Genomic DNA, 57,671 nt, shown 5'->3' with positions numbered 1-57,671 from the left:
GCTACTGATACCACAGGATAATAGTTACTCAATATATCCACTGAAGGTGAGACAAAGTTGCATACTGGGCACCATGTCCCCCAAAAATAAACTAAAACTGGCGCCTCTTGGCTCATGGCCATCACATCAACCAAGTTGCCATCCAAGTCCAAGGCGCTTATATGTGGCAAATCTTGCGTGGGAATATCCTTGCCGCGCCACAAATCAACTGCGGTAGAAACAACTAAAAACAACAGCAACATTATGCCTAATTGTTTAATACCGCTTAATCCTTTTTGAATCCATGTTTTTTTATCTAAATCAGCCATGTTCTATTCATTCCAATGTGTTAACTGATGATGGTTCACTTCACTGATAAGACCGAGCATCATCTACATTGTATTCAGTTCAACACATTAAAAATGACTAATTACCTGATGCTCGTTCAATCGCCGCCAAGACCTGCTCTGTTGTTAAAATCACTGGCAACTTGATCCCATCGGGTGCGTTAGGGCCATAAACCACATTAAATGGCACCCCAAAACGACCATGGCTTTGCAAGTAATCTGTTATCGGTTGCGATGCAGTGGTCCAGTCGCCTTCAACTAACATGATATTGTCTTGCTTAAGTGTTGAATATACGGGGTCTTGTAATATCACCCCAACCTTATTGGCTTTACAGGTAATACACCAATCCGCGGTCACATCAACAAACACTGTCTTGCCTTGCGCTACAGTCGCAGCGATTTCTGTTTGCTCAAGAGGAGTCCAGACTAAGTCAGTCGGTAGCGGGTTTGACCAATCATCTGACGTTGCAAACGCACTAATGGCAGCAATAATGATGACCATACTAAAACTGGCAATCACGGCAGGAAATCCATATTGCTTCGCCATCAAACCAAAGAAAGTAAGTACTAACACTGCAGCAATGACCCATAAAGCAGCTACAGTAATAAAACTTGATAATAAGCTAATCAACCACAAACTGGTGATCAGTAATAATACCGAGAAGAACACTTTAACAATGTTCATCCAACGACCCGGTTTAGGGAAGTAACGCGCCACTTGCGGAAATGCAGCAACCAATATCCAAGGCAGCGCCATACCAATAGCTAGTGCGGTAAATATCACAATGAGACTGAGCACATCAGCGCCTAATGCAAATGCAACAGCTGTACCTAAAAACGGGGCACTACAAGGTGTGGCAAGTAAGGTGGCAAACATCCCTTGCAAGAAATGACCACGGTGATCATTACCCCCTGTTGTAGCCAGTTTTGTTTGTAAACTCGAAGGTAAATTAATTTCAAAGGCACCCAGCATATTAAGGGCGAACACCGAAGTCACTATGGTCATGAAACCAATAAACCACGGGTTTTGAAATTGTACGCCCCAGCCAACAGCTTGGCCGGTAAATTTAAGCATAATGACAAAAGCCGCTAGTAGCCAAAATGAAACCAGAATGCCTAGCGCTGATGCGATGAATTGTTGGCGAATTTGTGTTTTTTGAAGATCGGGCGCAGCAATCACTGAGCTTAACTTCATTCCTAATACCGGTAATACACACGGCATAACATTGAGAATCAAACCACCAATTAGCGCAAATAACATCATCGTTAACAAAGAGCTACCAGCTGCTTCAATTGAGGTTAATTGCACACCAGTAGTGTATTCATAAGCCCGTTGGTTATCACTTACTGTCACATTGAGTTGTTTCTCGAGCAATTTTGGATCGCCAGACCAATTCGATACTTCAAATTGTGCCACCCAAGCATCACTGCCATCGGGCTGAGATTGACGAGTCACGCCTATAGGATTGAAGTTAGTCTCTTTGTCGCCATCAACAATCACTTGCGGTTTGCGCCACTGACTGTCTAATACAGTCACTTGTAATAAGCTCTGAGCAGTATCCCAACCAATTTGAACATTTTGAGCTGAGGCCTCAGTATCAACAAGTTGAGGTACTGTTGAAATCGCTTTATTAAAAGCAAACATCGCTTCAGTATCAGCTTGTAATTCATTGGCGGTAAAATCGAGTTCTAGTTGATAATCAGTTAACACACAAACCGTGGTGCATGAGGATAATGTAAATTTTCCTCTTAACGCTGTATTGGCATTAATATCGTCGACAGTGATGTGAATAGGGAATACAGCTTCGCCCTGATAACCTTGAGTTTTATACCCCATAATGGTGTATTGCTGCGGCGTCGGCCATTGCCAATTGACTGCACCAAAGTTAGTCGATTCGCCCCAGTCAATTTTAGGGGCAATACCGCCCTCACCTGGCGTACGCCAATACATTTTCCAATCATCATCTAATTGCACATCAAGAATTGCAGGTACCGTTTTAGTCGCGGCGTCCAACTCACCAGTCAGCATAAAGCGGACCTTCACAGGCGGATGGTTGTCATTAACCAACCAACCGGTTGTCGCGGCAATTGTGCTCGAGCTGACAACGGCTGACATTAGCAGCAACATTGATATCACAACAGATTTGAATATTTTCAAAGATCTTTCCTTTTAGCGCACTCAATTAACGGTAAACGTTATTTTACTTTCATCAGACCGGACTTTACCGAATATAGTTCATCATGATCCACACTATTTAGCTGAGTTAAATAAATTTTGTGATGCTGGTTGTTTAAACGCCACACATCAATATATATCTGGTGCTTTTATATCCAAACATAGACGCTGTAAATGACATCATCTGAAACAGCTTAAATATAAGTATACGTTTGAATGATTACTTTAATCGTAAGCAGTGTCTTTGTTGTACTTGGGGGGAATTACTTTAGAGAAAGTAATTTGATGTTAGCGAATTTGTGAGAACAAAACGCAGAGTTGAGGCATAAGGAAAAGCAAGACTCACTCATTTTTAGCGAAATGAGACAACAATAATAAGGATAATTATCTTGAACAAAGTAATGCACCTGAATAAGCTCATGCTGGTTATTGGCGTTGCGTCAACAGTCTTTCTCGCTGGTTGTGGTAACGACACCGACTACTCAAAAACGCCAAAAGTCACTCCTAAAGTCACTCTTTAAATTACTCCACCATTACAAGCTTTTTCCCTTGGCAGAACGCTAAAATATTAATCATGATTAAAGCTCAATTAACCTAAAGCCATTCGAACGTTTTTCATTATTGTTGATTTGTTCGTATCCCTCTTCTAGAAGCATCAGAAGTAACATTTCAAGATTAGCATTATTTAATTGAATCTATTTTTACTTCAAGATGAATAAAAACTTTTCAAACAACAACTTACAAACGTGTTTTCTGTAAAAAAAAAGAGTCGATACTCATAAAGTATCGACTCGTATTTAATTAAAATTTAACGACGGTTTATCGATTAAGCAAGTACCATTCGCCACCATATACCCGGCAAACTGGTAAAACCGGTTGTATAATATTGCAGCTCACCTTCTTTAAACACCATGATGGTTGGCGTCACTCGGATAGACCAATCTTGAGCAAGAAGACCTTCATTATCGTTAATCGTGTCAAACGAATAGTCTTTGTGCTGCAAGTATTGCTTCATTTTCTCATCAGTACCTGAATTCATCACCACTGACACTGTGGGATAATAGGCAGACAAAGTATCAACAGCAGGGCTAACAAAATTACACACCGGACACCATGAGGCCCAAAAGTACACTAATACCGTTTGATCTTGGCTCATTGCAAGCACATCAACCATTTCGTCATTTAAGCTTATCGCCTTCATGTCTGGTAGATTATCTCTTTCAATATCCTTGCCGCGCCAAATGTCGAACAGGCCTGTTACCACAATAGAAAATGCCAAAAACAGCATGATCTGTTTTAACCAGCCCATCATTTTTTTAAACCATGACACTGTTGCTGTGTCCATATTGGTACTCTCGTTATTAGCCGCTTCCTTACTAGGAGTTCCTGTAGAGGGTAATTTACTCATCATTCACCGCTTGTTTTTTATTTTCTTGGCTGCTAATAGCCTGCTGTAAAGTCGACTCTAAAACTTCATAAGACACTAAGCCTGGAATAACGGTATCGCCAATAATCATACTTGGGGTGCCACCTAAGCCGATATTGCGCATCAGCGTTAGATTGTCATGTACTTGTTTTGCCACTGCTGGGTCGGTATTGGTTAGCCAGTGCTCAGTATTTGTCATTTTGGCAACTTTAGCGATGGTATTGCCGTTCAGCCCACGTGGACTTTCCATTAATTTATTCTTAAGTGTTAGGTATTTTTCTGGTTCATTTAACCATACCGTTTGCGCAAGTTCAGTGGCGACACGTGAACCCTCGCCCTGCAGGGGCACCATTTTGATGACCACTTTTAACTGTGGATATTGTTCAACCAGCTTATTAATAGCCGGCTCAATTTTCTTACAATATGGACAGTTAAAATCAGTAAAATAAACCATGGTTATTTCAGGATTTTCAGCCCCTTTAAAAGGATCACTTGCGGTATTGTAAAGCTGTTGATGATGCTCTTGCAGAACCGACTGCGCAGCGGACTCAGCGCCTTGTTGCTCACGGATTTGTAATGCAATAATGGCTTCTTTGAGTAGCTCAGGATCATTGGTTAAGGCATCTTTTATAATGGCTTTTACTTGTTGTTGTTGCTCGACACTTAATGCTGTGTCATTGGCATTGGCCGCTGCAATGATAGGTGATGGTGACATCAGCATAAATGCCCCCGCGGTTAAACCCGCTATGACGAATAACTGTAACGGGGTTGAGCGCAAAAATTTAGCGACTTTCTTATTAGGTACTTTATTGTTAGAGGCTTTATTGTTAGAAGCTTTCTTATTAAATACTGTCATTTTTATTTTCCAATTTAGTCATGTCGATTGCTATTAATGCAGTTTCATTTGCCACGGTTAATTGGCAGTGCAAACCATGAATAGCTGTCATTAACATCTGTCATTAATAGATCGACTTTGATCGTTATATTTTCGATAGCCAGGTACTGATAAAAAGAATTGAATAGCCCATTGTCGCGCTATTCATTTCACTGGCTTATTGAGTGAGCTTAACTGCCTGATGCGCTATCAATCGCCGCCAGCACTTGTTCACTGCTTAGAATTACAGGCAACTTTATGCCTTGAGGCGCATTAGGACCGTAAACCACATTAAATGGCACTCCGAATCGATTATGACTTTGTAAGTAGTCTGTAATCGGCTTTGAAGGCGTGGTCCAGTCTCCTTCTATCAAGAACATATGATCTTGTTTTAAGGCACTGTAAACCGGGTCTTGTAGCACCACGCCAACTTTATTGGCTTTACAGGTTATGCACCAATCAGCGGTCACATCCACAAACACCGTTTTCCCCTCTGCGACTTTTGCAGCGATGAGCTGTTGGTCAAGTGGTGTCCACGCTAAATCCGTCGGTAATGGTTGTGACCAGTCATCAGATGTGGCAAATGCACCAATGGCCGCCAATATCAGACCGATACTAAAGCTGGCGATAACCGCTGAAGTACCATAATGCTTAGCCATTAACACAAAGAAAGTGATGACTAACACCATTGCGGCTATCCATAATGGCAAAACTGCAACAAAGCTTGATAACAAACTGATTAACCACAAACTTGTCAGTAATAACAGCAATGAGAACACCACTTTAACGGTATTCATCCAACGGCCTGGTTTAGGGAAGTAACGGGCAATTTGAGGAAATGCTGCCACCAGCAACCAAGGTAATGCCATCCCTAATGCAAGGAAGGTAAATATCACCAATAAACTCACCACATCAGCGCCCAGTGCAAATGCCACCGCCGTGCCTAAGAAAGGGGCACTGCATGGCGTTGCCAGCAAAGTGGCAAACATGCCTTGTAAAAAGTGACCTCGATGATCATTGCCACCCGTGGTAGCCAGTTTGGTTTGAAAGCTCGATGGCAGATTTATCTCAAATGCGCCCAACATATTCAGCGCAAACACCGAAGTGACTATGGTCATGAAACCAATAAACCACGGGTTTTGAAATTGCACGCCCCAACCAATGGCTTGGCCAGTAAACTTAAGCGTGATAATAAAGGCAGCTAATAACCAAAACGACACCATGATGCCCATTGCAGAGGCAATAAACTGTTGTCTAATTTGCTTTTTCTGTAAATCGGGTGCGGCAATAACACTGCTGAGCTTCATACCTAATACTGGGAGCACGCACGGCATGACATTTAAAATAAGCCCGCCGAGTAAAGCAAACAGCATCATAGTAATGAGTGAACTGGCATTTTTTTCAACAAAAGTTGGGCTGACATCCGCTGAATACTCAAGTGCACGATTAGCATCACCAATGGTGACATTTAAGGGCTTATTGAGAATATCAGGCTCGCCCAACCAACTGCTGACATCAAAAATAGCCACTAACGCTTTTTGGCCATCACCTTTATCTAGGTAATTAATGCTGGATAATTTAAAGGTACTGTCTGGTTCACCGTCAATAATGATCTCTGGTTGCTGCCAGTTGGTATCAGCTAAAGTGACTTGCAGTAGTTGTTGCTCTGTATCAAAACCGATGCTAACCGTGTTTGCTTCAAGCGTATCGCCCTTATCTACAATCACCTTTTGCGGCACTGAAGATATCGCTTTATTAAAAGTAAACATCGCCTCGGTATCAGCGCTTAGTTCACTTGGCACAAATTCAAGGTCAAACTGATAATCAGTCAATACGCATATTGTGGTGCACGACGAGAGCGTAAATTTGCCACTTAGGTGTGTGTTTGAATCAATATCATCGACTTTCAATGATAACGGGAAAATCGCCTCACCTTGATAGCCTAAGGTTTGCAGCCCCATTAACGAAAATGATTCTGGCATTGGCCATTGCCAATCTACATCAGCAAGATTCGTTGAACCTTCCCAATTGATTTTTGGCGCGATGCCACCTTCACCAGGTGTTCTCCAATAGGTTTTCCAATCATCTTCTAATTGCACTTCAAGCGTGGCGGGGAGGATATTGGTCTGCGGGTTAACTTCACCCGTTAGCATAAAGCGTACTTTTACCGGTGGGTGGTTTTCATTGGTTAACCACCCAGTTGTCGCTGCGGCGGCAGATAAACTGATACTCAGTGAAATCAATACCATCAATGATTGTAAGAATGATTTAAAAATCTTCAACAGATTCTCCTAACACATAACAATGGGCTCAAGTAGCATCGATTTAACCGATGAAATCAGTTAAATAACGGCAATGAGCTTAGAAATAGCAAACAATGTGAGGTTTATCTGCGGCTTCACTCTTGAAAGCGGCACAAAGAGATATGTATACGCCGAGGTTTGGCGTGACAGTGATATGACAGGCGACCTAATAGACCAGGTCGTATAAAGGGAAGTATCGCAAAACTACTCAGAATAACCAGCAGCAATAATACTGAAGGGCTATCCACACAGCTTCGCATTGATTTCTCAGAGAGTTCGCACATTTTGAACTCACCAGAATCTGAAAAATCTGCCGTATTGGCTGTTGATGCAGTTGCTGATTTAGTTGTTGATTCAGTTGTTAATTTAGCCACTGACACTGGCGTTATTTTAGCCACTTGAGCCGCCATCAAGCTGACATTGGCAGCAGGCAGACTCGACAAGTTCAGGCTGTTAATCAACAACGACGTCATCCCACCATTTTGCAATAAGCAAAATAATGTCAGTAGCATGAACAGTTTGGCTGTCCACTGCTTAACCTTAGGATGAGAAATCGTGTTAAAAATATTAGCCTCTATTTTTTTGAACCTATCGTATTTAATCAATAAATATTGAATAAATAGCGAATGAATTAATTGCTAGTGACTCACTCTCTATTGCATCAATACCGAGTGGAGCGCAATCTAACGGATCAGCATGGAATAAGCTAGTACCAGAATAAAAATTACAGAATAGCCGTTAGCGTCAGTTGCAGCATAAGACCGGAGTTCTTCTAAAATAGTTCACTGTTTTTGCTAATTATTTCACTAATGAACCCATAAGTACTTTCCGAGCGTTAATCGGTTAACCCCCTCATCATTTACGCCTCAAACCGTTAACGAAGTCGTTTATTTTCGTAACGATTTTAATCTCTAAATTAACATCAACTAATGCAGGTATATGTAGACATACGTTTGAATGATTGATTTAATCAAATAAGTGTTTTTGTTGTATTTAAGGTTTTCACACAATCAACAAGTGATGATGGGAATCACGATTGAGGCTGTTAACGCTTAAAATTGAGACACAAGGAAAAGTGAGACTCACTCAACAATGCAAATTGCTGAGACAACAATAATAAGGATAATTATCTTGAACAAAATAATGCACCTGAATAAGCTCATGCTGGCTATTGGCGTTGTGTCAACAGTCTTTCTAGCTGGTTGTGGTAACGACACTGACTACTCAAAAACGCCAGAAGTCACACCTGAACCTGAAGTCACTCCACCATTACAAGCTTTTGCCCCAGACGGAATGCTTAAAGCGCAAATTCGCCGCACTGCATATGGGGTTCCCCACATTCAAGCTGACAACCTTGAAAGTTTGGGTTTTGGTAGCGGTTATGCTCAAGCACAAGATAACTTATGTGTCTTAGCTGATGGATTTATTAAAGCAAACTCTGAACGTTCAATGTACTTTGGTCCCCACGCCTCAATTGACTTTGCCACTGGTTTACCTACTGCAGAAGATAACGGTAACCTGGTTTCTGATTTCGCCTATAAAGCATTAAAAATAAGAGAAATGGCGGAAGCCCAGTATCCACAATTTAGCTATAATTCCCGTGCGTTAATGGAAGGCTTTAGCGCAGGCTACAATCAATTCCTAGCCGATGTTGAAGCAGGTGAACAAGAAGCTGAGCCATTTTGTGCCGGCCAACCTTGGGTAAAACCGATTGAAGGCGTCGACATTGCCAACTATCTCTTCTCAATCGCCCTGCTACCCGGTGCAGCAAACTTCTTAGACCTCATTTTCTACGCCAATCCTGGTGACGGAGAAGAGTATCTTCCTCGTATCGTCGGCCCTGCACCTTCTGCATCTCAAACCACCTTCATTCAAGATGTGAATAATAAGCTACTAGCTCGAGCAAACACCATTACCACGCCAGAAACCAATCCACGTAACCTAGGCTCAAATGGCTGGGGTTTAGGCAAAGATAAAACTGAAAATGGTAAAGGCATGGTGTTAGGTAATCCGCATTTCCCGCATACGGGTAACTTACGTTTTTGGCAATCTCATGTGACGATTCCTGGTCAACTTGATGTCATGGGCGGCTCATTAGTAGGCATGCCAGGGTTAATTAATATTGGCTTTAACAAGGATTTAGCTTGGACGCATACCTTCTCAACTGCTGAACATTTTGTGATGTATAACCTTGAGCTCGTCAGTGGCGACCGCATGCAATATATGTATGAAGGCAGTCCAATGCCAATTACTAAAGAAACCGTACAGGTTTTGGTTAATGGCGGCGCAGCAGGAATGCTTATTGCTGAAAAAGATATTTACACCACAGCTAAAGGCCCCATTGTTGAAGCCCCAGCAGCCCTTGCTCCCTTTGGTTGGGATGATGGCCAAGCCTTTATGCTTCAAGATGCCAATATGGCAAATAAAGATCCTATCGATCATTGGTTTGCTATGAACCGTGCAACAAATAAAGAGGAGTTTCAGCAAGCGTTTAAAAGCTTTGACGGGGTTATATTTAATAACACTATGTATGCAGATAAAGAAGGCAATGCTTTTTATATTGATGACTCCACAGTACCAGGTTTAACCGACTTCGCCGTATCACTGCTTAAAACCAACCCTGATATCATTGCCGCAAGAGAGCAGGCAGGCTTTACCATCTTACCCGGTAATACTTCTATCTTTCATTTCGATAGCCCAATGCCTTATGAGCGAGCACCAAAACTTGAGCGAACTGATTTCGTACAAAACTCAAATAACTCATTTTGGTCAACTAACTTAGCTCAGCCACTGGAAAACTACTCACCCATGTACGGCCCTGAACGCGGTCAATTATCATTGCGAACCCGAATGGGCTTAACCTTGATGGAAGATGCGGCCGGTGATGACGGTAAGTTCAATGTTGATGAGTTAGAAGCCGCAGTCTTATCCAACCGAATCTTTTTAAACGATCTGGTTTTCAGTGATTTAATCAGCCAGTGCCAAGCACAAGCGGATACTCCTGTAGAAGTAAGTGCAACCCAGTCAAAAGACATCAGTGCTGCATGTGGTGCATTAACGGCTTGGAACGGCAAGCAAGATAACGACAGTGTCGGCGGCGCGTTAATTCGTGAATTTGCCCATCTGTTCGATCAAAGCACCATGTTATCAGTGCCATTTGATGCCACCAATGCAGCCATGACACCCAACACATTAGCCACTGATGGTAGTGCGCTCGTGGCGCTTGCACGCGCAGCTATGAATGTTGAAGCTGCTGGGTTTACCGTTGATTCAACAATGGGAACGGTTCAGTTCGTTGAAAAATCACTGCCTGATGGCACGGCTTCGGGGACTAAACTACCTTGGCCAGGTACACATAACGCAGAAGGTGGTTTTAATGTATTCTCCACCAGCTTATCTGGCGATGATACGTTAATACCACAGCACAAATATGCTGCAGTGATGGATGCAGTATCAGGTGCACCGCTTTCTTCAGGGTTAACTGCAGAAGGATATCAAATCCGCTATGGTTCTAGCTGGATGATGGCGGTGAGCTTCACTGATGAAGGGCCTGTTGCAAAAGGCATATTAACTTACTCTGAGTCGAGTAATATTCTTAAACCAGCCTTTGCTGATCAAAGCATATTATATTCAACTGAAAAACAGTTTAGACCGCTTTTGTTTGCTGAATCTGATATTGCGGCTTCGGTAGAAAGCACCACAGAGCTGAGCTTTCAAAAAGGTGAATAAATACCCTCAATAATCAAAATGGGTACTGACGCTATTAATGTCTTGCCCATTTTTGAACCTTTCAACAAAATTAAAGTGCTCAAGCTTTATAACAAGCTCCCTCTAAGTGTGTACAGATTTACTTGACCAGATCACATCAGCCCACCAACTTAAGCAATCAGCAATAAACATCAAAACAAATAACCAAAACACAACCAAATTAACACTCACCTCAAGCACAAAAACAACAAGGAGATAAAATCGCAACCTACTGTTTACATTGATATGTTTTATTTGGAACATATAAAAACACTTGTATAAAATCCCACTCAGCTTCCACTAAAGGCAGCATATATAAATAACAATGGGGTTTTAAAATGAAAGTATTCAAAACAGCTGCAGCACTTGCTGTCAGTGTTGCATTACTAGCGGGTTGCAACGACGAAACCAACAATTATTACCCAGGTGAACCTACACCTGAAACCACAGATGTTCGTATCGGTACCTATAACCTTTCTTTTGACAGAAGTACCTACGCAGATCTTGTTGAAGAAATGAAGCTAACACCGGCTGTTCAGCAGGATTTAATGGACAAGTGGTTTGACGGCACATTAACTGACGACGAACTCGCAGTTGCAGAAAAAGTCATTCAAATCCGTAACGTAGCAGCGATTATTCAAACTGAGCGTCCAGCAGTTCTATTAATGGGTGAGTTCAATAACGACGGGACAGGTGAAGACCAACAATCCATTCAAGGTTTCCGCTTAAACTACCTTTCAGTGCCGCAAAACGCATTAGGTTCGACATCTGATGATGTTGAATTACTTGAGCCTATTCAATTCGGGTATGCTGAGAGCTTTGCCACTAACACTGGCCTATTAAGTGATCACGACTTAGATCGCAATGGCACTGTCGCATTGCCTGGGGATGCATGGGGCTTTGGTTTCTACCACGGTCAATATGCCTTCGGACTATTATCACAATATCCAATCGATACAGACAACGTGCGTACTTTCCAAAACTTTAAGTGGAAAGATATGCCAGGTGAAGCAAACCCAACTATCACTAACTGTGAAGACGAAAACAATCCAATACCTGAAGGTTTGGCTTGTGGTGATGAATGGTACACAGCAGAAGCTTGGGCTGAAAAGCCAATGTCATCTAAAAACCACGTTGATGCGCCTATCATCATCCCTACTGCTGATGGCGACAAAGTGATTCACTTATTAATGTCTCACCCAACTCCCCCTATTTTCGACACGGTTACCGAAAATAACAAACTGCTTAACCGTGCAGAAATCAAATTCTGGGACGATTACATTTCAGGTGAAGGTAGTTACATTTACGATGATGCTGGCACTAAAGGCGGTATTTCTGCTGACTCATCTTTCGTTATTCTAGGCGATTTAAATGCCGATCCTGAATCAGGCGACGGCTACTTAGATACCATCAAAGGGTTAATGTACAGTGACCACGTTAATCAACTTGCTACGCATGGTGTATATGCACCAAGCAGTTTAGGTGGCCCTGAATGTTTATCAAATGGTGAATGTAGAGCTGAAAACTGGGGCACTAAATACCCAGATGTTATCACCAGCACTTCAGGCCTTCGTTTAGACCACGTTATTCCTTCAAGCGATTTAAATATCACTGATTCTGGTGTGTTCTGGCCTGCATCATTTGAAGATGGTCGTTTAATGATGAACGACGAACGTGTAGGTAACTGGGGCGGTGGCGGAAAGTCTGTCTCATCAGATCACCGTTTAGTGTGGATTAACGTTGAGCTGTAATTACGTTGATTAATCTTGCACCATTTTAAGATAACTAAGCCCGCTTTTTAGCGGGCTTTTATATGTCTTTCATTATTTAATCGCGCATGCTTGATTGGTGTTAACTATCATTAGCATCCAACTCCTGCTGTAGCTTCTCTAACTCATCTAAAATCCGCAAAAACTTTTGTCCAAAACTTGTCACTTGATATTCAACTCTTGGCGGAATTTCACTAAAAGTCACCCTATCTAAAATACCAAATTCAACGTTACGCTTTAAACATTGGTTCAACACTTTAGTGGTTAACCCTTCAACATGATTCACCATCGCTCCAGGTCGATTAATACCGTTAGCCAGTAATTGATAGACCGTCAGTGACCACTTACACCCGTATATCGTTTCAACCATACGAGCACTTCTCTCGGGTGCTGACTTTTTTGAAAATAAAGCGTCGTGTTTTTGCATATTTATCTACCTTAACCACCAAACATCACATCTTGCTTGCCATCTAACCAAAGCGGGTATTTCGTCATCACTTTACTGAACATCTTGCTTTGTAAGTAACGATTTAACCATGCTCTGACATTGGGATAGGGTGACTGTAAATACCATTGACGTTCAACGCGGGCAAACTGACGGATAAAGGGTAACAGTGCTATATCGGCTAAACTTTCTCGATTGGCCATTAAATAATCTTGCCCGTCTAACAATTGCTCTAACTGATGGATATATTTTTCACACGCTTGACGACATTCATCGATATTTGACTCGCTATAACGCTTGGCACATTTATAGTTCTCTAAGCAGCGTTTAAACTCACTATCAAATTGATAAATTAATATCAGCATTTTATCCAGTAACTCAGGAGTATCTGTAAACAACAAATCATCAGGGTCACCCTGAGTTAATGCCCATAGCATCACTTCAAAGCTTTCTTCAATCACAATGCCCTTTTCAGTCACAATCACTGGCACAGTTCCTTTAGGTGAGGCCACTAACATTTCTGTAGGTTTATCACTCAAAACCAGGTCTCGCAGCAAAACAGGCTGCTGCGACTTATAAATGGCAATTCTTGCCCGCATTGCAAAGGGGCAGTTTCTTAGCGAGTAGAGTACGGGTAAATCCATGATTTTATTCATTCTTGTGTTGTTTTCCCTACAACTTATATACGGGCTTACTAATTAATAATGTACTTTAACGATATTCATTAGCAAAATATACGGGTAACATCCCCCCATTAAAATTAACTGAGAACCTTTTAGATCATGAAACCGAAGATTGAATTATTAGCCCCAGGTGGTGATGTCGATGCGATTAAAGCGGCCATTATTGCGGGTGCAGATGCTGTTTATTGCGGCTTAGATACTTTTAACGCCCGTAATCGCGCTGCTAATATTTCCTTCGATCAATTGGTCGGGATCATCAGACTTGCCCATCAATACGACTGTCGTATTTTCTTAACCCTAAATATCGTTATTTTAGAACAAGAATTTAAGACCTTATTGAAGCTGCTCAACAGGTTGGTTAACACCACTTTAGATGGCGTAATTGTGCAAGATATGGGGCTGCTTTATGTATTACGTAAGCATTTCCCAACCTTAGATATTCATGCATCAACCCAGTTGACCACCCACAATGCCGGGCAAATTCCATTTTTAAGAAAACTAGGCGCAACCCGAGTCAATTTATCTCGTGAGCTTAACTTAAGAGAAATTACCTCCCTTGCGCAAGTCAGTAAAGAACACGACACCTTATTAGAAGTGTTTGTGCATGGTTCGTTATGTGTCGCTTTCTCTGGTTTATGTTATTCAACCTCTGCCAGTGCTGGTAATTCTGGTAACCGTGGCCGTTGTAGCCAAGCATGCCGTGAAGAATACGAAACCACAGAGTCGGGAAATAACTTTCCACTTAACATTAAAGATAACTCGGCCTTTTTTGACCTACCTGCATTAATCGACGCTGGGGTTTATTCATTTAAAGTTGAAGGCCGTATTAAAGGCGCAAGTTACGTTCACACTGTGATTGATAGTTTCCGTAAACAAATTGATGGTTATGTTGAAACAGGCGAACTCACCCAAGACGGCGAGCGTTTATACAAAGTCTTTAACCGTGACTTCACTAATGCCTTCTTACGTGGTGACTTAAATCAGTCAATGTTTATTGATAACCCACGTGACAATTCAAAAAATCACTTAGTTGATCAACTCAAAGCTGACAAAGGCGAGTCAATTTCAGTGGTGCAAATCCATGATGCTCAGCAACAATTACAAGTCGACAAGCAACAAATTAATGCTTCAGTTGACGATAAAATTGCACATCTAAGTATTGAGAAATTAAAGCTTAACTTAAGCTTTGCAAGCGAGCCAAATAAGCCGTTAACCTTAACGGTAACCACTGAACATAACAGCAGTGATTTGGCCGATGCTGAAACTAAAACAGTGGTGTTTAGCTCGAGTAGCTTAATGATGCCAAGTGAGAAGCTCAGTGTTGATAAAGAAGCCATTGAAAAACGCTTTAAAAATATCAACAATGCCAACTATGAATTAGTCCAACTGCAAACTGACAAGCTTACCGATGGATTAAGTATTCCATACCGTGAAATCACCACCTTAAAAAATGAATTGTTAGCTTACTTGAATGATGGCATTGCAGTTATTGCTGAAGTTGAACTACCTAAACTTGCACGTCATCCAAAAGATGCAGAGCAAAAGCCCGCACTTTCAATGCTAATTTGTGATGAGGAAGATGCCAAACTTGCTGAAGTGACCGATGGGGACATCTACTTTAAATTACCTGATGCGTACAAGCGTGGCTGTACAAAGTATGTTGACTTTTTACAACAAAACCCAAGATTGATCCCTTGGTTCCCACCAGTGCTAATTGGTAAGGATTACGACGTAGCATTAAATATTTTACAGCAAGTTAAGCCTGAGTTAATTGTCACCAATAACACAGGTATTGCTTATCACGCGCAGCAACTTGGGATTAAGTGGATTGCAGGTCCGTTTTTAAATACCACCAACTCTTATGCTTTACTGGCTATGCAAGAAGGCTTTGATTGTGCAGGTGCGTTTATTTCTAATGAAATTAACAAACAGCAAATTAAGCAAATTGCCCGACCTAACAACTTTAAAATGCTCTACAGTATTTATCATCCCATTCTATTGATGGCGAGCCGTCAGTGCTTTTTCCAGCAAAGTGTTGGCTGTGAAAAACCCCGTATTGATAATGGCTGTATGTTGTCTTGTGATAAATCCACCAGCATTAAAAACCTCAAGGGTGACTCGTTCGCTATTGATAAGCAAAAAGCCGGATACCCAAGTATTTATAACCAAGATCAGTTCTTAAATACCGAGATCATTGATGATCTTAGCCATATGTTCGACGGCTTTATGATTGATTTAACTAACATAGGTGCAGGTGACAAAGAGTCGCCAGATAAGGTTGAGCTAATTAAACAATTTGAGGCTTTGCTTGATGGACAAAATGAGGTCAGCACGACTCTTGCGACCATGGTGCCAGAATCAACCCACTTACAATATAAAAACGGTTTATAAGCCAAACTCTTTATCACTTTAAGACGCCCTAGCTAACATCATTTAGCTAGGGCTTTTTGATATATGAAATCATCTATATTAAAAATAAAGTTGATTTTCATCACCTTAGATAAAAGGTGTTTCAATCTGTATCCAAGCTAGGTATCACAAAATAAATTAAACACCTGTTTAAATTAAGGTTTTTACCCCTTGCAGTATCTTCATCTATTTTTTCTATTTAAACAGTTGTTTTCACTACTTTTAATAACATCTCTTTTAGTTTACATTTGGCCAATATTTTGAGATTAGCATCACAATTTTAATAATAATTAGATCTCTGCAGTCAAATATAAGAAGCATTATGACCCAATATACGGCCAGCAATAAAGAGTACTTTTTCTCTCCCGACACCCCTCTCGTTTCCAGCACCGATCCCAAAGGCAACATTACCCACTGTAATCAAGCTTTCATTGAAACCAGTGGTTATAGCCGAGAAGAGTTACTGGGAAAACCACACAATATTGTTCGCCACCCCGATATGCCCTCCGCGGTTTTTGCCACAATGTGGAAAACCCTAAAGGCAGGTAATGTGTGGATGGGCTTAGTTAAAAACCGCCGTAAGAACGGTGACTTCTATTGGGTCAGTGCTTTCGTAACGCCAGTATATGATGGTAAAAAGCTAGTGGGATATGAATCCGTTAGAGTATGCGCTGAGCCTGCAGAAAAGCAGCGAGCCAATACAGCCTACCAACGTATCAAAGCGGGTAAGTCTGCCAATACACTGTTAACCAGTGCTCGTTTAAATTTCAATAAGCTATTACCTACCCTTTTGCCTAGCACATTACTCATTTTGTTTTTCAGTTGGCAAAGCAACACCACTGCAGTGATTGCAACCCTAATTGCCGCAAGTATCAGTAGCTTTTGGAGTCTGCAGCAACAAGCATCACATTGGCGGTCATTACTCGCTATTAGCCCCAAGTCATTCGCAGATAAAACCGTCGCGCAAACCTACTTTGATGATGCTGGTGTAAGCGCACAAGCAAAGCTTGCTTTTATCAGTGAAATAGCGAGGTGCCGTACAGCACTCACCCGAATTAATGAGTCGGTATCAGGTCTTGATGATATCTCTTCAACCAGTAAAGCACAGGTCAAAGTCACCCAAACCTCTGTTGAACAGCAGGGCTTAGCCACTCAACAAATTGCGTCAGCCATCACTGAAATGTCTCAGGCAATACAAGAAGTCGCTCAAAAGATTGAGGAGAACTCACATAGCGCCGAAAACGTGATGCAGTTTGTCGATACTGGCACCCACTTAGCTGATGAATCACTTAACTCAATTCATCAATTAAGCCACACAGTTGACAGTATTGCTGTGACAGTTAAAGAGCTGGCAGATTCTACTCAGCAAATAGGTCAAGCAGCTAATCTGATTTCATCTATTGCAGACCAAACGAACCTGCTGGCTCTTAACGCCGCCATTGAAGCGGCACGTGCAGGCGAGCAAGGTCGAGGTTTTAGTGTTGTAGCAGATGAAGTACGCGCCCTTGCCCTTAAAACTCGTGAATCAACAGATCAGATTCATGCTGTGATTAAGCAATTATCAGCCCGCACAAGCAGTGCAGTAGATATGTCGGCTCAAGGTGAACTTGCAGCGAAACAAGGGGTAGAAATTGTTGAAAACACCCGAAATGCCCTTGGTGAGATTAAAGATGCTGTAGGTAATATTACTGATATGACTTTTCAAATGTCATCAGCCGTTGAAGAACAAAGTGCAGTCGCTGAACATATTAATCAGCAAATCATCGACATTGCAGATGGCGCTTCTGATACTGCAGATGCCGCTAAAGAATCTCTACGAGCCAGTGAGTCACTAGAAAGCACTATCAGTACCTTCCATTCGTTAATTAGACGCTTTCGCCTGTAATCTCAGTTGTTACTCACCCCATGAACGGCATGTTAACCTTCAACATGCCGTTCATATCAATCTCTCCTCGTACATTGCTAGCACTATCAATGGTGAAAAGTTATAATCCTTCGCTTACATCGAAGACCCTTTCTTAAACCTAGGAGCTATTTTTGGCACACACTTACATTCCATTAGATGCATACAAACGCAAGTGGATCTTTAACCATAAAGATTTACCCGTGTTAGATACAGATAAAGCATTAATCAAACCGCTCACTGAAAAAAGTGCTATGACGGTTTGGAATCAATGGATCAGTAATAAATGTAATCGTGCTGAATTGTTTTCTAAAGGAGATTGGGCTGCAAAGCAAGATGCCTGGAAACAAACCGAACATTGGCAGTCGGCATGGGATTCTGACGATAATACATTGCCAGAGCCTATCGCTGAGTTCATTGATTGGGACGACGACACTCAAGTGTTTTTCTGCTACGAAAAATACCAAATAATCGAAACCACTTGGGTTGTATTTGCCCGTAATTGGAAAGCATTTTTGTTTTTTGATGACGGTCCTATCTTGATTGCTCCCAAGAAAAAACAAGCAATCATGTTTGAACAAAATGGACAATATAAGCTAGGGATGCGCAGCTAAAAAACCAATAAGCCAGGTTTACTCAATGATCTCGACAGAGCGTTTTAAATGTTCGTCGAGTTCAACATCGACCTGACTGATACGAAAATAATAAATGAGTACCCTATGAAAGCACTTTCAACCATCGCACTTACCGCAGCTTTAATGACCCCAATGCTTGCTGAAGCTAAAACCGTTTCTGGTGTTGAGTTAGCAGATAACCTAACTATTGCCGAGCAATCACTAGCGTTAAATGGCGCAGGCGTTCGCAGTAAATTCTTTATGGATTTATATGTTGGTAGCCTCTACATTGCCACGCCAGCCAATGATTTAACCGCCGTATTAGATCAATCAACTGCTGTTATTCGCCTTAACATTACCTCGGGTATGATCACCTCAGACAAAATGACCGATGCAATTGAAGAAGGCTTTGACAGCGCAACCAATGGCAACACCGCTTCAATAGACAAAGACATAGCCCAATTTATGGGTCTGTTTACTGAAGAAGTCAGTAAAGGCGATCAATTTACCTTTGTCACCCATAAAGGCGCTGGCGTCACCAGTTTTAAAAATGGTGTCGAACAAGCCACAATCGCAGGTGAAGCATTCAGACAAGCACTGCTAAAAATTTGGTTAGGCGACGAACCTGCGCAAAAAAGCTTACGTAAAAACATGTTGGCCCAATAACCTTGGCAGCAAAAAGCTTATAGCAATAAAAAAGCGACCTGATGGTCGCTTTTTTTTGGTCTGTCGTTAGCAATGAGATTAGAAAAAACTCAATCCGCTATGTGCTATATGCTCAGCCCCTAAACAATGAAATTTATCGACTAAAACTTGTAGATTAAAACTTAATATCGAAAGCTAAGCCTATCGCAGACTGATTTTCTATTTCGTCAGTCACATTAGGCTCACTGAGCTCCATTTCACTGTTAAAGAAGTAACCGCCATAAGCATTAATGGTCGCTTTTTTACTGATGTTCCAACCCGCCCGGACAAAGCCTACCCATTCTTCCATCTCAATGGTTTGTTCTTGATCTGTAATCAAAAAGCGCTCTGAACGACGTGAACTACCAACACCGAAGTTCCATTTGTCATTCATTTCATAGGACAGCTCTAAACCTGCAGGACCACTAAAGCCGGCTTGGAACGGGTTACCCAAGGTAAGTTTGTCGGTAATTTTCCAGCGAATAGCTAAGTAAGGAACAGTCTTTACTTCAGAAATATCGTTAAGGTAAGCCACGCCGAATCCAAGCATATTACCCGATTCAAAACGGTACATAGCCGAGCCCACCACACCATAACTTTGTGCATCAGACGATGACGCAGTATTGGCATAAGCATATTGCAGTTTTGGCGCTAACAAAAACATCCAGTTCGTGTCAGTTGGTCGATAAGTTAATGACAAACCTGCACTGTATTTATTAATTGAACTCCAAGGTGTAACCTGACCATTTAGTAGGTCACTATCAATATTCTTAAAGCCGTAATCTAAATTGTCATAACCAATATTAGCGCCGAGCATCCACTCTTTGCTCAGTGGCATAGCGCCTGAAAGTTTTAATCGCCAAACATCACGTTGTAATTCAGTATTAGTGTCACCCACTTGAGCAGCATCTGTAGAAGTGCGCGATACATGAAACTTAAAGGGTGAGTAATCATATGCAGCCGCATAAGGAGTGAGAAACAGTCCCGCAATCACACTCAATTGCGCCACTTTTTTTAATCGACCAGCATTAAGCTGATTAGCTTGGAACAAGCTTGGGGTAACGTTCATTAACTGCTTCCTTTCTCATTATTATTATGATCAAAATATTGAATGCCAAATCTACACGTCAATACTCTGACCTATTCAATTTGGATCACAAATTCAATGTATTATGAGATATTACACAGTTTTAGGTTATCACAACAGTAGCAAGTGAATACACGTTGTTATATTAATATTTGATGATATAACACGGCTGGTTTATTTTCGGTGGGCATTTAAAAATAAGCTCACAGTATCCTCAATATAGCTCTGCCTATTTTGTACAAGATCGCTCACATCCAGCCCAAGCTCTAAGCGCATTTTGAGTTCACCAAACAGCATCAAACACAGTCGCACAGCACTATCGTGTGGCTTGGCAAAATAAAGCTCATCATGTTTATTCACTCGGCTAAAGTAATCACTTAATAACCCTAATACATGCTTTGGCCCTGCATCAAAATACAATTTAGATAAATCTGGGTGAGTATCAGCGTGGGCTAAACAGGTTTTAAATACCGCCAAAACTTCTTCACTGACAATCAACTCGCCAAATTGGGTAGCAAACGTTCTTATGGTTTGCTCAGCATTCGTTGAGTCTTCAAGTAAGTCACCGGTTAATTGGTGCACGACACATTTAGACTCAATCGCAGCAATAAATAACTCATCTTTAGAGCCAAAATGGGAATAGACGGTTTGCTTTGATACCCCGGCTTTTTTCGCCACTAAATCCATGCTGGTATTAGGAAACCCTTGCACACAAAACAGCTCGATCGCCGATTGAAGTATTTGGGCACATTTCTGCTCACTACGCGTTTTCGGCGCATTATGCTGGCAAAGTGTAGAGTGTTTCGCAGTTATCATTATAAATTCATCTTTTATTTTTTTGGGGCTTCGCTTATTGATTTAAAGCCTTTTTTACATTTTCTTGCAGCAAACTTGTTACAAGAGATAACATTTAATCACAAATTAGACTGGACAGTCTAGTTTTATGGAAATACACTTACATCAAAATGGACTAGACAGTCTAGTTCTGAAATTTAGAATCGCACGATGTTAAGTGCAGGTCAATATGAGTCATATTGAATTGCCTATAAAGTAGTATTAGCAATAGGAATGCTCCCCATGAAAACAGTGTCTCGGTCTTTTTCTGCAGGTTCTTTGTCTGTACGCTCTTTGTTTACAGGAACATTTTTTTCAAGACCATTATTTTTACGATCACTATTATCAAGTTCAAAGTCGACACGAGCAGTCTCTTTACTGAGTATGACTTTTTCGATAATGCTACTTAGCGCCTGCAACAACGATGAAGCAAGTACAACAACCGTTATTGCAGTACCCAAAGTCATAACCCAACCACTCAACTTTAGCTCAAGTTACCAACATCAGCAGCGCTATACAGGCAGCGTTCGCTCAACAGATACCACAGGGGTCGGTTTTGAGCTGGCTGGTAAGCTAAGTGATATTATTGTCGACAGTGGCGACGCTGTGGTTAAAGGGCAAAAGCTGGCTTCACTGAACACCCAATTACTCGAGGCTGAATATCAACAGTTAAGTGCCTCATTGCAACAGACCCAAGCCGATTTAGACTTAGCCCAAAGTAACTTCGAACGTTCAGTAGAGCTTAAAAAGAAGCAATATGTCTCAGAGCAACAATTTGACGAAACCCAGCAACAGGTTTCCAGCCTGTTAGCCAACCAAAAGCGTCTACAAGCCTCTTTATATGCAACAGAACTTAAACTTGAAAAATCCACATTAGTCGCGCCCTTTAATGGCACTATCAGCAAACGCCATCACAACTTGGGCGAAGTTATTGCTCTGGGTAGCCCTGTTTTTACCTTAATTGGCACCAGTCAACAGCAGGCTTATATAGGTGTACCTATTGCTGTCGCGCAGACTTTAACAACTAACCAAATGGTGAACATACTCATTGGCAGTAAAAGCTATAAAGGCCGTGTTGCCGGTATCAGCGCTGAAATTGATAGCGTGACCCGCACGGTGCAATTACGCATAGATTTACCTAGTAATGATTTATCCAAAAGTAACCAGCCAATTATTAACGGTGAGATAGCCTATTTAGCATACCAACAGCAAATTGAAGATGCTGGCTATTGGGTGCCTATTGCATCACTCACTGACGGTGTAAGAGGTTTATGGAATGTGTTTGTAGTGACCAAAAATGAGAAAGGTATCTCAAAAATTGAGCGTCGTGATGTTGATATTATCTATACCACCGAACATCAAGCTTACATCAATGGTGCATTAAACAAACACGATGTCATCGTGACTAAAGGGCTACACAAACTTGTGGTAGGCCAACATGTTAACCCGACGTCTGAGACTGTGGCGAGGTCACTATGATTAAGGCATTTGTTGAAAATGGCAGACTAGCCAGTTTGATGATTGCACTGCTGTTAGTCGCGGGATTAGGTGCGATAAATAGCTTGCCACGCACAGAAGATCCAACAATTACCAACCGATTTGCCTCGGTTGTCACTCAATACCCTGGTGCTTCGGCTGAGCGTGTTGAAGCTTTAGTCACTGAAGTCTTAGAAAATGAACTACGCCGATTAGAAGAGTTAAAGCTGGTTCAATCAACCTCTCGACCTGGTATTTCCGTTATCCAGCTTGAGTTGAAAGACAACGTCATCAATACAGCCCCAGTGTGGTCTAGGGCCAGAGATCTTATTGCAGACAGCAAATACCAACTACCGACTACCGCACAAAATGGCATCCTTGACGACCAGACAGGCTATGCCAATACCGCCATTTTAGGGCTGGTGTGGAGCAGTGATACACCTATTCGTACCGATGTACTTAATCGATATGCAAAAGAGTTACAAAGCAAGCTTCGAGTTTTAAATGGCACTGATTTTGTAAAACTATCTGGTACACCAGATGAAGAAATTTTAGTTGAACTCGATGGCAATAAAATTAGCCAACTTAAATTAACTCCAGCTAGCATCGCTTCTATCCTTTCCAATGCAGACAGTAAAATCTCAGCGGGTGAAATCAATAACGCCACATTTAAAGCCTTAATTGAAGTCTCTGGTGAACTCGACTCAATCACCCGCGTCAGTGAAGTGCCACTCAAAATTGACACTAATGGGCAGATTATTCGCCTCGCTGATGTGGCAAACATCAGTCGTCAACCTAAAACACCTGCAACAACCATTGCGTTAATTAATGGCCAACCTGGTGTACTCGTTTCTGCGCGTATGATTGATAACAACCGTGTTGATAAATGGCAAGCTCAAGTCAGTCAGGTTGTTGAGAGTTACAAAGCTAATTTACCAGCCAATATTGAAGTTCAATGGTTATTTGACCAACAAGGTTACACTAGCGTTCGTTTAGGCGATTTAATGATAAACCTTATCCAAGGTTTCTTTATTATCTTGTTTGTTTTAATGCTCACCTTGGGCTTAAGAAACGCGCTTATCGTGGCATTATCATTACCATTAACCGCACTGTTTACCTTAGCATGCATGAAATATACTGGTTTACCCATTCACCAAATGTCAGTGACAGGTTTAGTCGTGGCACTTGGGATCATGGTTGATAACGCCATTGTCATCGTCGATGCCATTGCCCAGCGTCGTAAACAAGGGTTAAGCAAACTCGAAGCTGTCAGCAAAACACTGCACCACTTATGGTTGCCGTTAGCGGGATCAACCATAACGACTATGCTTGCCTTCGCCCCGATTGTGTTAATGCCTGGCGCTGCAGGTGAGTTTGTTGGCGGCATTGCGATTTCAGTGATGTTTGCCCTATTAGGCTCATACCTTATTTCACATACTATTATCGCAGGGCTCGCTGGTCGCTTTAGTCAAGACAGTGAATCGATGGCTTGGTATCAAAAAGGCATGGCTTTTCCTCGTTTAGGTCATGCTTTTAAAACCAGTTTAGCCTTTGCGCTAAAACGCCCATTATTCAGCGCATTATTAATTGGTATATTGCCGCTTGTGGGCTTTTTTGCCTCAACTAAGATGACTGAGCAATTCTTTCCACCATCTGACAGAGACATGTTTCAAATTGAAGTGTATTTAGCGCCTCATGTGAGCTTAGATAACACCTTAAAACAAGTTAAATCCATTGATGCACGTCTTGAGTCTATTGACGATGTAGAGATGATTACTTGGGTTGTTGGCGGCAATACACCATCATTTTATTACAACCTTACCCAACGTCAGCAAGGTGCGACAAACTATGCACAAGCCATGGTTAAGGTCACTGATTTTGACGCTGCAAACCGACTGATTTTATCCTTACAAAAAGAGTTTGATACTGACTTCCCGCAAGCGCAAATCCTAGTCAGAAAACTAGAACAAGGCCCGCCATTTAATGCGCCAGTAGAGTTACGTATATACGGTCCATCATTAGACACATTAAACCAACTTGGTGAACAAGCTCGCGGTCTATTAATGCAAACCGAAGATGTTATTCATACTCGAGCGACGTTAAGTGCAGGCTCTCCGAAAGTCTGGTTACAAGTCAATGAAGACGCTAGCTTAATGAGTGGTTTAAGCCTTACCGATATCGCTAAACAAGTCGAGATGGCGACGACAGGGATCATAGGCGGCAGTATTTTAGAGCAAACTGAATCCTTGCCAGTGAGAGTCAGGTTAGCAGATCAATCTCGTGAGCAAGCAACTCGCTTATCTGAGATCAATATCGTATCAGCCAATGGCGATACCATACCGCTCTCTGCTATTGCTAATAACCAAATCAATGTTAGTCGCGGCGGTATACCGCGCCGAAATGGCGAACGAGTCAATACCATCGAAGCTTATATCGTTAGCGGAGTATTGCCGGGTAAAGTACTCGGTGAAGTCAAAGCTAAACTCGAGCAAATCGAGCTTCCTTCAGGTTATCACTTAGAAATAGGCGGTGAGAGTGCTAAGCGAGATGAAGCAGTTGGCAACTTACTGTCTAACATTGTCGTGGTCGTCACCTTATTACTGGCAACGGTTGTATTGTCGTTTAACTCATTTAGGTTAACCGCCATTATCTTACTCAGTGCGTTTCAATCTGCGGGACTTGGCTTATTAGCCGTTTACCTGTTTGGCTACCCATTTGGTTTTACCGTTATCATAGGTCTACTGGGACTCATGGGCTTAGCCATTAACGCCGCTATCGTGATATTGGCTGAGTTAGAAGATGTGCCCGAAGCAAGGCTTGGTAATAAAGAGACCATTATCGAACTGGTCAGCAGTTGCGGTAGGCATATCGGCTCGACCACAATTACCACCATCGGCGGCTTTTTACCTTTGATTATTGCAGGCGGCGGTTTCTGGCCTCCATTTGCAATTGCCATTGCTGGCGGAACCTTATTAACGACTATGTTATCGCTGATTTGGGTACCGACAATGTATCTTATTTTAATGAAGAAAAAATCACAGAAATCTGAAATATTGACACCCGTACAAGTTTAATATTTTCAAATAGGGCGTGCTGTTCTTTGCTGATTGATTTTTGTTCGAGATAAAAACGGATTAAGCGCGGCGAGTGAATTGCCGCCTAGTAATCTAAGCAAAATTCGCTCAACAATGCAGAATCCGTTTTTAGCCGAACCCTAAGGGCAGCGTTTGTTGTTCATTTTTACTTCGTTATCGGCTTTTTATGTAGAATAACTACACTACAAAGTCTCTGCCTTGTCTAAATGAACAACAACTCGCTGCAAAAACAACCCTAAAAGATCAACACGCCCTAATAACCATCAAAAAACGACGCATTTATGCGTCGTTTTTTTGTTTAAGATGTTGAATTACTAATTCTAGATAATTCTCAATCTTCCCATGATCTTAATCAAATAAATTCGGGGTCATATCCACTAGATTATACTTATCCTTTTTTCGGAACTTATCACATGAACTATCGAAGTTGGTCAATAACAAAACAAATAACGTACTTTTCGCTAGCGCTTACCATACTGGTATTCGGTATTATTTCTTCTGTCTCCTATTTCAGTTCGTCTAACGTTTTAAAAGAAAAAGCCATCGACTCGATGAATGAGCAAATGCAAAGTAATGCTGCACTTATCGAGTTGCAATATGTCAGCTTATTAAACCTTGCTCGCCGTAATGCCGACATTCTGCGCGCTATGTACCCAGGTAACTTTCACAAACCTGATCGCAGCGTCAAAATCTATAGCACCCAAACCCCGTCACTTGTCCATGAGAGTGCCCAAATCAATGCGACTAAAAGTAAAGTAGATCGCTTTTCAAACCTTACTGGCGGTACAGCGACTATTTTTGTCAAAGATGGCGATGACTTCTTACGAATTTCAACTTCACTCAAAAAAGCAGATGGCTCAAGAGCATTAGTCACCTACCTCGGTCAATCTCATCCGGGTTATCAAACTTTGATTAAGGGTGAGACCTATGAAGGTTATGCCAAGCTTTTCGGTAAAGACTACATGACAGTTTATCGCCCGATTTAAAATGAAACTGGCGACGTCATTGGCATTTTATATATCGGTTTTGACATTACCGAGTCGATTACTGAACTACAAAAAACCATCAACAACCTGGTGGTTGAAGAGTCTGGTTTTTACATGCTGGTCAGAAACAGTGACAAACGCCTGATATCACACCCAAGATTTAAGGTTGGTGAAGCACTTACTCCTGACATTTTAAATGGCCTAGATGCTAATAAAGTGCTCGGTCAGCATTTCAGTTATGAGTACCTCAACAATCAGCAAAAAACCATGTTTGCTAATAGTATTAATATTCCAGGATGGAACTGGACATTAATCGGCTTAACTGAAGCCGCTGAGCTAAATAATGAAAGCTTGCAACTGCTATACATTACTGCGGGCGTTGCAGCCTTGGGGATTATCTTAATCAGTGGTTTATTGGCGATGCTGCAAGTTAAAGCCCTCGCGCCGTTACAAAAATTACAGCAACAACTTCAATTATTAGGCCGAGGCGACTTATCCCAGCAATTTGAAGTAACAGACCCCAACAGTAATAATGAAATTGACCTTATTACTGCCAGTGCAGCTGATATGTCCACCAACCTAAAAGACTTAATTGACTCGCTGCAGCACTCAGTGGAAAGCTTAGAATCACAAGCCCAAAAAGCCCAAGATATGGCAAGATTAAATGGTGATGAATCAGAGTCATTGATGATGCAAACCAACCAGATTGCCACTGCTATTGAAGAAATGTCAGCCTCTATTCGTGATGTGGCAAATCATTCAAATGAAGGCGCGACCAAAAGCCAGCAAGTGGATGAGTCATCACGCTCTGGTCATCAACAGCTAACAGAAGTGGTTGAGTCGTTAGATTTACTTAAAACCCAACTGAATGAAAGCCAAGCTAACATTGAAAATGTCAGTAAAGAAAGTGAAGCTATTAACCAAGTCACTGAGGTGATTAACAGTATTGCCGAGCAAACCAATTTGCTTGCCCTTAACGCAGCAATTGAAGCTGCACGTGCAGGCGAACAAGGCCGAGGATTCGCTGTTGTTGCCGACGAGGTTCGCTCTCTTGCTCAGCGCACCCAAAGCTCAATATCAGAAATCAGTAAAACCATTGCTCAGTTGCAATCTCAGGTTAAAAATACTGCCCAGCAAATGGAAGACAGCCATAAATTAGGCACCTTCTCAGCCGAGCAAGGAACTCAATCAAGTCAGCAATTGAGTCAAATAACTGTAAGCATCGGTGAGCTAGCCACCTTTACCAGTAGCATAGCAAGTGCCACAGAGCAGCAAAGCGCCGTAGCAGATGAAATAACCCGTAACCTACACCAAATATCCACCTTAGCAAATGAAGGACAAGAACGTGCAGGAGAAACCGTTGAGGTTGCAGATGGTTTAACTGAACTTGCTAGTGAGCTAAAAACTAAAATTAACTTCTTTAAAGTCTAAGCGTGTATTTAGATTTAGAGGGACGTTTAAAATTTGAATGTAGGGTTAGATTAGCTGTTGAAATGCATTAATCGGGTAATTGAAATTTATCGCTATTAATGCAGGTCTTATAGAAGGCATGAGCTGAAAAGTTCATGCCTTTTTATTAGAAAACTTAACAATGACAGGAAATATAGGCCGCCCATGAAAAAACGCACCATAGCAACATTGTTCTCGACCCATGCCTTAGTGCTCGCCATTGGTTTTGGCGCTGGGATTTATGCCCTGCCAATTCTGACAGCACCTGAAGCGCCTAGTAGTGAACAAGTGTTATCCATTAGCGCCCAACAGCGATTTACCGCTCAATTTACTCGCGAGCTAAAAGACAGCGATGCATTACATTGGGGCGAAGGCACGGTCACTATCGGTGATGAATTTATCGCACTCGATGGCAAACTCTCACCTGGTCCCGACTTTAAAGTTTATTTGGCCAAAGAATTTGTAGAAACAGAAGCTGACTTCAATCGCTTAAAATCAGAAATGGTTCAGGTCGCTGACATCAAAACCTTCGATAACTTTTTAGTGCCGATAACGGCTAACGTGAATGTCGCTGAGTACAACACCTTAATCGTTTGGTGCGAGAGTTTTGGTCAATTTATTACTGCTGCACAGTATCAGCAGATAACGCAGTCATAAGGCTAACCACAACGCTATATACTCAACGCTCTTTATATCAATAGCTTCACCTGCGACCATATTTTTCTTAGCCAATAAAAAACCCTGCACAATGGCAGGGTTTTAAATATTAGCGTAAACGACTAATTACTTTTCAGAATCAGCTTCTTTGATTCTATCTAAGTTTTCAGTGTTTTCTAACCAAAGCGCATTAATGATGCCAAAAGCACAGGCTAGTAATACACCTAGTATCCAAGAGAAATACCACATAATGGCTCCTTAATTAATATAATGATGTCTTGTTCTTTTCGATGAACTCACGGTTCAAGCGACCAAACATCTTGTAATAAGTCCAAGCGGTATAACTCAGTACAATCGGTACGAAAATGATTGCAGCCCAAGTCATCACATTAAGCGCAATTTTACTCGCAGTAGAATCCCACATCGTTAAGCTTACATTCGGGTCTAAAGAAGATGGCATGATGAATGGGAACATTGCTGCGCCACACGTCAAAATGATACCTGCAATAGCTAATGAGCTAAACAAGAATGCAAAACCACTACGGTTTAAACGGCTAGCAAGTACAACCAGTACTGGCATAAGCAGACCCAATACAGGGAATAACATCGTCAGTGGGTACTTATCGTAGTTAGCTAACCAAGCGCCAGCTTCAACCGCAACGGTTTTAGTCGTTGGGTTTGAAGGCCCAGCAGTGTCGATAACAGAGGTAATCACATAACCGTCGATACCATTTACTAACCAAACACCTGCAATAGCAAATAACACAGCAACTAAAAGGCCTGTAATTTGTGCCGCTTTAGCCGCACGAACACGAAGCTCACCTTCAGTCTTCATTTGTAGCCAAGATGCACCTTGCATCACAAACATAAACGCTGCAATTAAACCTGCTAATAAACCAAATGGGTTTAATAGGCCTAATAAACCACCGTGGTAAGTTGCACGTAAGAACTGATCAAAATCAAACGGTACGCCTTGAAGCAAGTTACCAAACGCAACACCGATAATCAGCGGTGGTACGAAGCCACCAATACATAATGCATAATCCCACGACTTACGCCATCTTGGATCTTCAATTTTAGAGCGGTAATCAAAGCCTACTGGACGTAGGAATAAGGCAAACAGTACCAACATCATAGCCACATAGAAGCCAGAGAAAGATACGCCATAAACCATAGGCCATGCAGCAAACAAAGCGCCACCAGCAGTAATTAACCAAACTTGGTTACCATCCCAGTGCGGGGCAATGGTATTAATCATAATACGGCGGTCAGTATCGTCTTTACCAATTACAGGTAATAACGCACCTACACCCATATCAAAACCGTCGGTCACAGAGAACCCTATTAGCAATACGCCAATCAGAGCCCACCAGATAAATCTTAGCATTTCATAATCAAACATAATCAGGTCCTCAGATTAAGCATCTTGGTTTTCAAAATGATATCTACCTGTCTTAAGGCTTGATGGGCCTAGACGAGCAAACTTAAACATTAAGAATAATTCAATCACTAATAGAATCGAGTAGAACACAGTGATAGAAATGATACTGAACCACAGATCCGAAGTCGTTAGACTTGAAGCTGACATGAAGGTCGGAAGCACTTCTGAAATAGTCCAAGGTTGACGACCGTATTCAGCCACAAACCAACCACATTCAATCGCAATCCAAGGCAGTGGTAAGCTGTAAAGCGCCGCACGTAATACCCAAGGCTTCTCTTCAATTTTATGACGTGTGCTTTGCCAGAATGCTGCGGCAAATACAAACAACATAATCATACCTGCACCAACCATGATACGGAATGACCAGAACATTGGCGCTACGTTAGGAATAGAATCCTTGGCAGCAGCTTTAATTTGTTCTTCAGTCGCGTCAACCACGTTTTCAGTGTAACGCTTAAGCAATAAGCCGTAACCTAAGTCACCTTTTGTTGCTTCAAAGTTTGCACGCAGTTCAGGGCTTTCATCGCCAGCTTTAAGCTGCTCGAGGAATGAATAAGCAACCATACCGTTACGAATGCGGATCTCATGCTCGTCGATTAAATCGATAATCCCTGTTACTTGCTCATCGATAGAACGCGTAGCAATGATACCCATTGCAAAAGGAATTTTAATCGCGAAGTCAGTTTCCATCTTCTCTTGATTTGGGAAACCTACCGCAGTAAATGCTGCTGGAGCTGGCTCAGTGTGCCACTCAGCTTCAATCGCTGCTAACTTAACGCGTTGTACTTCACCCACTTTATAGCCTGATTCATCACCTAACACGATAACTGACAGGATAGATGCCATACCGAAACTTGCTGCAATCGCAAACGAGCGACGAGCAAACGGTAAGTCACGACCTTTAAGGATGTAGTAAGAACTAATAGCTAGAACGAACATCGCACCGGCTACATAACCAGATGCCACTGTATGAACAAACTTAACTTGCGCTACAGGGTTAAATACCACTTCAGCGAAGCTAGTCATTTCCATACGCATGGTTTCGTAGTTAAACACAGAACCGACAGGGTTTTGCATCCAACCGTTGGCAACCAGAATCCATAACGCTGACATATTAGAAGCAATGGCGACTAACCAAGTTACTGCTAAATGCTGACGTTTACTGAATCGATCCCAACCGAAGAAGAACATACCCACTAGAGTCGACTCTAGGAAGAATGCCATTAAGCCTTCAATTGCGAGTGGTGCGCCGAAAATATCACCCACATAATGTGAGAAATATGCCCAGTTAGTACCGAACTGGAATTCCATTGCTAAACCGGTGGTAACACCTAGTGCAAAGTTAATTCCGAATAACTTACCCCAAAACTTGGTCATATCTTTATAGATTTGATTATCAGTCATCACATAAAGCGATTCCATAATAGCCAAAATAAAAGCTAGACCTAAAGTTAAAGGTACAAACAGAAAGTGGTACATGGCTGTTAGCGCGAACTGCAATCGTGACAGCTCTACAACCTCTTCAATAATCATTGGCGACTCCTTACTCGGTACATCCAAATGCCATGATGATTCCCATCAATCACAACAAGTGCCATTGCAGGAAAAATTTTATTTAAAAGTAATGCTCTTTTTAACATGTTAATTCAATGTTAACTAAGCGCTTTTATAACATTCTACGAAAACTCAATTTAGCCAGATAAAACACAAATAATGTGAGACTCACATCACACTTAATCATATAACGTGACTGCGATCGCGACTGCCATTATTTACCTTTTAGCTTACCTTTTAAATTCAATAACTTACAGCAAACAACAAATGCTGCAGACCTTTAATTTATACCACCGAAATTTGACCTCAATCAACAAAATGACTTATAAAAAATGGGTTTTTTGCGGGTTTTGAGTAGGTGCGCAAAGTACCACCTTTTAGGTGTTGACCCTACCACTGATAGCTGGTAGGGATTTATTTACATTTTTGTAAAATCACTAAGTCTAAACTATCTAAAACTAATGGAAACATTATCAAACCCAAAAATTAACTTTTTACATATCTGCAATAGATTTACTAACTACAAAATAAATAAGCCAAACACATAACTAGTTAATTTAAATAACAAAATATCAAAATAACGATTAATAAGCATTAAAATAATCAAATATTGGATTAGTTTTAATAATGGTAAAGATTAATTTTATTCGTTTGAGCTATTTTTTGAACAGATATAGAATTCGTCCTGTGTTGAGAGAAGGTCGATTGGACTTGAACAAAATGGATTTCAAGTTACATCCCCAACTCTACTAATTTGAATTTATTACTGAGTGGAGATTTTAAAATGACTAAATTATTTGAGCGTTTCATCAATAGCTACAAACGTGTTTTTGTTGAAATGTACCAAGCGTACTAATTAGTTTTATATTGCTGCTGAATTTTGGAAACACCTTTGGGACCATGTTGAGCAGCAATACAACGGAAAATGTCTTGAGCATGCAATTAGCTTGTTATGGACATTGGACGTTACCCTTGATGTTTTGTTAGCGCAAAACAGCTCTTGCAGCTCACTTGCTACATAGAGCTTGACTAGCCCTTTAGAGTTTCGATTCTAAGGGGCTTTTTAATGCCATTCTCACTGTATTTTTTATATCTAAAGTAAAAGATATTCAAACATACGTTTGATATAGAGTTATTGATCAACTTTGGTTGTGAAATGATTCGAGTTAAGCTGAGTTGAGTTAAGCAGCCGATGTGATGTTTCATGTTGTCATACTTGCCCAATTCTCCCGTTTATTGCCATTCAATTTGAACATTAAAAAAGCCAAAACTTTTTAAGACATTAAGTATTCTTGGCAACATATCGATAATCCAATTATAAAATCTGCCATTTATTCAGATGCAAAATCAGAAAACGGTATGACTTCAACACCTATCATTTTTGAAAGGTATTCTTCGAAAAATACCCGATGAGATGCACCTACAATAATGACAATTCGTCCGCCAATCTCACTCGCTACCACTCTCATTATGTTAGACACCATATTTAGGTTTCTAACTTCCCATAAAGCAACTCTAGCTAATGCTGGCTCAACCTCTAAATCTTTATCAACAAAAATACTCCACTCTTGCCCAATAACTTGAGAACTTTGTTCAGGGCTATTTAACCAAAGGTATAAAGGCAGCCAATCCCCTGTTTGTATAGCGTGTTTTTGCAATGATTGAGATTTAGTTATAAGCGTACTTTTTTGAAGTTCATTTCCTGCTTGGGATTTGCTATAGGATGGCATTAACTTTTTAACCATGTCTTGGTACATATCCTTATCAAGATGGTCATCAATAGGGTAGATCGTATTTATCCCCTCACTTAACGCTAAGTTAATTGCGATATTGAGTGTTTCATTATTTTTTGTAGCACGCGCACGGAGGTAGGTTTTTAAATCTGTGGACAATTGAGAAGTGTCATTTTCTGTTAATTTTAACCATTGGAGTGTTGCTGTATCAGGGTAGTAGCCTGCAATAGATAGTCTTATAAGTTCGATTCGCTTTTCATCGGACAAATTATCTACTATTTCAAACTGATTCATTTTATATATTGCTTCAGAGGCAGAAAGTCCTAATGATGATTGTTCTTTTTTTGCGATACCAAGTAGTTCATCACCCACAAAGTTTGTTAAAGTTTCATGATATTCAACAGAGCCATTAAGCATTGTAAAAATATCTTCACCTCGAAGTGATTCGACTGCAATAGCTGTTGGTTTAAATTTACCTAAATAACCTCTAATTTCAGACAGGTCGATCTCTTCTTTAATGCTTTTTAAATGCATCGTTCCTAAGACCATTACCTCAGTCTTCTGTTTAACACGTGCATTTAGACTTTGTATATCTTGCTTTGCATTTACCAAGCTAGGTAATAAAACCAGAGCTGCAAAAATGACTCTTATCATTCTGTTATCCTTAACCTTCAACTCACTCTAATAATGAAAAAAGAACATACCACAGTAGAAAAATATTACAATTTTTAATAACTTATCTTTTATGGGGATATATTTTCCTTATTTATTAGCGACAACGTGTTTAGGAAACTCTGATTTTTCTGTTTTAAATTTCCACAAACAAGATAAATGAAGAGACAATAATCTCAGTGCAGATGCGTTCAAGACCTTCGAAAACATGGCGAAGTTTCACAGTGTGAAACGCTATGAGCGAGAGGCATGGATGTCGAACTGGCCGTTTAACATGGATGATATTTGTTTTCGAAGTGCCGACAGGTAATGGATAGATTAAAGGTATGGTTGTCAGTAATAAAGCCAATACTGAAGAAGAACAAAGCTGATGCTGGTAACTCAATTTTTCCCCAAAGCTTGTTAGCAGCTTTAGTCAGCTAATGATTTCTAGATTTGAATAGAATCTAAATCTAAATCAAGCTCTTAATCAAGGTCGTGGCGCTTCGCCCACACCAGACTAAAAGGGAGTGAACTGCGACTCCCTCTTAGAACACCCCGCAGCTCCGGCGAAATTTAAACAGCAAAATTTCCAACGGAGAATGTTCCAGCTTTAAACTTCATTTTGAGTCCGCTTCGGCAAGCTACAAAAATCACTAACGCTTACGATGGGGCATCCCTTCCCCTCGAAAGCTAGCCAGACATCCATGTCTGGACTCACGTAATTTTCTTGCTTACCTCAATTAAAATTGAGTCTTTTAGATTTTTATAGTTAGTTCTTTTTATGCTTATCATTGACACAAATACAGTCAAATCGAAGAGACAATAAACCCAGTGTAGATGCAGCAGCGAGCTTCTGACTGCCAAGGATGGCGCGAATAGCATTGTTATCAGGAACAAATGACCAAAACATAGCGAAGCTTCATGATGTGAGACGCTCTGAGCGAAATGTATGGTGCCGAACTAACCGTTTATCATGGATATTATTTGTTATTTAATATGACATTAGGATTTAAACTTATTCGAAACGGTATTGAGTGATGCAGATAATTCCATTAATAAATTCGATGCTTGGTGCATATCTTCCCCTCCCCTTTCAATCGTAGAATTAGAGCTGACCACATTTGCTATGTTCTCACGCATGTTCATAAGTACGTCTTGGTTACTTTGAGTTAGTTGTGCAAGCCCTTGATTGTCGTCACTGAGTTTTAATATTGTTTGGCGAAGTTCTTCCAATGATGTGACTGTATTGTCTACAGCCTTAACCGTTGTGTTAGCTTTAGATTGGTTTGATTCCATCGAGGTGACAACACCGGTGATTGATTGGACAATAGTGGCTAAAATGGTATTTATTTGATGAGTCGAATCGTGCGTGCGCGTCGCTAGTAATCGGACTTCATCCGCTACCACAGCAAAGCCTCGCCCAGACTCACCAGCACGAGCAGCCTCGATAGCAGCGTTCAATGCTAATAAGTTAGTTTGCTCTGCAATTTCCGCAATCGTTTTCACAACGGCACTCACTTGATCGCCTGAAGCTTTAAGTTCAAGCAACATGACACTTGATAACTCAAGATCGTGGCTTAATTCATTAATTCCTTGTGCGGCTTGATTAACAATTTCAGCGCCTGACTCTGCTTGATTCGCGCCAGACAATGCCACTACAGATGCTTCCTGAGATTTATCTACCGCTTCTACAATGTTGACTTCTACGGTGCTAACCAGCTGGTTTAACTCGCTAATATCTTGAGAAAAATGTTCTATTTCGGTTTTAACAGTACCCGATAATCGCTCAAGGCTCTGCGCTGCGTTCGACACACCCTGTGCAGAGTCTTTACTGGTATCAACGTTATTCCTAAAAGTAGACAATAATAAATTAAGGGCTTCTGCAATTTCTGCAAGCTCATCTTTCGTTGACACTCGAATCTGTTGAGTCAAATCCAATTTTGATGTGACTCCACGCAATTGTTCGGAAAGATCTTTCGCAGGTATGACAATTCCTTTGCGAGAAATATAGAAGGCTATCGTAATGATAAGAAGAATAACTAAACTAACAAAGAGGATTGATTGATGCATCTTAGTTACTTGCAACTGAATATAGCTTGACTGCTCAGTGGCTCTTGAATTGACTTGTTGCCTCGCTGCATCAAAGATTAAATCAAGATCTTCTCTGGCAGCTTGCATATATTCAAGCTGCAGCCTCGCGAGATCCCAATCAACAGATGATTGGCTCATTGCTAAGCTTAAAGTGTCGATAGTCTGGTAGAAAGTTTCAAAAACACTAGGAGACAATGTATTGGTTGTTTTATCAGAGTTAAATCGAGCGACCTGCTCTATGAGGTGATCTTGTGCATTAGCATACTTATCGTTAAATTCATCACTATTAATCGTTGTTCCATAAAAAGCGAAAGCAGCCAATTGCAAAGAGTTTAACTGATTAGTAATCGCCTCAAATGATTGTAATTCTGGCAAAATGACGCCAATAAATTTATCACTAGTTTTGCTTATTTGATTACTTTGTTGATAAAGAAAAGAACCAGCAAATATCACTGTTATTAGTATTGCAACGTAGCCAAACATTACCTTCTTATTGATCGAATTCCAAAACACATTCATTCCCTTATTCTTTCCCTTTTTCACTACCATTCTATATTAGAATAGTCCTTTAACTTTAGCTTGAACAGTCGTTTTCAGTTTAGAGTTTACCTCAGGTTATATGACCAGCTTAGAAGCCTTTTTATTACTAAGAAAAACCCATATCAGTACACAGTGACTAAATAACACGACAATATCCAAGTGAGATAAAGTTGGTATTGAAATGTTTGATGCCTCATTCGATGACATAAGCACTTGCGCTTTAACTCTTAAGTTACCAACAATTAAGCAAAACCAAAGAGACAATAAACTCAATAAAGCCAATACTGATGAAGTACAAAGCTGATGCAGGTAACTCAATCTTTCCCCAAAGCTTGTTAGCAGCTTTAGTCAGCTAATGATTTCTAGATTTGAATAGAATCTAACTCTAAATCAAGATCTTAATCAAGGTCGTGGCGCTTCGCCCACACCAGACGAAAGGGAAACAACAGCATTTCCCTTTTCGATATCCCTTGCCGCTCCGACGAAATTTAAACAGAAAAATTTCCAACGGAGAATGATCCAGCTTTAAACTTCATTTTGAATCCGCTTCGGCAAGCGACAAAAATCACTAACGCTCACGATGGGGCGTCTGAAGTAAATGGAATTATGAATGTCACGATGGCATGGATGCCAAGGAGTGACCCTTCCCCTCGAAAGCTAGCCAGACATCCTTGTCTGGACTCACGCGACTTTCTTGCTTACCTCAATTCAAATTGTGCATTCTTAGAAGATCGAAACACCTATACAACTTGAGCTTTTTAGCTCTTTAAATTGTCACGAATACAGTTAAATCGAAGAGACAATAAACCCAGTGTAGATGCAGCAGCGAGCTTCTGACTGCCAAGGATGGCGGAAATGTCATTATTTGTAGGGAACAAATATGGCCAAAACATGGATGTTTTGGCAGAGCTTACATGGACGTTTTGATTTTAATAAACAATGCAGCGTGTCACAGTCGTGCTTGCACATAAGGTCACTCTTTCACATCTGACCCATAGGGATATGGGAAATGTCATTATGATGTCGGGAACATCATTGACCATGTGATTGCGACATTCGTATATCCTATACAGCACCTGCAGCAGGCAATAGATTAGATTGAAGTGATGGTCTGCTGTAACTGAGCCAATATAAATGAAGTATAGAATTGCTGGTAACTCGTTTATTCCCCATTATGTTTAACGTAAATGTTCTAAAATTCAGCTTTGAGCGAACCAGATATTGACCGTTAAGATTTAACGGCAGCAATTAGCCAATAGCGGACATTAAGCCTTTGCACATTCAGGAGCATATATAGGGTAATACGAGCCCAAAAAATATACTCACTTGTGCGGCTGGTTAAAGCTCATTGCTGCTGTTGACCTTGCATCACTTGATGCTAACTTTGAGCCTAAAGCTACCTCGAATTCACATCCTTATTCTGTAAACTACTCAAGCGAATTCTTAAACAGTTGCTAAAACTACTGTACTTTCTAGGGTGGTGATTCAATACAAATTAATATTGCTCGCTTGATTTAAAAGCCTTGCGAACCATTGATAAGTATTTTCTTCCGATTGGAACTCTGTGTTCGCCTATGACAAGATCGTAATCTGCTGATGTGCGTCTAGTGAGTTGATAAGGCTGTGATAAATTTACTAGGTACGATTTGTGGCACCTCAGTAATTTTTCATCTCCTATACTGTCGAGTAATAACTGAAGATTACAATCAATAAACTGTTCGTCTGTGCTGTTTTCATTCTTATAGCTTGCAACACAGTAGTTTCCATCAGCTTTTACCCAAAGTAAATGCGGCAGAATAGGCAAAACTTTAGCTAATACGGGAATCAACTGAGAATCAACGAGATTATCGCTTATATTAGATTTAAGAGAGTTTGTGTCGATTTTGTATGTTTTAAGTTCACTCTCAAGATCCTTTATTTTATGCTCTATTTCTTCAAGTTCTCTATGCTTCTGATAATGCTCTACCACAAATCCTATCGACAAAATTATAACTTCTAAAACCGAAGCTAGCTGAAAGGTACGCCAACTAAACGAAATGTTTACTAGTCCAGATGCTGATAAGGACATTGAAATAGCTACCGAGATCAAAACAATCATTGCCAACAAATATAGTTTGGCATTATTTCGTCCTCTGTAAATTCCGGCTATAGCGCCTAAAATACTACCAAGCAGAATGACTAATGTATTTATAGAGCAAAGCACATAGCCAAGTTGAAAAATAAAATGAGGCAACGACTGATAAGTGACTATATACAAAAACCAAAAGGCTATAGCCAATAGTTGATTGTAATAAAGTACTTTATTGATTTTGGGGTTTATCACTTTCATCTGCAAAAATTGTCTAGAAAACAATGCTATGGCGAATGAAAATAAAATACCAAGTGAATTAGGCGTGAACACCGGCACAGTCGTTAACTGTTCATTGAAGAAAGATATCCAGCCTTGACCTGAAGCTATCCAGATAAAAGTCACGGTCAATAGTAACGAGTATGATAAATGACTGACTCTATTGAATACTTTGTAAATAATTAGGTTGAAGAAAATAAATAAAGCCAGAATGCCAAAGTAAACACCATCAATTATCGAGTCTGTCTTACTTTGCCTGATAAGCTCTGAATCATTCAATAACTGCACATTGCCTCGTAAATATCGACCTGACAATTGAACGTAAACTACAGGACTTTCAATGGATGACGGCATTACAGCAACAAGATCTTTATAACTGTTATCAATAGAAACAAATGAACGCTGTTGCCATAAGGTGCCATCAAAGTGATACAGTTTTATAGGGGTGAATATATTGTTTCTTTTAATGTTGATCAGTACTCTGCTTGATGGTGACAAAGCTCCGTCAACGTTGCTTATTTTCAGCCAAGCAAAAGGCTTAGACTTCAAGTTAAAATTGCTGTTTTGTATTAACTCAAACTGTTTATTATCTTTCAACCACGGTGCGTCTTCATGGTTAGAAAAACGCTTCATAGCTACAGTATATTCAACAGAAACAGTATGTTCTCCATCTAATGAGCTTGAATCATTCTTTGACCAAATACTAAAAAGAGAAAGGATGAGCATGACGAGCACAAGGAAAGAAATGCGATGTGAGATTTGAGCGGGGTATAATCGATGTAAAAAGGCCACTTTTTAAAACTTCCTTGTAAATAGCTCTACCGTTCAAGAATAAAGCAATATATCACTAGAGTAGAACTAAATGAATATATTATTTTATAACAATAAGTTACAGATATACTTCGGTCAGTAACTCTACTCTTTAGATGATCTATACCTGCCCAATATTGTGTCTGCACTCAATCGGCTAAATAATTTACCTAAACCGTTACTACATAAATAAAGGATCTAGGATGATTATTGTACGTTTAACGAAGATTATTGTATTTATCACTATTTTTTTAGCCATTTGTGGATGTCAATCTGACGATAACTCTACAATCAAAACTGGCCTTAAAGGGACTTTACAAGAAACCCTTGATATTGCATTAGACACTAACTTGTCAGACAGTGAGGCTGGCTTGACGATGATGGTAGTTCAAAATGGCGTAATAAAATATCAACGCTCAAAAGGTTTGGCTAACAAAAAAAACGCCCTACCAATAAACTATGAAACGGGCTTTCGCCTTGCTTCCATTAGCAAAACGTTTACGGCAGTGGCAACTATGCTGTTATTTGAGCAAGGTCTTTTGCTTCTTGATGACTCTATACTTCAATATTTACCTGAGCTTTCGCCAGACTGGCAAGACATTACTATTCATCATTTATTAAGCCATCAATCAGGTATTCCAGATTTTGCCAATGATTTAAACGCCCAAAAAATTTTACCTAACGGTATTAATAATCAAAATATATTGAGTTACTTTATCACTCACAGTCGTTTGGAATTTGAGCCAGGTACAAATGGAGATTACAGTAATACAGGTTATGTGCTTTTGGCAGAAATTATCAACAGAGTGAGTGGGTTAACTTTTGCTGACTATCTAAATCAACACATATTCGTGCCAATGGATATGCAAAACAGCTATGTGCTTGATGAAAGTGCTTTTATCAGACAAACCGATGCGCTAAACCATGCTAACACCACAGATATTTTCGGGGAAGAATTTCATGCAACTGGTACTGCCGGCCAAGTAAGTTCATTGGAGGATATGCATAAATTTCTTAGCGGACTAATATCTAACGACATAGTAGCAGCAGATACACTAGACCTAATGCTTGCACGGCACACACCTTCACTTGCCGGTTCTGAAAACTCTTATGGCTATGGTGCATTTATTAGCCCCACATCTGACGTTTATCATCACTCTGGCGGAAATGATGGTTTTCGCACCTTTTTTGTCGTCAATCCTGATAAAAATGCCTATATTATTTTTTTAGGTAACGGAGGAGACTCGCTACCAGATTATAAATACTTAACTGAATTAGCTGGCCAGTTTCTGGAATGATTTTTTTAGTATGCTTTATCTTTTGGTAGAACTATTGAACATATGAGCGATAACGTCTTAAACCTATTGGTTATTCAACCTTAATACCATACCAAAAACCTTGATAATTGTGACCACTTTATTGGAGGAACTACCCTTTGGTCAAACAATCAAAAGGAACAAACCACAGTAGAGAAAAATTACAATTTTTAATAACTTATCTTTTATGGCGGTATATTTTCCTTATTTATTAGCGACAACGTGTTTAGGGAACTCTGATTTTTCTGTTTTAAATTTCCACAAAAAAGATAAATGAAGAAACAATAATCTCAGTGCAGATGCGTTCAAGACCTTCGAAAACATGGCGAAGTTTCACAGTGTTAAACGCTATGAGCGAGAGGCATGGATGTCGAACTGGCCGTTTAACATGGATGATATTTGTTTTCGCAGTGCCGACAGGTAATGGATTAGATTGAAGGTATGATTATCAGTAACAAAGCCAATACTGAAGAAGAAGAAGAAAGCTGATGCTGGTAACTCAATTTTTCCCCAAAGCTTGTTAGCAGCTTTAGTTAGCTAATGATTTCTAGGTTTGAATAGAATCTAAATCAAGATCTTAATCAAGGTCGTGGCGCTTCGCCCACACCAGACCCAAAGGGTATCAACAGCAATACCCTCTTGGATCACCCTGCCGCCCCTAACGAAAAATGCTGAAAAGCGCATGTTTTCAATGGGGATAGATCCAACTTTCAACGTCGCTTGTAGACTGCTTCGGCCTTATTCGAAAATGCTAACGCTTCCGATGGTGCATCCCTGCACCGCGAAAGCTAGCCTGACGTCCTGTCAGGCTCACGCTATTTTCTTCAACGACCTCAATTCAAATGGTGCCTTTTAGATTTGTATTTTTTATCTTTTAATTGCCACGAATAAAGTCAAATCGAAGAGATATTAATCCCAGTGTAGATGCGGCAGCGAGCTTCCAAAACATGGATGTTTTGGCAGAGCTTACATGGACGTACTTGCAGCGTCTCGCAGTTGTATCTGCACATAAGCCTGCGGCAGGCAATGGATTAGATTGAAGTAGTGCCCCTCTTTAACCTAGTCGAGAAAAGGTTTGCTTAACCATTAAAAATGATTTTAATTTGATAATAGGCTTAACCAGTTTGCTCTTTTAATGCTCTAATAAGATAGACTAAGTTGTCCAAAAATAAATTATGTCAGAAGAATACTGAGAAAAATATGGATATGGAATACTATAAAAGTGAATTTACGAATCTATTAATAAAATATCGAGAAGTTCATATATTTCCAATTGAATCAATATTTAATAAAGAAAAAAACACAGCAAAAGCAATATCTAAAGTTACTACTTTAGAAGTTTCAGAGATTAATAAAAATGGATATATCTACTTAACTGAAATTGAACAACTTATAAGAAAAATAGTTTTTGAGATTCTTATTGAAGAAAAAGTAGCAAATGCTGAATATGAGTCACAAAAGATAATTCCTATGTCTTGGCTTGCGAGTGAATTGAGGGTTGAAACTGAGGCTATTATGTATCTAATAGAAAGTTATACCCTCATATGCATCGAAATTAACACATTAATTAAAAACAATACGAGCTTAAAACTTTTTTTACAAATTTTGTATAACCCTGCTAAATCAGCATTGGCTATTTTTGACGAAAACTCTACTAAGACCAACCTAAAAATATTATCAAAGAAGTTAGATTCTATTGGTACTCAATTATATATTCAATTAAAGATAGTGATAGATAAATTATGTTCACTTGTTGATGAAAAATTGGAGATCACATTCAGTAATACATAGCACAAATGGATCTGTTGAAGCTTAATAAAAGACAACATTTATCAAAGCCAATAAAAAAGGCGACCATTTGGTCGCCTTTTTGCTGTTAACTCATATTAGGATAATTTCAAATTATCCTAACTTAACCCGTGCATTACGGAACATGCGCATCCACGGGCTGTCTTCGGCCCACTCATCTGGGTGCCAAGAGTTAGCAACGGTTCTGAATACACGCTCTGGATGCGGCATCATGATTGTTACTCGACCATCTGTTGTCGTTAGTGCAGTGATTGCATTTGGCGAACCATTTGGGTTTTGTGGGTATTGCGTTGCGATTTGACCATTACCGTCAACATAACGCAGTGCCACTGTACCTGATGCTTCAGCTGCTGCTAAGGCTTCGACAGACTTAAACTCAGCGCGACCTTCACCGTGTGATACGGCGATTGGCATGCGTGAACCTTCCATTCCTTCGAAGAAGATTGAAGGACTCTTTTGCACTTCAACTAAGCTTGCACGTGCTTCGAAACGCTCTGAACGGTTACGAACAAAGTGTGGCCAATGCTCGCTACCTGGAATGATTTCTTTCAGGTTAGATAACATCTGACAACCATTACATACGCCCAATGCTAATGTGGCATCACGCTCAAAGAAACGTGAGAACTCACTGCGAGCACGGTCGTTAAATAAGATTGATTTAGCCCAACCTTCACCTGCACCTAAAACATCACCATAAGAGAAACCACCACAAGCCACTAGGCCTTGGAATTCTTCAAGACTAATGCGACCAGATAGAATGTCTGACATATGAACATCGCGGCTTTCAAAACCTGCGCGATCAAATGCAGCTGCCATTTCAACGTGAGAGTTAACACCTTGCTCACGGATAATCGCCATCTTAGGCGCTGCGCCTTTTAAGATGAACGGCGCGGCAACGTCTTCACTTGGATTAAAACCTAATTCAACCGTAAGACCTGGGTCTTTAGCCTGCTGCTTAAGTTCAAACTCTTCTTTAGCACACTCAGGGTTATCACGCATCGCTTGCATACGGTAAGTGGTTTCTGACCACATAGTGCGAAGTGCAACACGAGAGTCACTGAATACTGCACGCTCACCATCAACAACGGTAATCTGGTCGTCAGATGTTAAAGTGGCAACGCTATGACAATCAACACCAGCGGCGTTGAATTGTGCTTTGATATCTGCGCTTTCTGCTTTAGATACCTGAATAACCGCACCTAGCTCTTCATTAAATAAACGCTCTAAGTCGTTACCTTTTAATCCGCTAAGATCAATGTTCAGACCTGTGTTACCCGCAAATGCCATTTCAACAAGTGTGGTGAATAAACCACCGTCACTGCGGTCATGGTATGCAATCACTTTTTGATCAGCGACTAATGGCTGAATCACTTCAAAGAAGCCACGTAAGCTTGCTGCATCATCAAGATCTGGCGCTACATCACCAAGTTGGCTGAATACTTGCGCTAAACAAGAACCACCTAAACGGTTTTGACCTTTCGCTAAATCAACTAATAACAGCTCAGTCTCACCTTTGTTGGTGCGAAGTTCTGGTGTCACAGTATGGCGAATGTCTTTTACCACGCCGAATGCAGTGATAACCAATGACATTGGTGAAGTTACAGTTTTGTCTTGACCTTCGTCATTCCAAGCTGTCTTCATAGACATTGAGTCTTTACCCACTGGGATAGTTAACTCAAGCTCAGGACATAACTCTTCACCGACTGCTTTTACTGCTTCATAAAGACCAGCATCTTCACCTGGGTGACCTGCTGCAGACATCCAGTTAGCTGATAACTTAATGTCTTTGAATGAACCAATGTCAGTACCAGCAATGTTCAAAATTGATTCTGCTACAGCCATACGTGCTGATGCGCCAAAATCAAGTAGTGCCAGCGGCGTACGCTCACCGATAGACATTGCTTCACCGGCGTAGCTATCAAAGCTTGATGCCGTCACTGCGCAATCGGCAACAGGTACCTGCCAAGGGCCAACCATTTGATCACGGTTAACTAAACCCGTTACAGAGCGGTCACCAATGGTGATAAGGAATGACTTATCAGCAACGGTTGGTAAATGTAAAATGCGTGATACTGCATCTTTAACATCAATACCTGCTTGATTAAGCGCAGGTGATTCAGCTTTTGCTGAAACCACATCACGGCTCATTTTAGGCGCTTTACCTAAAAGTACTTCAAGCGGTAAATCAATTGGCTTGTTGTCAAAATGGCTATCTTCAAGCGTTAGGTGCTGCTCTTCAGTGGCATCACCCACTACAGAGAACGGCGCGCGTTCACGCTCACAAATTTTTCTGAAGGTTTCTAAATTCTCTGGCGCTACAGACATAACATAGCGCTCTTGTGATTCATTACACCAAATCTCAAGTGGGCTCATGCCAGGCTCATCTGAAGGCACGTTACGTAAGTTAAATAGTGCGCCTCGGTCTGCATCATTCACAAGTTCAGGGAAGGCATTTGATAATCCGCCAGCGCCCACATCGTGAATAAATTGAATTGGGTTGTCGTCACCCATCTGCCAGCAGCGATCGATCACTTCTTGACAACGACGTTCCATTTCTGGGTTTTCACGTTGTACTGAAGCAAAATCTAAATCTTCGCTAGATTGACCTGATGCCATTGATGAAGCAGCGCCGCCGCCTAAACCAATGTTCATTGCAGGGCCACCTAATACGATAAGCTTAGCGCCTACAGTGATTTCGCCTTTTTGAACATGGTCTTCACGGATGTTACCTAAACCACCAGCAAGCATAATTGGCTTGTGGTAACCACGGACTTCAACGCCGTTATGGCTTGAGACTTCTTGCTCGTAAGTACGGAAATAACCCACTAACGCAGGACGACCAAACTCATTGTTAAATGCTGCACCGCCTAATGGGCCTTCAGTCATGATTTCTAGTGGCGTAACAATACGGCTAGGTTTGCCGTAATCGCCTTCCCATGGTTGGACAAACCCTGGAATTTTAAGGTTAGAAACACTGAAACCTGTTAAACCCGCTTTTGGTTTAGAGCCACGGCCTGTAGCACCTTCATCACGGATTTCACCGCCTGAACCCGTTGCTGCACCTGGGTATGGGCTAATCGCTGTTGGGTGGTTATGGGTTTCTACCTTCATCAAGATATGCATTGGCTCGGTGTGGTAGTTATACACACCGTCTTGATCTGGGAAGAAACGACCTGCAACACTACCATTCATAACTGCAGCATTATCTTTATAAGCTGACAATACGTTATCTGGCGTGACTTCAAAGGTGTTCTTAATCATTTTAAATAATGACTTAGGCTGTACTTGACCATCAATAGTCCAGTCAGCATTGAAGATTTTATGACGACAATGCTCTGAGTTTGCTTGGGCAAACATCATTAGCTCAATATCGTTTGGATTACGGTTTAAGCGAACAAAATTATCCACTAAGTAATCAATTTCATCTTCTGCAAGTGCAAGACCAAGTTGAGTGTTTGCAACTTCTAACGCGCGGCGACCTTCTGCAAGAATGTTGATGCTCTTGAAGGGTAATGGCTCAGTGCGCTCAAACAGTACTGATGCAGCGGCAAACTCAGGTAAAATCACTTCAACCATACGGTCGTGGATTAAGCCTTTTACTTGCTCTAATTGCTCAGCGGTCAATGACGCGCCTGCAACGTAATAAGCAACGCCACGTTCTAGACGTTTTACTTTGCTTAAACCACAGTTTTTGGCAATGTCCGTTGCTTTTGATGACCAAGGAGAAATGGTGCCTGGACGAGGAGTGATAAAAAATAATGAACCTTCTGGAGCATGAGATTCAATGGCAGGTCCGTAGGTTAAAATCGTTTCAAGCTGTTGATATTCTTTATCGTCAAGCTTTTCACTGATATCAGCTAAATGGACATACTCAGCGTAGATTTGCTCAACAGGAAGGGCTGCAGTTTCACAGGCCTCCATAAGCTTTTGGATTCTAAAAGCTGAAAGTGCTGGGGCTCCGCGAATGATCTCAATCACGTCAATTCACCTTATGATTATATTGGCAGGGTAAGAATTGGCGCTATTATAGGGAATCACACTTTATAAATCACCTAAGAAGGCTTGCTAGAACAGTGTTTCCCGTTAACGAAAACAATCAAAACAAAACCACAATCTACCCACGATATATTTCAATAACATTTCATTCGTATTTAATTTTTTTAAATTCGATTTTACTAATAAATTCAACCGTATAATTTAACACTGATTCTCATCGGGCTAGGTGAAATACAAAACTACTGCTAAAGTATATTTATTAGATATTGTTTTTAAATCGTACTTTGAAGCTCGCATTAGAGGCGTTATGGCTTTCAATTAGTGGATAAACGGCCAACAAGCCCACACTCACTGAGATTTCTCGCCATCACTAACATGCTTCATCCATAGAGGGACATGACCAAACTGTTAAAGATCGTCGCAATCATTTCAATTACTTTGCTGCTCAGCGCTTGTCATCAAGCGAATATGAAAGCAACAGAGTTCATTGAAGAAACACCTCAACGTACCGTTCTTAAGGTAGGAACACTCTACGGCTCGCAAACCTATCTCAACTCAGATCAAGGTGAAAGTGGTTTTGATTATGAAATGGCGGCAAAGTTTGCCGACTATCTCGATGTGCCGTTAGAAATGATCCCCTACCATAATCGTCAGCAATTATTTGAAGCTTTACGTCTGAACCAAATCGATATCGTTGCTGCTGCTATTACGACGACCAAAAATCGACGTGAACAGTTTTTGCTTGGTCCTACCCTTTATGAAGTTAACCAAGTTCTTATTTACAAATCTGGCAACCTAAAACCGCGTGACTTTAATAAGCTTCAAGGTGATGTCATTGTCATTTCTGAATCAGCTGCCGTTGATACCGTGATAAAGCTGCAGCAAACCAACCCTAATTTAAGCTGGCAGCAGGTCGATGATAAAGATAACGAAGAATTGTTTTCTATGGTGGCTTCAGGTGAGGTGTTATATACCATTGCCGACTCCAACAGCTTGCTAATCAATCAACGCTATTTACCTGAACTACGTGAAGGTATTGTGCTTGATGACAAAACTGAAGTGGTGTGGTTACTACCGCCGCTTGATAGCGACCGATTAATGAGCGCTTTACTGTCGTTTTGGCATAATCAAAAACGTAATGGCACCCTAGAGCACTTGAACGAAAAGTACTTTGGCCACGTTAAGCGCTTTGACTATGTGGATACTCGCGCGTTTATTCGTGCAATTGATAATGTGCTGCCTGAGTATCAAGCTTTATTCGAAAAACATGCCGGTAATTTAGATTGGCGAAAACTGGCCGCAGCGGGCTATCAAGAATCACATTGGAACCCTAAAGCGCGCTCACCTACTGGTGTTCGCGGTATGATGATGTTAACCCAGCCCACTGCCAGCTCTGTTGGGGTGGATAACCGTCTTGATGCCGAGCAAAGTATTCGTGGTGGTGCGATTTACCTGCAAAAGATGATTGACCGATTGCCAGCGTCCATTCCTGATAGTCAGCGAATTTGGTTTGCCCTTGCCTCCTATAACGTGGGTTTAGGTCATGTTGAGGATGCCCGTAAAATTACCCAAGGTATGGGAAAAGATCCCAGCGCATGGCGCGATGTAAAACAAGTCTTACCCTTATTACAGCAACGTAAGTATTATCAGCACACACGTTATGGCTATGCTAGAGGCAGTGAAGCTGTGCATTACGTGGATAATATTCGCCGTTATTATGACACCCTGGTTTGGGTAGATAATCAGACCAAACAACTGGAGTTAGAGTTAGAACAAACGGAAGCGTTAGCGGAAGAAACAGGTTCGCAGACTGATGATATTGATAACCCTGAAGAACTCATTAAATCAGCTGCGCAATAAATTCGTCATCGAAACGGTTTATCATAAACCGTGCAGTCATACATGCAGTGACACATTTAACCATACAGTCAATATAGGTGCACAATGAGAAGACCCAATATGAATAATAATGCCCGTCGCCGTAGCAGCATTAAATTGAAACAACGCAGAATGTTAAACCGTCAAAAGTTATTCTTTGCCTTTTTGCAGCAACAAGTCTGATTGTTGCTTTAGCAGCTTTTTCAGTGCTTTTTTCTCATCACGTCGACGTTTAAAAAACTGACTCAATTGACTCGCACATTCTTCAGCTAAAATGCCAGAATCTACCGTTAACTGGTGATTGAAGTGCGAGTCTTGTAATAGATTAATCACACTTCCCGCCGCCCCTGTTTTTAAGTCTTTTGCGCCAAACACCACCCGCTCAATGCGGCTGTGGATCATTGCACCTGCGCACATTGGACAAGGCTCTAAAGTGACATACAAGGTCGCACCTAGCATGCGGTAATTGTGTAATATTTTACCTGCCGCGCGAATACACTGCATTTCAGCATGAGCACTGGGGTCGTGTTCTGTAATGCTTAAATTAAACCCTGACGCAATTAACTTATCATCTTTAACTAAAACTGCGCCAACAGGCACTTCACCCAGCGCTTCTGCTTCACTCGCCAACGCTATTGCCACACGCATCCATTTCTCATCTTGAATAGCAAGCAAGGCTAACTCTTCTTCAGTGAATGGCTTGGTCTCACTCGCTTGCTGTTTGTGGCTGATGCTAAGTTTGTTTTCTAACGTCATTAGTGTCTCTTAGGTATACCGATGATTTATATTTCGCGATGTTTAGCTGATTGAAAATGGTTTAAATATTCAGGTGTACAGTGTGTGACTTAGCCTGACTTCAGCTGATTATACGCCAAACAACAATAAATTTATCCCAATAAAAAAGGCGCCTAAGCGCCTTTTTTGTCTTTAATCAAAACTGATTGGAAAACGAATGAAAGCTTATTCCCATTCAATGGTTGCAGGTGGCTTACCTGAAATATCATATACCACACGCGAAATACCGTCGATTTCGTTAATAATGCGGTTAGATACACGACCTAAGAAGTCATAAGGTAAGTGTGCCCAATGTGCAGTCATGAAATCAATGGTTTCAACAGCGCGCAAGGATACAACCCAATCGTATTTACGACCATCACCCATTACGCCAACTGAACGTACTGGTAAGAAAACCGTAAATGCTTGGCTGACTTTGTTATAAAGGTCGGCTTTATGCAGCTCTTCAATGAAGATAGCATCAGCTAAACGCAGTAAGTCACAGTATTCTTTTTTCACTTCACCCAGTACACGTACACCTAAACCCGGTCCAGGGAATGGATGACGGTAAAGCATGTCGTATGGCAGACCTAGCTCTAAACCAATTTTACGTACTTCATCTTTAAATAACTCACGTAATGGCTCAACTAATCCCATTTCCATATCATCAGGCAATCCGCCTACGTTATGGTGAGATTTAATCACATGAGCTTTACCTGTTGCACTGCCAGCAGATTCAATGACATCTGGATAAATAGTGCCTTGTGCTAACCATTTAGCATTAACACATTTTTTTGATTCTTCATCGAAGATATCAACAAAAACATGACCAATGATTTTACGTTTAGCTTCTGGATCTGCTTCGCCAGCCATCGCATCTAAGAAACGGTTTTCTGCATCAACGTGAACAATGTTCAGTCCAAAATGATCGCCAAACATATCCATCACTTGCTCTGCTTCGTTTAAACGCAATAAACCGTTATCAACGAATACACAAGTTAGTTTGTCACCAATCGCGCGGTGAAGCAGCATAGCCACAACAGATGAATCAACACCACCTGATAAGCCTAAGATAACTTCGTCATCACCGATTTGTTTTTTAAGTTTTTCGATAGCATCTTCAATGATTGAAGATGGCTTCCAGTTAGCATCACAACCACAAATATCGAGGGCGAAGTGCTCAAGCATACGCTTGCCCTGGCGAGTGTGCGTGACTTCTGGGTGAAATTGCACACCGTAGAATTTCTTGTCTTCATTAGCCATTGCAGCGAAAGGACACGTTTCTGTTTTAGCAACAGTTACGAAACCTTCAGGAATTTCTGATACTTTGTCGCCGTGACTCATCCATACGTCTAGTAATGGCTTGCCTGTTTCGCTAATGGCATCTTCAATGCTTTTAAATAACGCTGATTCAGTTTGCACTTCAACTTGTGCATAACCAAATTCACCTTCACCCACACCTTGAATAACTTTACCGCCTAATTGCTCAGACATGGTTTGCATACCGTAACAAATACCTAAAACAGGCACGCCTGCATTAAACACATATTCAGAAGCACGAGGCGAGTTTTCGGCTGTAACACTTTCAGGACCACCGGCTAAGATGATGCCATTTGGAGCAAATCCTTTGATTTGCTCTTCAGATACATCCCAAGCCCAAAGCTCACAATAAACACCGATTTCACGAATACGGCGGGCGATTAACTGCGTGTATTGCGATCCAAAGTCGAGGATCAGGATTTTATGCTCATGAATGTTGCTCATGGGATACCTTATATCTGGTTTTGCTTATAGTAGGTGTACTTTCAATCTCAATGAATTTTAAGATTGAAAAAAGGCGACAATCACATTGCCGCCTTTAATGTATTAAGAACCGCTGCGATAGTTCGGCGCTTCTTTACTGATTGTCACGTCATGGACATGAGACTCGCCCATACCAGCAGAAGTGATTTTTACAAATTCTGCTTTTTCGTTTAACTCTTGAATGGTTGCACAACCAGTAAGCCCCATACATGAACGTAAACCGCCCATATGTTGGTGAATAATTTCTTTTAATTTACCTTTATAAGCTACGCGACCTTCAATACCCTCTGGTACTAATTTGTCAGCGGCGTTATCGCTTTGGAAGTAACGGTCAGATGAACCTTGTGTTTGCGTCATCGCACCTAAAGAACCCATACCACGGTATGACTTATAAGCGCGGCCGTTATAAAGTTCAGTTTCACCTGGCGCTTCTTCAGTACCAGCAAACATTGAACCGGCCATGATGCATGATGCACCCGCAGCTAATGCTTTAGCTAAATCACCAGAGAAACGAATACCACCATCTGCAATAACAGGGATATCTAAATGCTTAATCGCAGCTGCGGCATCTGATACAGCAGTAATTTGCGGTACACCAACACCAGTAACGATACGAGTAGTACAAATTGAACCTGGGCCAATACCCACTTTAACGGCATCAACACCTGCATCAACTAAGGCTAATGCACCTTCAGCTGTTGCTACGTTACCGCCAACAATTTGTAAATCAGGGAAAGCTGCGCGAGTATCGCGAATACGTTGCAATACCCCTTCAGAGTGACCGTGTGAAGAATCAATCAGCAATACGTCAACACCAGCTTTAACTAATGCTTCAACGCGTTCTTCGTTGCCTGCACCAGCGCCAACAGCAGCACCAACACGTAAACGACCTAATTCGTCTTTACATGCATTAGGTTTACGTTCTGCTTTTTGGAAATCTTTAACAGTGATAAGGCCTTTAAGCTTAAAGTTAGCATCAACTACTAATACTTTTTCAACACGATGTGAATGCATTAGGGTTTGAACTTCATCTAGCTTAGTCCCTTCAAGCACAGTAACAAGACGATCTTTCGGCGTCATGACTTGCTCAACGGTACGGCTCCAGTCAGTAATAAAACGAACATCACGGCCAGTGATAATACCCACAAGCTCTTTCGCATCGTTAATCACTGGATAACCAGCAAAACCGTTACGTTCAGTCAGTTGCTTAAGTTCAGCTAGCGTGGTGCTTGGCGTCACTGTAACAGGCTGCTGTACGATACCAGCTTCATAGATTTTAACTTTACGAACTTCTTCAGCTTGTTGTTCAATCGTCATGTTTTTATGAATAAAACCTAGACCACCTTCTTGCGCCATCGCGATCGCTAAGCGAGCTTCAGTTACGGTATCCATAGCTGCAGACACGATTGGTGTGTTTAATTCAATTTTTTTAGTCAGACGAGTTTTCAGAACAGCGGTATTTGGGAGGACGGTTGAGTGAGCAGGCACTAGTAGTACATCATCAAATGTTAGTGCGTCATTTCTTAATCTTAACATGCAACATCTCCCAGAAAGTGTAGGGTTTAGAAAGGGTAAATATTGCGGCGGGATTATACCTTGCATATTTAGGTTGGTAAATGGAAAATAGTGAAAAAATACTATTGGTCGGTTGAATTTGATGAAAAGCTCGAAAAATAATGTTTACACCGTTTCCCGATTAAACGGTGAAGTCCGCCAGCTGCTTGAAGGAGAGCTAGGAAAGGTGTGGCTTGAGGCCGAAATCTCGAACTTTGTTTCCCCAAATTCAGGTCATTGGTATATGACCTTAAAAGATAGCCGCTCGCAAATTCGCTGTGCAATGTTCAAAGGCCGTAATCAATCAGTGCCTTTTAAACCTGTTAATGGCCAACAAGTATTAGTTAAAGGCTCTATCAGTGTTTACGAGCCTCGCGGTGATTATCAATTACTCTTGGAATCAATGTTACCTGCAGGTGATGGATTACTCGCACAGCAATATGAAGCACTTAAACTGAAATTAGCCGCTGAAGGCTTGTTTGCAACAGAAACTAAGCGCCCATTACCGCAAAATATTCAACGAATAGGTGTTATCACCTCAGCTACTGGCGCTGCCGTAAGAGATGTGGTCAAAGTACTATCAACGCGCGACCCGTCAATCGAAGTGGTGATTTACCCTACACAAGTCCAGGGAACCAGTGCCAGCAAGCAAATCATCAGTGCTATCACTACAGCTAATAAACGCTTAGAAGTCGATGTGATACTGCTTACCCGTGGCGGCGGCTCATTAGAAGACTTATGGTGTTTTAATGATGAAGACTTAGCCCATGCGATTTATAACAGTGCCTTACCCGTTGTTAGCGCTGTGGGTCATGAAATTGATACTACCATCAGTGATTATGTCGCGGATGTACGAGCGCCAACACCATCAGCGGGTGCCGAGTTATTATCGGACGATAAAGGCAATAAGACGCAAAAGCTCAACCTGACGTTTTCAAGATTACGCCAGGCTATGCGTCATTACTTATTGCACCAAAGCACACTACTGACAGAGTTAAGCCACCAGCTGCAACGTGAAGATCCTAAAAGGCAACTACAACAACTTGAGCAACGCTTTGATGAAATGCAGCTAAAACTTGAGTCGGCCATGCAATACAAATTATCTAACGCAGCGTTAAAACAACAACGCTTGAAAGGCCAACTTCAGCAGCAATCCCCAGCTCATAAGTTAACGTTAGAACAAAACAAAGTGAGCTATTTAAGTAATCGACTTAACGATGCCATGAAAACAAGATTAACTAACGCCAATCAACAAGTCAGTTACAGCGCACATCAGTTAGAAACCGTTAGCCCATTGGCCACATTAAGCCGTGGTTACAGTATTACCCGAGACGGTAAAGGCAATATCTTACAAGATGCGAAGCAAGTGAAAACGGGCGAAATACTGACAACTCAACTTAATCAAGGTGAAGTAAAGTCGGTTGTGTCATAGGTGGCAACTGGCAACTGGCGTTAATATCAACACACCTTATCAACAACCAGAAAAATCCCGCATTAGCGGGATTTTGTTTTCATAATCACAAGGTTCATCATTAGAGAGACTGCAACTTAAGCATTCAAGTTTGAACGTCTCATTGCTAGAAGTAGCAACATCAATAATCCACTCCAAGCCAAGCTACCACCGCTAACGATGACCTCAGTTTCAACGACTTCAATATATTCTTCTTCGTACACTTCATCTCTGTCACTACTTTCTAGTGGTAAGGCATATAAACCATCAGACTCATCTGCACTTAATGTCGCGACAATATCTTCATAGCCAAACTCATATAAATCGATAAGGACATCGTAATAATCAGTTTTGTATCCCTGCGCTAAGGTTGTCAGCACTTCATAATCATCATCGGTGGCATCACCATAAATGGTAAACACTTCGGTAGAATAATAATGCTCCCATGGACCACCATTTCGACTTAAATACAGCTCAGCATAAACATTAGCAGGCTCACCTTGGGTAAAACCATAGACATCAGCATCAAAGGTCACGCTAAAAGTTTGATAAAAACCATCTTCATCAAAATCATCAAATAGACGGCTATAAGCCTCATAAATATCAAAATCGCGATAACCAATAATAGACTGCTGCAATACGTGATTAGTTAATAATTTGCTATTGGATGACTGACTTTCAATGCTGTTATTTGCTGTAACTGTATTTGTTGTTACTGTATTGGCTGTTACTGGATTGGTTGTTGTTGCATGAGTTGCAGAAGGAGTTGTTGCTGCATCTGTTGTAACTTCATTTACTGAAGTTTCTAATTTGGAAAGTGCTTGAGACGCTTGGTTGACACTGTGTAATGCATTGACAGATAACTGCCCTGCTTGGCGTAAACTCGTTATGTACTCGCGCGTTGCACGCTTAGCTAATGGTTTTCCTTGCGCCGCATCAGATTTGCGTTTGGCTTTCTCATCCGCAATCAATTGCAGCAAGGTTTGTTTTTGCTCAGGTGATAATGATGCTTTACCTGCTGGTTCACTTAAAGAGGCTGCACCACTAACTTGCCTCCCCTCACTGACAACAATCATATCTTGCTCATATTCGTCAGCATTCACTGTCGGCGCAAACGTTAGTATTAATGCGCAACTCACTTTAGTAAAAACACTAATCACCTGACTGAAACGGTTTTGCGTTATCAATTTAATATCCATTTTGTATTCCCTCTCATTCAGATTTAACCGCTAGAGTAAATTGCACTTAATCACTCAAAGCTTGTTATTGATGAGTTGTTATTTAAAAGGAATCAAAATGAATGCAAGCTGAACACGAAAAATGACTTACATGAAATTGACTTAGATAAAAATTGACTTAGATAAAAAATGACTTAGATAAAAAGTGACTTACATAAAAAGTGACTGACATAAATAACCAGTAGCTGCGCCACTGCAAGCTATTCATCTTCTATTCATATAAACCAATCCATACTTTGAGCGAATACCAAAGCAATTGATATTCATCGATGCAGATGTTTCTATATTGAAAGGGATCTTTTACACTGATAACTGATTTTAAAGATAAATATTGATGTGGACGCTGATAATGAGCAAATTAAACAAGAGATTATGCACTTCCCTGCTATCGTTTCTATTGTTTTCAATAACAATGGGGTCGGTTCAGGCTGCGCCTATGTCAGTTATTACTAATCTCAGCAGTGCTATTTCAATCAGCTCTTCAGTAAATATTGGTCACCCTGGGTTTAATAACAAAACCAAAGGCGGTTCAGGTAAATCCCAATCTTTAGCCGTGAAGAGTTCTTCACAAGCGGCGCAAATCGCCAAACGACAATACTCTGCAAAAGTGCTATCAGTGCAATCGACAAAAGTGGGTAATTCAACGGGCTACCGAATTAAATTACTCTCTAATAATGGCATGGTGTTTTATGCCACCGTTAATGCGCGTACCGGTTCAATTTCAAGGAATTAGCCATGAGAATATTGTTAGTAGAAGATGATTTAGGCTTACAGAGAAACCTTACTGAGCATTTACAAGCCGCTAATTACAGCGTCGATATATCATCTGACGGTGAAGATGGCTTATTTCAAGCAACTGAATATCAATATGACGCCGCGATTATCGATGTCGGCTTACCTAAAATTGATGGTTTGAGCCTAATTACGCAACTTCGTCAAAAGCAAATTGATTACCCAATCCTTATTTTAACCGCTAGAGACGGCTGGCAAGACAAGGTGCTTGGGCTAGACTCTGGCGCTGACGATTACCTTACTAAGCCGTTTCAACCTGAAGAGCTTGTTGCCCGTTTAAATGCATTGATACGCCGTTCAGTGGGAAAAGCTAGCCCAACAGTGACTAACGGACCATTTAGCCTCAATACTCGCACCCTTGAGCTAATGCATTTACAAAACCCCATTATTCTCAGTAGTTCAGAGTTTAAATTATTTGAATACTTCATGCTGCATCAAGGCGAAGTCATTTCTAAACCCACCTTGATTGAACATATCTATGATCAAGACTTCGACTTAGACTCAAATGTCATTGAAGTATTTATCCGCCGTCTGCGCAAAAAGCTCGATCCCGACGGCGAATATAAACTGATAGAAACCTTGCGCGGTCAAGGGTATCGCCTGCGACAATTAGCTGCAGGCTAGTCGTCATGAATTGGCTGAGCACATTCAAAACCCAATGGCTTAACAAGCAAGCAAGGTCAAATTTTATTGGCGGGATTAATTCATTAAAAATCAGATTAATGCTCAGCGGCCTGTTGTTGATTTTGGTATTGCTCCCGCTGATTGGCATCACAGTTAATGGTGCTTTCCAACATCAAATTACCCAATCGATTAATAACCAGTTACGCGCTTATGTTTATTCAGTGTTAGCTGTCGCTGAAGTCAAAGATGAACACGTCGTCATGCCCAATTATCTATTAGAAAACCAATTTAATGTGATTGGCTCTGGCTTGTATGCCCTTATAT

At 41.0% G+C, this 57,671-nt stretch carries 40 protein-coding genes and 1 pseudogene (2 of these 41 running past the window's edge); 18 read left to right on the top strand and 23 right to left on the bottom strand.

What is annotated here, in order from left to right:
* On the bottom strand, window positions 1-308 hold the 5' portion of the coding sequence (locus L2737_RS05490) for a protein disulfide oxidoreductase (protein ID WP_102529421.1). 214 nt of this gene lie to the left of the window's left edge; 308 of the gene's 522 nt are visible here — the first part of the coding sequence; the start codon lies at window positions 306-308; its stop codon lies beyond the left edge, outside the window.
* A 97-nt stretch (window positions 309-405) separates the two neighbouring features.
* Window positions 406-2,484, bottom strand: a complete 2,079-nt coding sequence (locus L2737_RS05485; RefSeq protein WP_428848374.1) for a protein-disulfide reductase DsbD family protein — start codon at window positions 2,482-2,484, stop codon at window positions 406-408.
* A 407-nt stretch (window positions 2,485-2,891) separates the two neighbouring features.
* Here L2737_RS05485 and L2737_RS22310 point away from each other — a divergent pair, with 407 nt between their 5' ends.
* Window positions 2,892-3,023: a hypothetical protein gene (locus L2737_RS22310; protein WP_283108266.1), complete on the top strand. Its 132-nt coding sequence runs from the start codon at window positions 2,892-2,894 to the stop codon at window positions 3,021-3,023.
* Window positions 3,024-3,328: 305 nt separating this feature from the next.
* Here the strand turns inward: L2737_RS22310 and L2737_RS05480 are convergent, their stop codons facing one another.
* The 4 genes from L2737_RS05480 to L2737_RS05465 form a co-directional block, all read right to left on the bottom strand.
* Window positions 3,329-3,847: a protein disulfide oxidoreductase gene (locus L2737_RS05480; protein WP_248955124.1), complete on the bottom strand. Its 519-nt coding sequence runs from the start codon at window positions 3,845-3,847 to the stop codon at window positions 3,329-3,331.
* Window positions 3,848-3,902: 55 nt separating this feature from the next.
* Complete coding sequence (locus tag L2737_RS05475; RefSeq protein WP_428848379.1) at window positions 3,903-4,790, bottom strand: DsbA family protein; 888 nt, start codon at window positions 4,788-4,790, stop codon at window positions 3,903-3,905.
* A gap of 203 nt (window positions 4,791-4,993) precedes the next feature.
* Window positions 4,994-7,084 carry a protein-disulfide reductase DsbD family protein gene (locus L2737_RS05470; protein WP_428848373.1) on the bottom strand — a complete coding sequence of 697 codons (2,091 nt, stop codon included), beginning with the start codon at window positions 7,082-7,084 and terminating at the stop codon, window positions 4,994-4,996.
* A gap of 116 nt (window positions 7,085-7,200) precedes the next feature.
* Window positions 7,201-7,617, bottom strand: coding sequence for a hypothetical protein (locus tag L2737_RS05465; protein ID WP_248955027.1), 417 nt, complete (start codon window positions 7,615-7,617; stop codon window positions 7,201-7,203).
* Between the two features lie 631 nt (window positions 7,618-8,248).
* On the opposite strand from L2737_RS05465, the gene L2737_RS05460 reads away from it, so the two are divergent.
* Window positions 8,249-10,834, top strand: a complete 2,586-nt coding sequence (locus L2737_RS05460; protein ID WP_248955121.1) for an acylase — start codon at window positions 8,249-8,251, stop codon at window positions 10,832-10,834.
* A 356-nt stretch (window positions 10,835-11,190) separates the two neighbouring features.
* Window positions 11,191-12,603 (top strand): endonuclease/exonuclease/phosphatase family protein, encoded by a 1,413-nt coding sequence (locus L2737_RS05455; RefSeq protein ID WP_248955026.1) that lies wholly within the window; start codon window positions 11,191-11,193, stop codon window positions 12,601-12,603.
* A 100-nt stretch (window positions 12,604-12,703) separates the two neighbouring features.
* Here L2737_RS05455 and L2737_RS05450 read toward each other — a convergent pair whose 3' ends face one another.
* Both L2737_RS05450 and L2737_RS05445 read right to left on the bottom strand, forming a co-directional pair.
* On the bottom strand, window positions 12,704-13,048 hold the full coding sequence (locus tag L2737_RS05450) for a winged helix-turn-helix transcriptional regulator (protein ID WP_229369316.1): 345 nt from the start codon (window positions 13,046-13,048) through the stop codon (window positions 12,704-12,706).
* Window positions 13,049-13,059: 11 nt separating this feature from the next.
* Window positions 13,060-13,722, bottom strand: coding sequence for a glutathione S-transferase (locus tag L2737_RS05445; RefSeq protein ID WP_248955025.1), 663 nt, complete (start codon window positions 13,720-13,722; stop codon window positions 13,060-13,062).
* Window positions 13,723-13,848: 126 nt separating this feature from the next.
* Here L2737_RS05445 and L2737_RS05440 point away from each other — a divergent pair, with 126 nt between their 5' ends.
* The 4 genes from L2737_RS05440 (at window position 13,849) to L2737_RS05425 (ending at window position 19,341) form a co-directional block, all read left to right on the top strand.
* Window positions 13,849-16,140: a peptidase U32 family protein gene (locus L2737_RS05440; RefSeq protein ID WP_248955024.1), complete on the top strand. Its 2,292-nt coding sequence runs from the start codon at window positions 13,849-13,851 to the stop codon at window positions 16,138-16,140.
* 340 nt (window positions 16,141-16,480) lie between these two features.
* Window positions 16,481-18,043 carry a methyl-accepting chemotaxis protein gene (locus tag L2737_RS05435; RefSeq protein WP_248955022.1) on the top strand — a complete coding sequence of 521 codons (1,563 nt, stop codon included), beginning with the start codon at window positions 16,481-16,483 and terminating at the stop codon, window positions 18,041-18,043.
* Window positions 18,044-18,195: 152 nt separating this feature from the next.
* The gene (locus L2737_RS05430) at window positions 18,196-18,675 is read left to right on the top strand and encodes a DUF2947 domain-containing protein (protein ID WP_229369320.1); all 480 of its coding nucleotides are present in this window, start codon (window positions 18,196-18,198) and stop codon (window positions 18,673-18,675) included.
* 105 nt (window positions 18,676-18,780) lie between these two features.
* Window positions 18,781-19,341, top strand: coding sequence for a chalcone isomerase family protein (locus L2737_RS05425; RefSeq protein ID WP_248955021.1), 561 nt, complete (start codon window positions 18,781-18,783; stop codon window positions 19,339-19,341).
* A 154-nt stretch (window positions 19,342-19,495) separates the two neighbouring features.
* Here the strand turns inward: L2737_RS05425 and L2737_RS05420 are convergent, their stop codons facing one another.
* From L2737_RS05420 to L2737_RS05410, 3 genes are all read right to left on the bottom strand, one after another.
* The gene (locus tag L2737_RS05420) at window positions 19,496-20,428 is read right to left on the bottom strand and encodes a DUF6268 family outer membrane beta-barrel protein (RefSeq protein ID WP_229369322.1); all 933 of its coding nucleotides are present in this window, start codon (window positions 20,426-20,428) and stop codon (window positions 19,496-19,498) included.
* Window positions 20,429-20,620: 192 nt separating this feature from the next.
* Entirely contained in the window at window positions 20,621-21,262 is a 642-nt protein-coding gene (locus L2737_RS05415) for a TetR/AcrR family transcriptional regulator (protein ID WP_248955020.1), read from the bottom strand.
* A gap of 227 nt (window positions 21,263-21,489) precedes the next feature.
* Window positions 21,490-21,702 carry a hypothetical protein gene (locus L2737_RS05410; RefSeq protein ID WP_248955019.1) on the bottom strand — a complete coding sequence of 71 codons (213 nt, stop codon included), beginning with the start codon at window positions 21,700-21,702 and terminating at the stop codon, window positions 21,490-21,492.
* Between L2737_RS05410 and L2737_RS05405 the strand changes: the two genes are divergently transcribed.
* The 4 genes and pseudogenes from L2737_RS05405 (at window position 21,680) to L2737_RS05390 (ending at window position 28,943) form a co-directional block, all read left to right on the top strand.
* Window positions 21,680-22,759 carry an efflux RND transporter periplasmic adaptor subunit gene (locus L2737_RS05405; protein WP_248955018.1) on the top strand — a complete coding sequence of 360 codons (1,080 nt, stop codon included), beginning with the start codon at window positions 21,680-21,682 and terminating at the stop codon, window positions 22,757-22,759. The genes L2737_RS05410 and L2737_RS05405 overlap by 23 nt on opposite strands.
* A complete protein-coding gene (locus tag L2737_RS05400) occupies window positions 22,756-25,830 on the top strand; it encodes an efflux RND transporter permease subunit (protein WP_248955017.1) in 3,075 nt (1,024 codons plus the stop codon). The genes L2737_RS05405 and L2737_RS05400 overlap by 4 nt, the downstream gene beginning before the upstream one ends.
* Window positions 25,831-26,264: 434 nt before the next feature.
* Window positions 26,265-28,268, top strand: a pseudogene (locus L2737_RS05395) (methyl-accepting chemotaxis protein).
* 183 nt (window positions 28,269-28,451) lie between these two features.
* Window positions 28,452-28,943 (top strand): DM13 domain-containing protein, encoded by a 492-nt coding sequence (locus L2737_RS05390; protein ID WP_248955016.1) that lies wholly within the window; start codon window positions 28,452-28,454, stop codon window positions 28,941-28,943.
* Between the two features lie 126 nt (window positions 28,944-29,069).
* On the opposite strand, the gene cydX is transcribed toward L2737_RS05390, so the two are convergent.
* The 7 genes from cydX to L2737_RS05355 all read right to left on the bottom strand — a co-directional run bounded on the left by cydX (window position 29,070) and on the right by L2737_RS05355 (window position 40,095).
* Window positions 29,070-29,192 carry a cytochrome bd-I oxidase subunit CydX gene (gene cydX, locus L2737_RS05385; RefSeq protein ID WP_102529403.1) on the bottom strand — a complete coding sequence of 41 codons (123 nt, stop codon included), beginning with the start codon at window positions 29,190-29,192 and terminating at the stop codon, window positions 29,070-29,072.
* A gap of 13 nt (window positions 29,193-29,205) precedes the next feature.
* Entirely contained in the window at window positions 29,206-30,345 is a 1,140-nt protein-coding gene (gene cydB / locus L2737_RS05380) for a cytochrome d ubiquinol oxidase subunit II (RefSeq protein ID WP_248955015.1), read from the bottom strand.
* Window positions 30,346-30,360: 15 nt separating this feature from the next.
* Window positions 30,361-31,917 (bottom strand): cytochrome ubiquinol oxidase subunit I, encoded by a 1,557-nt coding sequence (locus L2737_RS05375; protein ID WP_102529401.1) that lies wholly within the window; start codon window positions 31,915-31,917, stop codon window positions 30,361-30,363.
* 1,352 nt (window positions 31,918-33,269) lie between these two features.
* Entirely contained in the window at window positions 33,270-34,325 is a 1,056-nt protein-coding gene (locus L2737_RS05370) for a DUF5694 domain-containing protein (RefSeq protein WP_248955014.1), read from the bottom strand.
* Window positions 34,326-35,094: 769 nt separating this feature from the next.
* Window positions 35,095-35,235 (bottom strand): hypothetical protein, encoded by a 141-nt coding sequence (locus tag L2737_RS05365; protein ID WP_248955013.1) that lies wholly within the window; start codon window positions 35,233-35,235, stop codon window positions 35,095-35,097.
* Between the two features lie 92 nt (window positions 35,236-35,327).
* Window positions 35,328-36,929 (bottom strand): methyl-accepting chemotaxis protein, encoded by a 1,602-nt coding sequence (locus L2737_RS05360; protein ID WP_248955012.1) that lies wholly within the window; start codon window positions 36,927-36,929, stop codon window positions 35,328-35,330.
* Window positions 36,930-38,451: 1,522 nt separating this feature from the next.
* Complete coding sequence (locus tag L2737_RS05355; RefSeq protein WP_248955011.1) at window positions 38,452-40,095, bottom strand: 7TM diverse intracellular signaling domain-containing protein; 1,644 nt, start codon at window positions 40,093-40,095, stop codon at window positions 38,452-38,454.
* A gap of 221 nt (window positions 40,096-40,316) precedes the next feature.
* Between L2737_RS05355 and L2737_RS05350 the strand changes: the two genes are divergently transcribed.
* Together L2737_RS05350 and L2737_RS05345 are read left to right on the top strand one after the other, a co-directional pair.
* Window positions 40,317-41,411: a serine hydrolase domain-containing protein gene (locus L2737_RS05350; protein WP_248955010.1), complete on the top strand. Its 1,095-nt coding sequence runs from the start codon at window positions 40,317-40,319 to the stop codon at window positions 41,409-41,411.
* A gap of 1,218 nt (window positions 41,412-42,629) precedes the next feature.
* The gene (locus L2737_RS05345) at window positions 42,630-43,220 is read left to right on the top strand and encodes a hypothetical protein (RefSeq protein WP_248955008.1); all 591 of its coding nucleotides are present in this window, start codon (window positions 42,630-42,632) and stop codon (window positions 43,218-43,220) included.
* Window positions 43,221-43,331: 111 nt separating this feature from the next.
* On the opposite strand, the gene purL is transcribed toward L2737_RS05345, so the two are convergent.
* The gene (gene purL, locus L2737_RS05340) at window positions 43,332-47,213 is read right to left on the bottom strand and encodes a phosphoribosylformylglycinamidine synthase (RefSeq protein WP_248955120.1); all 3,882 of its coding nucleotides are present in this window, start codon (window positions 47,211-47,213) and stop codon (window positions 43,332-43,334) included.
* 426 nt (window positions 47,214-47,639) lie between these two features.
* On the opposite strand from purL, the gene mltF reads away from it, so the two are divergent.
* On the top strand, window positions 47,640-49,094 hold the full coding sequence (gene mltF, locus L2737_RS05335) for a membrane-bound lytic murein transglycosylase MltF (protein WP_428848378.1): 1,455 nt from the start codon (window positions 47,640-47,642) through the stop codon (window positions 49,092-49,094).
* A gap of 168 nt (window positions 49,095-49,262) precedes the next feature.
* Here mltF and tadA read toward each other — a convergent pair whose 3' ends face one another.
* From tadA to guaB, 3 genes are all read right to left on the bottom strand, one after another.
* Window positions 49,263-49,868, bottom strand: a complete 606-nt coding sequence (gene tadA, locus L2737_RS05330; RefSeq protein WP_283108264.1) for a tRNA adenosine(34) deaminase TadA — start codon at window positions 49,866-49,868, stop codon at window positions 49,263-49,265.
* A 204-nt stretch (window positions 49,869-50,072) separates the two neighbouring features.
* Window positions 50,073-51,650: a glutamine-hydrolyzing GMP synthase gene (gene guaA / locus L2737_RS05325; protein WP_248955006.1), complete on the bottom strand. Its 1,578-nt coding sequence runs from the start codon at window positions 51,648-51,650 to the stop codon at window positions 50,073-50,075.
* A gap of 102 nt (window positions 51,651-51,752) precedes the next feature.
* Window positions 51,753-53,225 (bottom strand): IMP dehydrogenase, encoded by a 1,473-nt coding sequence (gene guaB, locus L2737_RS05320; RefSeq protein WP_102528849.1) that lies wholly within the window; start codon window positions 53,223-53,225, stop codon window positions 51,753-51,755.
* Window positions 53,226-53,346: 121 nt separating this feature from the next.
* Between guaB and xseA the strand changes: the two genes are divergently transcribed.
* A complete protein-coding gene (gene xseA / locus L2737_RS05315; protein ID WP_229372295.1) occupies window positions 53,347-54,675 on the top strand; it encodes an exodeoxyribonuclease VII large subunit in 1,329 nt (442 codons plus the stop codon).
* Window positions 54,676-54,791: 116 nt separating this feature from the next.
* On the opposite strand, the gene L2737_RS05310 is transcribed toward xseA, so the two are convergent.
* A complete protein-coding gene (locus L2737_RS05310; protein WP_248955005.1) occupies window positions 54,792-55,892 on the bottom strand; it encodes a choice-of-anchor H family protein in 1,101 nt (366 codons plus the stop codon).
* Between the two features lie 475 nt (window positions 55,893-56,367).
* Here L2737_RS05310 and L2737_RS05305 point away from each other — a divergent pair, with 475 nt between their 5' ends.
* From L2737_RS05305 to L2737_RS05295, 3 genes are all read left to right on the top strand, one after another.
* Window positions 56,368-56,664, top strand: coding sequence for a PepSY domain-containing protein (locus L2737_RS05305; RefSeq protein WP_133146647.1), 297 nt, complete (start codon window positions 56,368-56,370; stop codon window positions 56,662-56,664).
* A gap of 2 nt (window positions 56,665-56,666) precedes the next feature.
* Window positions 56,667-57,347, top strand: coding sequence for a response regulator transcription factor (locus tag L2737_RS05300; protein WP_102528851.1), 681 nt, complete (start codon window positions 56,667-56,669; stop codon window positions 57,345-57,347).
* A gap of 98 nt (window positions 57,348-57,445) precedes the next feature.
* Window positions 57,446-57,671 carry the start of an ATP-binding protein gene (locus tag L2737_RS05295; protein ID WP_248955119.1) on the top strand. The gene runs 1,100 nt beyond the window's last position, so 226 of the gene's 1,326 nt are visible here — the first part of the coding sequence; it begins with the start codon at window positions 57,446-57,448; its stop codon lies beyond the right edge, outside the window.

This window comes from Shewanella electrodiphila, assembly GCF_023283985.1.
GTDB lineage: Bacteria > Pseudomonadota > Gammaproteobacteria > Enterobacterales > Shewanellaceae > Shewanella > Shewanella electrodiphila.
Note: the sequence above shows the minus strand (reverse complement) of the source record. Positions and strands in the feature narration are given on the sequence as shown.

Excerpts from the sequence above, each read along its gene's own strand:
- L2737_RS05450 (WP_229369316.1), bottom strand. The coding sequence starts at position 13,048 with ATGCAAAAACACGACGCTTTATTTTCAAAAAAGTCAGCACCCGAGAGA.
- xseA (WP_229372295.1), top strand. The coding sequence starts at position 53,347 with ATGAAAAGCTCGAAAAATAATGTTTACACCGTTTCCCGATTAAACGGT.
- L2737_RS05455 (WP_248955026.1), top strand. The coding sequence starts at position 11,191 with ATGAAAGTATTCAAAACAGCTGCAGCACTTGCTGTCAGTGTTGCATTA.
- L2737_RS05310 (WP_248955005.1), bottom strand. The coding sequence starts at position 55,892 with ATGGATATTAAATTGATAACGCAAAACCGTTTCAGTCAGGTGATTAGT.
- L2737_RS05305 (WP_133146647.1), top strand. The coding sequence starts at position 56,368 with ATGTCAGTTATTACTAATCTCAGCAGTGCTATTTCAATCAGCTCTTCA.
- L2737_RS05425 (WP_248955021.1), top strand. The coding sequence starts at position 18,781 with ATGAAAGCACTTTCAACCATCGCACTTACCGCAGCTTTAATGACCCCA.
- L2737_RS05300 (WP_102528851.1), top strand. The coding sequence starts at position 56,667 with ATGAGAATATTGTTAGTAGAAGATGATTTAGGCTTACAGAGAAACCTT.
- L2737_RS05445 (WP_248955025.1), bottom strand. The coding sequence starts at position 13,722 with ATGAATAAAATCATGGATTTACCCGTACTCTACTCGCTAAGAAACTGC.
- cydB (WP_248955015.1), bottom strand. The coding sequence starts at position 30,345 with ATGTTTGATTATGAAATGCTAAGATTTATCTGGTGGGCTCTGATTGGC.
- guaB (WP_102528849.1), bottom strand. The coding sequence starts at position 53,225 with ATGTTAAGATTAAGAAATGACGCACTAACATTTGATGATGTACTACTA.
- L2737_RS05415 (WP_248955020.1), bottom strand. The coding sequence starts at position 21,262 with ATGATAACTGCGAAACACTCTACACTTTGCCAGCATAATGCGCCGAAA.
- L2737_RS05420 (WP_229369322.1), bottom strand. The coding sequence starts at position 20,428 with ATGAACGTTACCCCAAGCTTGTTCCAAGCTAATCAGCTTAATGCTGGT.
- cydX (WP_102529403.1), bottom strand. The coding sequence starts at position 29,192 with ATGTGGTATTTCTCTTGGATACTAGGTGTATTACTAGCCTGTGCTTTT.
- L2737_RS05405 (WP_248955018.1), top strand. The coding sequence starts at position 21,680 with ATGCTACTTAGCGCCTGCAACAACGATGAAGCAAGTACAACAACCGTT.
- L2737_RS05365 (WP_248955013.1), bottom strand. The coding sequence starts at position 35,235 with ATGTTTTGGTCATTTGTTCCTGATAACAATGCTATTCGCGCCATCCTT.
- L2737_RS05400 (WP_248955017.1), top strand. The coding sequence starts at position 22,756 with ATGATTAAGGCATTTGTTGAAAATGGCAGACTAGCCAGTTTGATGATT.
- L2737_RS05370 (WP_248955014.1), bottom strand. The coding sequence starts at position 34,325 with ATGATAAGAGTCATTTTTGCAGCTCTGGTTTTATTACCTAGCTTGGTA.
- guaA (WP_248955006.1), bottom strand. The coding sequence starts at position 51,650 with ATGAGCAACATTCATGAGCATAAAATCCTGATCCTCGACTTTGGATCG.
- L2737_RS05345 (WP_248955008.1), top strand. The coding sequence starts at position 42,630 with ATGGATATGGAATACTATAAAAGTGAATTTACGAATCTATTAATAAAA.
- L2737_RS05350 (WP_248955010.1), top strand. The coding sequence starts at position 40,317 with ATGATTATTGTACGTTTAACGAAGATTATTGTATTTATCACTATTTTT.
- L2737_RS05440 (WP_248955024.1), top strand. The coding sequence starts at position 13,849 with ATGAAACCGAAGATTGAATTATTAGCCCCAGGTGGTGATGTCGATGCG.
- L2737_RS05390 (WP_248955016.1), top strand. The coding sequence starts at position 28,452 with ATGAAAAAACGCACCATAGCAACATTGTTCTCGACCCATGCCTTAGTG.
- L2737_RS05435 (WP_248955022.1), top strand. The coding sequence starts at position 16,481 with ATGACCCAATATACGGCCAGCAATAAAGAGTACTTTTTCTCTCCCGAC.
- L2737_RS05465 (WP_248955027.1), bottom strand. The coding sequence starts at position 7,617 with ATGCTACTGACATTATTTTGCTTATTGCAAAATGGTGGGATGACGTCG.
- L2737_RS05460 (WP_248955121.1), top strand. The coding sequence starts at position 8,249 with ATGCACCTGAATAAGCTCATGCTGGCTATTGGCGTTGTGTCAACAGTC.
- L2737_RS05480 (WP_248955124.1), bottom strand. The coding sequence starts at position 3,847 with ATGGACACAGCAACAGTGTCATGGTTTAAAAAAATGATGGGCTGGTTA.
- L2737_RS05375 (WP_102529401.1), bottom strand. The coding sequence starts at position 31,917 with ATGATTATTGAAGAGGTTGTAGAGCTGTCACGATTGCAGTTCGCGCTA.
- tadA (WP_283108264.1), bottom strand. The coding sequence starts at position 49,868 with ATGACGTTAGAAAACAAACTTAGCATCAGCCACAAACAGCAAGCGAGT.